General features: G+C 72.0%; 55 protein-coding genes and 2 riboswitches (2 of these 57 cut by a window edge). Of the genes, 22 read left to right on the plus strand and 33 right to left on the minus strand.

Going from position 1 to position 56240, the window contains the following annotated elements; genetic code table 11:
• Both BKD26_RS07540 and BKD26_RS07545 read left to right on the plus strand, forming a co-directional pair.
• On the plus strand, positions 1 to 439 hold the 3' portion of the coding sequence (locus tag BKD26_RS07540; protein WP_084897375.1) for a TetR/AcrR family transcriptional regulator. The gene continues 170 nt to the left of window position 1, outside the view; only the last 439 of its 609 coding nucleotides appear in the window; its start codon lies off the left edge, out of view; it ends in the stop codon at positions 437 to 439.
• A gap of 424 nt (positions 440 to 863) precedes the next feature.
• A complete protein-coding gene (locus BKD26_RS07545) occupies positions 864 to 2384 on the plus strand; it encodes an NAD(P)/FAD-dependent oxidoreductase (protein WP_179166457.1) in 1521 nt (506 codons plus the stop codon).
• Here the strand turns inward: BKD26_RS07545 and BKD26_RS07550 are convergent.
• From BKD26_RS07550 to BKD26_RS07575, 6 genes are all read right to left on the minus strand, one after another.
• On the minus strand, positions 2378 to 3166 hold the full coding sequence (locus BKD26_RS07550; protein ID WP_084897049.1) for a hypothetical protein: 789 nt from the start codon (positions 3164 to 3166) through the stop codon (positions 2378 to 2380). The two genes, BKD26_RS07545 and BKD26_RS07550, sit on opposite strands and share 7 nt — an antisense overlap.
• A 51-nt stretch (positions 3167 to 3217) precedes the next feature.
• Positions 3218 to 4135 carry a methylenetetrahydrofolate reductase [NAD(P)H] gene (metF, locus tag BKD26_RS07555; RefSeq protein WP_084897050.1) on the minus strand — a complete coding sequence of 306 codons (918 nt, stop codon included), beginning with the start codon at positions 4133 to 4135 and terminating at the stop codon, positions 3218 to 3220.
• Between the two features lie 117 nt (positions 4136 to 4252).
• Complete coding sequence (gene thiE, locus BKD26_RS07560) at positions 4253 to 4915, minus strand: thiamine phosphate synthase (protein ID WP_084897051.1); 663 nt, start codon at positions 4913 to 4915, stop codon at positions 4253 to 4255.
• 117 nt (positions 4916 to 5032) lie between these two features.
• Positions 5033 to 5398, minus strand: coding sequence for an Rv2175c family DNA-binding protein (locus tag BKD26_RS07565; RefSeq protein ID WP_073752235.1), 366 nt, complete (start codon positions 5396 to 5398; stop codon positions 5033 to 5035).
• A 62-nt stretch (positions 5399 to 5460) separates the two neighbouring features.
• Positions 5461 to 6666, minus strand: a complete 1206-nt coding sequence (locus tag BKD26_RS07570) for an FAD-dependent oxidoreductase (protein WP_107417802.1) — start codon at positions 6664 to 6666, stop codon at positions 5461 to 5463.
• Between the two features lie 57 nt (positions 6667 to 6723).
• Positions 6724 to 7065: a hypothetical protein gene (locus BKD26_RS07575; protein WP_084897053.1), complete on the minus strand. Its 342-nt coding sequence runs from the start codon at positions 7063 to 7065 to the stop codon at positions 6724 to 6726.
• Between the two features lie 50 nt (positions 7066 to 7115).
• A riboswitch (TPP riboswitch) is annotated at positions 7116 to 7229 on the plus strand.
• On the opposite strand from BKD26_RS07575, the gene thiO reads away from it, so the two are divergent.
• From thiO to BKD26_RS07605, 6 genes are all read left to right on the plus strand, one after another.
• Positions 7227 to 8420: a glycine oxidase ThiO gene (gene thiO / locus BKD26_RS07580; RefSeq protein ID WP_084897054.1), complete on the plus strand. Its 1194-nt coding sequence runs from the start codon at positions 7227 to 7229 to the stop codon at positions 8418 to 8420. Its footprint overlaps the riboswitch before it by 3 nt.
• Complete coding sequence (gene thiS / locus BKD26_RS07585; RefSeq protein WP_084897055.1) at positions 8417 to 8617, plus strand: sulfur carrier protein ThiS; 201 nt, start codon at positions 8417 to 8419, stop codon at positions 8615 to 8617. Before thiO ends, thiS begins: the two co-directional genes overlap by 4 nt.
• Before the next feature lie 3 nt (positions 8618 to 8620).
• Positions 8621 to 9415, plus strand: a complete 795-nt coding sequence (locus BKD26_RS07590) for a thiazole synthase (RefSeq protein WP_084897056.1) — start codon at positions 8621 to 8623, stop codon at positions 9413 to 9415.
• Positions 9416 to 9581: 166 nt separating this feature from the next.
• Positions 9582 to 11510 carry a Stk1 family PASTA domain-containing Ser/Thr kinase gene (gene pknB / locus BKD26_RS07595; RefSeq protein ID WP_179166458.1) on the plus strand — a complete coding sequence of 643 codons (1929 nt, stop codon included), beginning with the start codon at positions 9582 to 9584 and terminating at the stop codon, positions 11508 to 11510.
• 6 nt (positions 11511 to 11516) lie between these two features.
• Positions 11517 to 12365: a deoxyribonuclease IV gene (locus BKD26_RS07600; protein WP_084897057.1), complete on the plus strand. Its 849-nt coding sequence runs from the start codon at positions 11517 to 11519 to the stop codon at positions 12363 to 12365.
• An 82-nt stretch (positions 12366 to 12447) separates the two neighbouring features.
• Complete coding sequence (locus BKD26_RS07605) at positions 12448 to 13020, plus strand: DUF4396 domain-containing protein (RefSeq protein WP_084897058.1); 573 nt, start codon at positions 12448 to 12450, stop codon at positions 13018 to 13020.
• A 16-nt stretch (positions 13021 to 13036) separates the two neighbouring features.
• Here BKD26_RS07605 and BKD26_RS07610 read toward each other — a convergent pair whose 3' ends face one another.
• Positions 13037 to 13669: a sulfite oxidase-like oxidoreductase gene (locus BKD26_RS07610; protein ID WP_084897059.1), complete on the minus strand. Its 633-nt coding sequence runs from the start codon at positions 13667 to 13669 to the stop codon at positions 13037 to 13039.
• 157 nt (positions 13670 to 13826) lie between these two features.
• Here BKD26_RS07610 and bfr point away from each other — a divergent pair, with 157 nt between their 5' ends.
• Complete coding sequence (gene bfr, locus BKD26_RS07615) at positions 13827 to 14306, plus strand: bacterioferritin (protein WP_084897060.1); 480 nt, start codon at positions 13827 to 13829, stop codon at positions 14304 to 14306.
• 11 nt (positions 14307 to 14317) lie between these two features.
• On the opposite strand, the gene BKD26_RS07620 is transcribed toward bfr, so the two are convergent.
• Together BKD26_RS07620 and BKD26_RS07625 are read right to left on the minus strand one after the other, a co-directional pair.
• On the minus strand, positions 14318 to 14584 hold the full coding sequence (locus BKD26_RS07620; RefSeq protein ID WP_084897061.1) for a (2Fe-2S)-binding protein: 267 nt from the start codon (positions 14582 to 14584) through the stop codon (positions 14318 to 14320).
• A gap of 177 nt (positions 14585 to 14761) precedes the next feature.
• The gene (locus BKD26_RS07625; RefSeq protein ID WP_084897378.1) at positions 14762 to 16114 is read right to left on the minus strand and encodes a 3-deoxy-7-phosphoheptulonate synthase class II; all 1353 of its coding nucleotides are present in this window, start codon (positions 16112 to 16114) and stop codon (positions 14762 to 14764) included.
• Between the two features lie 283 nt (positions 16115 to 16397).
• On the opposite strand from BKD26_RS07625, the gene BKD26_RS07630 reads away from it, so the two are divergent.
• Positions 16398 to 18269, plus strand: a complete 1872-nt coding sequence (locus tag BKD26_RS07630; RefSeq protein WP_084897062.1) for an anthranilate synthase family protein — start codon at positions 16398 to 16400, stop codon at positions 18267 to 18269.
• Positions 18270 to 18328: 59 nt separating this feature from the next.
• Here BKD26_RS07630 and BKD26_RS07635 read toward each other — a convergent pair whose 3' ends face one another.
• The 4 genes from BKD26_RS07635 to BKD26_RS07650 form a co-directional block, all read right to left on the minus strand.
• Positions 18329 to 19357 (minus strand): 6-phosphofructokinase, encoded by a 1029-nt coding sequence (locus BKD26_RS07635; RefSeq protein WP_084897063.1) that lies wholly within the window; start codon positions 19355 to 19357, stop codon positions 18329 to 18331.
• A gap of 112 nt (positions 19358 to 19469) precedes the next feature.
• Positions 19470 to 20141: a response regulator transcription factor gene (locus BKD26_RS07640; protein ID WP_084897064.1), complete on the minus strand. Its 672-nt coding sequence runs from the start codon at positions 20139 to 20141 to the stop codon at positions 19470 to 19472.
• Positions 20138 to 21346: a DUF5931 domain-containing protein gene (locus tag BKD26_RS07645; protein ID WP_084897065.1), complete on the minus strand. Its 1209-nt coding sequence runs from the start codon at positions 21344 to 21346 to the stop codon at positions 20138 to 20140. The genes BKD26_RS07640 and BKD26_RS07645 overlap by 4 nt, the downstream gene beginning before the upstream one ends.
• A gap of 67 nt (positions 21347 to 21413) precedes the next feature.
• Positions 21414 to 22121 carry a lysophospholipid acyltransferase family protein gene (locus BKD26_RS07650; RefSeq protein WP_084897066.1) on the minus strand — a complete coding sequence of 236 codons (708 nt, stop codon included), beginning with the start codon at positions 22119 to 22121 and terminating at the stop codon, positions 21414 to 21416.
• 224 nt (positions 22122 to 22345) lie between these two features.
• Between BKD26_RS07650 and BKD26_RS07655 the strand changes: the two genes are divergently transcribed.
• Positions 22346 to 23152: an alpha/beta fold hydrolase gene (locus BKD26_RS07655; RefSeq protein ID WP_084897067.1), complete on the plus strand. Its 807-nt coding sequence runs from the start codon at positions 22346 to 22348 to the stop codon at positions 23150 to 23152.
• The gene (locus BKD26_RS07660) at positions 23145 to 23705 is read left to right on the plus strand and encodes a hypothetical protein (protein WP_084897068.1); all 561 of its coding nucleotides are present in this window, start codon (positions 23145 to 23147) and stop codon (positions 23703 to 23705) included. The genes BKD26_RS07655 and BKD26_RS07660 overlap by 8 nt, the downstream gene beginning before the upstream one ends.
• A 99-nt stretch (positions 23706 to 23804) precedes the next feature.
• Here BKD26_RS07660 and BKD26_RS07665 read toward each other — a convergent pair whose 3' ends face one another.
• The 6 genes from BKD26_RS07665 to BKD26_RS07690 all read right to left on the minus strand — a co-directional run bounded on the left by BKD26_RS07665 (position 23805) and on the right by BKD26_RS07690 (position 29087).
• Positions 23805 to 24563 (minus strand): endonuclease/exonuclease/phosphatase family protein, encoded by a 759-nt coding sequence (locus BKD26_RS07665; protein WP_084897069.1) that lies wholly within the window; start codon positions 24561 to 24563, stop codon positions 23805 to 23807.
• A 73-nt stretch (positions 24564 to 24636) separates the two neighbouring features.
• On the minus strand, positions 24637 to 25578 hold the full coding sequence (locus tag BKD26_RS07670; protein WP_073752194.1) for an ROK family glucokinase: 942 nt from the start codon (positions 25576 to 25578) through the stop codon (positions 24637 to 24639).
• A 50-nt stretch (positions 25579 to 25628) separates the two neighbouring features.
• Positions 25629 to 26063 (minus strand): DUF5304 domain-containing protein, encoded by a 435-nt coding sequence (locus BKD26_RS07675; RefSeq protein WP_084897070.1) that lies wholly within the window; start codon positions 26061 to 26063, stop codon positions 25629 to 25631.
• Between the two features lie 39 nt (positions 26064 to 26102).
• Positions 26103 to 27233: an ArsA-related P-loop ATPase gene (locus tag BKD26_RS07680; protein WP_084897071.1), complete on the minus strand. Its 1131-nt coding sequence runs from the start codon at positions 27231 to 27233 to the stop codon at positions 26103 to 26105.
• 559 nt (positions 27234 to 27792) lie between these two features.
• The gene (locus BKD26_RS07685; RefSeq protein ID WP_084897072.1) at positions 27793 to 28242 is read right to left on the minus strand and encodes an SRPBCC family protein; all 450 of its coding nucleotides are present in this window, start codon (positions 28240 to 28242) and stop codon (positions 27793 to 27795) included.
• A gap of 77 nt (positions 28243 to 28319) precedes the next feature.
• Positions 28320 to 29087 (minus strand): metallophosphoesterase, encoded by a 768-nt coding sequence (locus tag BKD26_RS07690; protein WP_084897073.1) that lies wholly within the window; start codon positions 29085 to 29087, stop codon positions 28320 to 28322.
• A 257-nt stretch (positions 29088 to 29344) separates the two neighbouring features.
• Between BKD26_RS07690 and BKD26_RS07695 the strand changes: the two genes are divergently transcribed.
• Positions 29345 to 31141 carry an AMP-dependent synthetase/ligase gene (locus tag BKD26_RS07695; protein WP_084897074.1) on the plus strand — a complete coding sequence of 599 codons (1797 nt, stop codon included), beginning with the start codon at positions 29345 to 29347 and terminating at the stop codon, positions 31139 to 31141.
• Here the strand turns inward: BKD26_RS07695 and BKD26_RS07700 are convergent.
• Together BKD26_RS07700 and BKD26_RS07705 are read right to left on the minus strand one after the other, a co-directional pair.
• Positions 31129 to 32718, minus strand: a complete 1590-nt coding sequence (locus tag BKD26_RS07700; RefSeq protein WP_084897075.1) for a GMC oxidoreductase — start codon at positions 32716 to 32718, stop codon at positions 31129 to 31131. The genes BKD26_RS07695 and BKD26_RS07700 overlap by 13 nt on opposite strands.
• 528 nt (positions 32719 to 33246) lie before the next feature.
• Entirely contained in the window at positions 33247 to 34389 is a 1143-nt protein-coding gene (locus BKD26_RS07705; protein WP_084897076.1) for a glycosyltransferase family 4 protein, read from the minus strand.
• A gap of 78 nt (positions 34390 to 34467) precedes the next feature.
• Between BKD26_RS07705 and BKD26_RS07710 the strand changes: the two genes are divergently transcribed.
• The gene (locus BKD26_RS07710; RefSeq protein WP_084897077.1) at positions 34468 to 35727 is read left to right on the plus strand and encodes a glycosyltransferase family 87 protein; all 1260 of its coding nucleotides are present in this window, start codon (positions 34468 to 34470) and stop codon (positions 35725 to 35727) included.
• A 33-nt stretch (positions 35728 to 35760) separates the two neighbouring features.
• On the opposite strand, the gene BKD26_RS07715 is transcribed toward BKD26_RS07710, so the two are convergent.
• From BKD26_RS07715 to BKD26_RS07735, 5 genes are all read right to left on the minus strand, one after another.
• Positions 35761 to 36876, minus strand: a complete 1116-nt coding sequence (locus tag BKD26_RS07715; RefSeq protein ID WP_084897078.1) for a hypothetical protein — start codon at positions 36874 to 36876, stop codon at positions 35761 to 35763.
• A 15-nt stretch (positions 36877 to 36891) separates the two neighbouring features.
• Positions 36892 to 37926 (minus strand): C40 family peptidase, encoded by a 1035-nt coding sequence (locus tag BKD26_RS07720; RefSeq protein WP_084897079.1) that lies wholly within the window; start codon positions 37924 to 37926, stop codon positions 36892 to 36894.
• Between the two features lie 218 nt (positions 37927 to 38144).
• Positions 38145 to 39170, minus strand: coding sequence for a C40 family peptidase (locus BKD26_RS07725; RefSeq protein WP_084897080.1), 1026 nt, complete (start codon positions 39168 to 39170; stop codon positions 38145 to 38147).
• Between the two features lie 312 nt (positions 39171 to 39482).
• The gene (locus BKD26_RS07730; protein ID WP_084897081.1) at positions 39483 to 40847 is read right to left on the minus strand and encodes an NYN domain-containing protein; all 1365 of its coding nucleotides are present in this window, start codon (positions 40845 to 40847) and stop codon (positions 39483 to 39485) included.
• Between the two features lie 54 nt (positions 40848 to 40901).
• Complete coding sequence (locus BKD26_RS07735) at positions 40902 to 41144, minus strand: hypothetical protein (RefSeq protein ID WP_084897082.1); 243 nt, start codon at positions 41142 to 41144, stop codon at positions 40902 to 40904.
• Between the two features lie 151 nt (positions 41145 to 41295).
• Here BKD26_RS07735 and BKD26_RS07740 point away from each other — a divergent pair, with 151 nt between their 5' ends.
• From BKD26_RS07740 to BKD26_RS07770, 7 genes are all read left to right on the plus strand, one after another.
• The gene (locus BKD26_RS07740) at positions 41296 to 41994 is read left to right on the plus strand and encodes a rhomboid family intramembrane serine protease (RefSeq protein ID WP_084897083.1); all 699 of its coding nucleotides are present in this window, start codon (positions 41296 to 41298) and stop codon (positions 41992 to 41994) included.
• Positions 41991 to 42272 (plus strand): Lrp/AsnC ligand binding domain-containing protein, encoded by a 282-nt coding sequence (locus BKD26_RS07745; RefSeq protein WP_073752170.1) that lies wholly within the window; start codon positions 41991 to 41993, stop codon positions 42270 to 42272. The genes BKD26_RS07740 and BKD26_RS07745 overlap by 4 nt, the downstream gene beginning before the upstream one ends.
• A 235-nt stretch (positions 42273 to 42507) precedes the next feature.
• The gene (locus tag BKD26_RS07750; RefSeq protein WP_084897084.1) at positions 42508 to 42906 is read left to right on the plus strand and encodes a hypothetical protein; all 399 of its coding nucleotides are present in this window, start codon (positions 42508 to 42510) and stop codon (positions 42904 to 42906) included.
• Positions 42869 to 44317, plus strand: coding sequence for an ATP-binding protein (locus BKD26_RS07755; protein ID WP_084897085.1), 1449 nt, complete (start codon positions 42869 to 42871; stop codon positions 44315 to 44317). The genes BKD26_RS07750 and BKD26_RS07755 overlap by 38 nt, the downstream gene beginning before the upstream one ends.
• A complete protein-coding gene (locus tag BKD26_RS07760; protein ID WP_084897086.1) occupies positions 44314 to 44973 on the plus strand; it encodes a response regulator transcription factor in 660 nt (219 codons plus the stop codon). The genes BKD26_RS07755 and BKD26_RS07760 overlap by 4 nt, the downstream gene beginning before the upstream one ends.
• Positions 44974 to 45034: 61 nt before the next feature.
• Positions 45035 to 46465 carry an SLC13 family permease gene (locus tag BKD26_RS07765; protein ID WP_084897379.1) on the plus strand — a complete coding sequence of 477 codons (1431 nt, stop codon included), beginning with the start codon at positions 45035 to 45037 and terminating at the stop codon, positions 46463 to 46465.
• A complete protein-coding gene (locus BKD26_RS07770) occupies positions 46462 to 47745 on the plus strand; it encodes a glycerate kinase (RefSeq protein WP_084897087.1) in 1284 nt (427 codons plus the stop codon). Before BKD26_RS07765 ends, BKD26_RS07770 begins: the two co-directional genes overlap by 4 nt.
• 25 nt (positions 47746 to 47770) lie before the next feature.
• Here the strand turns inward: BKD26_RS07770 and BKD26_RS07775 are convergent, their stop codons facing one another.
• The 6 genes from BKD26_RS07775 to BKD26_RS07800 all read right to left on the minus strand — a co-directional run bounded on the left by BKD26_RS07775 (position 47771) and on the right by BKD26_RS07800 (position 54919).
• The gene (locus BKD26_RS07775; protein WP_084897088.1) at positions 47771 to 49129 is read right to left on the minus strand and encodes an aminotransferase class V-fold PLP-dependent enzyme; all 1359 of its coding nucleotides are present in this window, start codon (positions 49127 to 49129) and stop codon (positions 47771 to 47773) included.
• 184 nt (positions 49130 to 49313) lie between these two features.
• Positions 49314 to 49431, minus strand: a riboswitch (SAM riboswitch).
• 90 nt (positions 49432 to 49521) lie between these two features.
• Complete coding sequence (trpD, locus tag BKD26_RS07780) at positions 49522 to 50586, minus strand: anthranilate phosphoribosyltransferase (RefSeq protein WP_084897089.1); 1065 nt, start codon at positions 50584 to 50586, stop codon at positions 49522 to 49524.
• 150 nt (positions 50587 to 50736) lie between these two features.
• Entirely contained in the window at positions 50737 to 52368 is a 1632-nt protein-coding gene (locus BKD26_RS07785) for a cytochrome bc complex cytochrome b subunit (protein ID WP_084897090.1), read from the minus strand.
• A complete protein-coding gene (locus BKD26_RS07790; protein ID WP_084897091.1) occupies positions 52365 to 53414 on the minus strand; it encodes a Rieske 2Fe-2S domain-containing protein in 1050 nt (349 codons plus the stop codon). The genes BKD26_RS07785 and BKD26_RS07790 overlap by 4 nt, the downstream gene beginning before the upstream one ends.
• Positions 53411 to 54220, minus strand: coding sequence for a cytochrome c (locus BKD26_RS07795; RefSeq protein WP_084897092.1), 810 nt, complete (start codon positions 54218 to 54220; stop codon positions 53411 to 53413). The genes BKD26_RS07790 and BKD26_RS07795 overlap by 4 nt, the downstream gene beginning before the upstream one ends.
• 78 nt (positions 54221 to 54298) lie before the next feature.
• Complete coding sequence (locus tag BKD26_RS07800) at positions 54299 to 54919, minus strand: heme-copper oxidase subunit III (protein ID WP_073752150.1); 621 nt, start codon at positions 54917 to 54919, stop codon at positions 54299 to 54301.
• A gap of 198 nt (positions 54920 to 55117) precedes the next feature.
• Here BKD26_RS07800 and BKD26_RS07805 point away from each other — a divergent pair, with 198 nt between their 5' ends.
• Positions 55118 to 55519: a response regulator transcription factor gene (locus BKD26_RS07805; protein WP_084897093.1), complete on the plus strand. Its 402-nt coding sequence runs from the start codon at positions 55118 to 55120 to the stop codon at positions 55517 to 55519.
• A 65-nt stretch (positions 55520 to 55584) separates the two neighbouring features.
• On the opposite strand, the gene BKD26_RS07810 is transcribed toward BKD26_RS07805, so the two are convergent.
• Positions 55585 to 56240: the 3' portion of an Ig-like domain-containing protein gene (locus tag BKD26_RS07810; protein ID WP_084897094.1), read on the minus strand. Its footprint extends 586 nt past the window's final position; 656 of the gene's 1242 nt are visible here — the last part of the coding sequence; its start codon lies off the right edge, out of view; its stop codon occupies positions 55585 to 55587.

Here is a 56240-nt window from a genome sequence, read left to right on the forward strand (position 1 = left end):
CTTCGAGGAGCTGCTGCGGCACGGCGTCGGGCTGCTCACCGAGTCCCTGCGGACCGCCGCCGACGAGACGGCCGAGCGGGGCGGGACAAGGGTCCAGGCGCTGGACGCGATGATCCGCGCGGGTCTGGTCTTCATCGACCGCTACCCGGCCTTCACGCAGCTGTACGTGGCCGAGCTGTGGCGCACCAACCGCGCCTGGCAGTCGACCCTGCTGGTGGTACGTCAGGAGGCGGTCGCCGTCGTCGAGACGGTGTTGCGGGAGGCCGTGGGCAGCGGCGAGCTGAGCGACGAGATCGACATCCCGCTGACCGCGGCCGCGCTGGTCGGGATGGTGCTGGTGGCGGCGCTGGACTGGCAGGCGTTCCAGCGTGAGCGCTCCATCGACGACGTCCACGCGGCCCTGTCCCGGCTGCTGCACGGGCGCGTGAGCGGCCGCTAGGGGACCGCGTACACGGGCACGGAAACAGCCGGTCCGCCGAGGCTCGATCCCCCCGAGCCTCGACGGACCGGCGTCATTCCCCCGTGTCCCCCCGTATCCCCCGATCCCCCGTGGTCCCCCGTGCGTTCCCCCTGGTGGGAGAGCCCTGACCCCCGTGTGTTCCCCCGTCGGTCCCGGGCCCTCCGTTGTGCACCCCCGTTCCGGCAGGTGCGCGGTGCCGGTTCCGCCGCCCCGTGTCGGCGGTGTCGGCGCCGCGCCCCTTCCGTGGTCCCCACTCTTCCGTCCGGGGCGGTCGGGGCCCATCCGCGTACCTACTCATCTCGCGCTCTAGGTACGCGTACTCAGAGGTCCGCGTTCATGCCCACGGGCGCGTGCGTCCGGCCTCCCGGCGGGATTGTCAGTGGGGCCGGATAGGGTCCCTGACATGGCACGGATCGTGGTGATCGGCGCGGGGATGGGCGCCATGGCGGCAGCGGCCCGGCTGGCTGTGGCGGGCCACCGGGTGACGGTGTACGAGCGCGCGGAGACGTACGGAGGCGCGGTCGGCCGGTTCGAGCGCGACGGCTTCGCCTTCGACACCGGCCCCGGGCTGCTGCACCTGCCCGCCGTGTACCGGGACCTGTTCGTCAAGACGGGCAAGGAGCCGCTGGAGCAGTGTGTCCGGCTGACCCAGGTCGACCCGGCGAGCCGGCACGTCTTCGCCGACGGTACGGCCGTGTCGCTGCCGAACGCCTCCAGAGCCGGTGTCGTCTCGGCGCTGGACGCGGCGCTCGGCGCGGGCGCGGGGACACGGTGGGGCGAGTTCCTGAACCGGGCGCGGGACGCCTGGGACCGCTCACGCAGGCCGCTGCTGGAGGAGCCGCTGCCGGCCGACGTGACACGGTTCGCGCGCGACCCCTACCCGGCGCTGAGGACCGGCCTGCTGCGCCGCTCGGCGACCACGCTCGCCGAGGTGGGGCGGCGGGAGCTGCGCGACCCGCGGCTGGCGGCGCTGCTGGAGAGCCACGCCCTGGCGTACGGCTTCGATCCGGCGACCGCCCCCGCTGCCGCCGCCGTGCTGCCGTACATGGAGCAGACCTTCGGGAGCTGGTACGTGAGCGGTGGCATCCGGGCGCTGGCGGACGCCGTGTACGAGCGCTGCCTCGAGCGGAAGGTGGAGTTCGTCCTCGGTACCGAGGTGACCGGTGTGGTGGCCGAGGACGGCCGGGTGGCCGGGGTTGAGCTGGCCGGCCGGGAGGTGGTCGAGGCCGACCACGTGGTCGCGGGCGCACCACTGCCCGCGCTGTACCGGGACCAGGTCCTGGAGTGGGACGGCCAGGAGGAGTGGCCGCGCCACCAGCAGGGTGTGCGGACGGGCCGGGTCACCGTGTGCCTGGCGCTGCGCGGCGCACGGGAGGCGGACGCCGTCCACCGTACGGTGGTGCACTCCGCCGGCCGGGAGGAGGAGCTGGACGCCCTCGCGCGCGGGCGGCTGTGCGACCGGCCCACGGTCGTGGTGCTGCGCCCCGGCGACGAGCGGCTGCGCCCGGACGCGGACCACGAGTCGGTGACAGTCACCGCGACCGTCCCGGCGGGCGGCGCATGGGCGTCGGAGAACCTGTGGGGCGCCGATCGGACGGCGGCCGTGGCCGTGGAGGCGTTCGCCGACCGGATGGTGGAGGCCGCGGCGGCGGCCGTGCCGGGCCTGCGGGAGCGGCTGCTGTGGCGGGTGGTGCGCACCCCGGCCGACACGTTCCGGGACACGGGCGTGTTCCAGGTGCCGGGTCCGGCGCTGGCGGGTGCGCGCGGCTCGCTGCTGCCCGCGGCGAACGCCGCGCCCTTGGGCGGGTTGTACTTCGCCGGAGGGTGGGCCCATCCGGGCGGCGGGCTGGCGCATGCCGGGATGTCGGGGGCGCTGGTGGCCGGGCTGATCGTGGAGGGCGCGGACTTCCGCGGCTCTCAGTAACGGTACGGGTCGCCCTGGCCCTGGCCCGGGTCGTAGCCGTACGGCGGCTGCTGCGGGGCCTGGTGCTCCGCGTCGCGCTGCTGCGGCACCCATACGCCGCCGGGCGGGGTTTCCATGCCGTACTGGGGGGCGTAGGGGTCGGCGTACTGCTGCTGCTCGCCGTAGCCGCTGTTGTCGTACGGGGCGGTGCCGATGTACGGGTCGGAGTACGCGGCGTAACTCTGCTGCCCGGCGGTGCCGTAGTCGTACGTGGCCGTGGCGTAGGTGCCCTGCTGGTCGTACCCGGTGGCGGCGTAGGTGTCGAAGCCGCCGTCGTACGAGGCCGTCTGGGCGGTCGGCGCGGGCTGGTTGTAGACCGCGTACTGCCCGGTCTCGTCCGGCAGCGGCTCCGGGGCGTAGACCGCCGTGGTCTCGGCGGCCGTCGGCTCCTGCTGCTCATAGGCGAGGTTCGAGACCTCCAGGGTCGGCCCGGCGGCGCCGGCCGACCGGGCCCCGTTCCCGGCCTTGCGGCGGCGGCTGGCCCCGGGGCGGCCGCCGAGCGCCCACCCGGTGGAGAAGCCGCGCCGGAAGGAGAGCGTGACGTACGTCTGGCCGATCGCGAAGGCGATGGCGCCCGCCGCGATCACGGGGACCGAGGGCAGCAGCACACCGAGGACCACGCCCAGGAACCCGGCGAAGGCGAGCAGCCGCCAGCGCAGCCGTGCCTTGTACTGCAGGAGCACTTCACCGAGCAGCCACAACGCGACGACACCGAACGCGATGTAGAGGACCGTCCAGCCCATGCCCGCCCCTCTCGTACGGCCCCCGCCACGGGACGTGGCGGGTACGGCCGGTCAGGACTGCTCGTGCAGTCCGAGATTCTCGTAGATCTCGAGCGTTGCCGTGGAGTTGTTGAGCGTAATGAAGTGCAGTCCGGGGACACCCTCGGAGAGCAGCCGCGCGCAGAACTCCGTCGCGTACTCGATGCCAATGGAGCGTACAGCGGCCGGATCGTCCTTGACGGCGAGGATCCGTTCTTTCAGCTCCGGCGGGAAGTGGGCGTTGCTGAGCTGAGCGAACCGTTCGATCTGCTTGACGCTGGTGACCGGCATGATCTCCGGGATGATCGGCGTATCGCAGCCCTTGGCCGCGGCCCGGTCGCGCAGCCGCAGATAGTCCTCGGGGAAGAAGAACATCTGGGTGATCGCGTAGTCCGCGCCCGCCCGGCACTTGTCCACGAAGTGCCGGATGTCCGTGTCCCAGTCGGCGGAGCGCGGGTGCATCTCGGGAAAGGCCGCGACACCGACGCAGAAGTCACCGGACTCCTTGATCAGCCGCACCAGGTCGGCGGCGTATCGCACGCCCTGGGGGTGCGGGACCCACTCGCCCATCGGGTCACCGGGCGGATCGCCCCGGACGGCGAGGATGTTCCTGATGTCGGCGTCGGCGTACTGGCCGATCATGTTGCGCAGCTCGGCGATGGTGTGGTTGACGGCGGTGAGGTGCGCGACTGGGGTGAGCGTGGTGTCGGCGGCGATCTCCTGGGTGGCCTTGACCGTCCCGGCCCTCGTGGAACCGCCGGCTCCGTACGTCACGGAGACGAAGCTGGGAGCGACGGCTTCTACCCGGCGCAGCGCGTTCCAGAGGTTCCGCTCGCCCTTCTCTGTTTTGGGCGCCCAGAACTCGAAGGAGTACGTCGTCTTGCCGGTCGCGAGCAGATCGCGCACCGTTCGTGCGCGATCTGTCCTGGTGGAAGGTGTGCCAAGGGCCATACGGGCAGGTTAGCCACGGGTCGGGCGTCACCCAACCAGAGCAGGGTAATTTGTCGCTTTTGCCGGGTTGTTGTCCACGCCTTGGACACTCGTGGACAGGGTGGACCGTGCGCGCGCCTACGCCGAGCGCTCGCCGGCCCGCTCGCGGACCCGCTTCGCCAGCGCCGCCGTGGCCGCCGCCGGGTCGTCGGCCTCGGTGATCGCCCGGACGACGACGATCCGGCGGGCGCCGGCGTCCAGCACCTCGTCCAGGTTGCCCGCGTCGATGCCGCCGATGGCGAACCACGGACGCTCCTGGTGCAGCGCCGCCGCGTACCGCACGAGGTCCAGCCCGGGCGCGTACCGCCCCGGCTTGGTGGGCGTCGGCCAGCACGGGCCGGTGCAGAAGTAGTCCACGCCCGGCTCGGCGACCGCCGCGTCCACCTCCGCCTCCGCGTGCGTGGAGCGGCCTATCAGCACGTTGTCGCCCAGGATGGCGCGGGCGGCCGGCACGGGCAGGTCGCCCTGGCCCAGGTGCAGCACACCGGAGCCGATGGCGTGCGCGACGTCGGCCCGGTCGTTCACCGCCAGCAGCTTGCCGTGCCGACGGCAGGCGTCGGCGAACACCGCCAGGTGCTCCAGCTCCTCGCCGGCCTCCATGCCCTTGTCACGCAGCTGCACGATGTCCACGCCGGAGGCCAGCACCGCGTCGAGGAACTCGGGCAGGTCGCCCTGGCGCTTGCGGGCGTTGGTGCAGAGGTAGAGCCGGGCGTCGGCCAGCTGGGCGCGTGCGGTGGACATGAGGTGATCCCCCCGTTGGTGCGGCGGCGTACGGGCGCGGGAGGGCTTCCCCCGGCCCGCACACCGCCTGGTGTCGGTGTTCCGCCCGGCGTACGCCGCCGGGCGCTTACCAGGACGTCAGACGGCGAGCGCCTGGGCGCGGCGCTTCACCTCCGTGCCGCGATTCTCGCTGAGCGCCTGCGCGGGCGTGCCCGGCAGGGTCGGGTCGGGGGTGAAGAGCCACTCCAGCATCTCTTCGTCGGTGAAGCCGTCGTCCTTCAGGAGCGTCAGGGTCCCGGCGAGACCCTTGACCACCTTGCCGTCCTTGATGAAGGCGGCAGGCACCTGGAGCGCCCGGTTCTCACCACGGCGCACGGCGATCAGCTGGCCCTCCTTGACCAGCTGCCGCACGCGCGTCACCTCGACATCGAGCATTTCCGCGATGTCGGGCAGGTGGAGCCAGGCGGGGACGAGAGCATCGATCTTTGCGTCAATCTCGGTCACGGGACTAGCGTGCCATCCCGCACTGACAGTCGGTAGCCGGGCTACGCCGGACCGGCCCCCCGCTACCCCCGAGCGGCGGACTTCAGTGGGACGGACGGGTCCGCGACGAGCCCCGGATCGAGCGGCGCACCGGACTCGATGAGCTTGCGCCCCTGCGCCAGGTCGCGGGGGCGGCCGATGGCCAGCAGCGCCACCAGGGCGTCCCCGCGCAGCCACGCCACCGACCAGGCCGCGCCGGCCGGGTCGCCGCGCCACACCATCGCGTCGGCGGCCGGGTGATGCCCCGCGTACTGCACGAACCGCCCGAACTGCTCGGACCAGAAGTACGGCACCGGGTCGTACGGCCGCGGAGCCTCGCCGACGATGGCGGCGGCCACCGTGCGCGGGCCCTGGAGGGCGTTGTCCCAGTGGTGCACCAGCAGTCGCTCGCCGTAGCGGGCCGAGGGGAAGGAGGCGCAGTCGCCCACGGCGTACACATCGGGCGCGGACGTGCGCAGGTGGTCGTCGGCGACGATCGCACCCTCCGGGCCGAGCGCGACGCCGGAGCCGGCCAGCCAGGCGGTGGCGGGCCTGGCACCGATCCCGACGACCACGGCCCCGGCGGGCAGCAGGCGCCCGTCCTCCAGGGCGACCTCGCCCGGTTCGACGTGCCCCACGCGCGCGTGCGTCAGGAGCTTGGCGCCGCTCTCCTCGTACCACTCGGCCATCGGGGCGGCGACCTCGGCGGGCAGCGCGCCGGCGAGCGGGCGGGCGGCGGCCTCCACGACGGTGACCGCGCAGCCGGCCTCCAGCGCGGCCGTGGTGAACTCGGCGCCGATCCAGCCGGCGCCGACGACCACCACGTCGTGCTTCTCCGCCAGGACGGGGCGCAGCCGCTCGGCGTCGTCGAGGGTGCGCAGCAGGTGGACACCGCGTACGCCCTCCGAGCCGGGCAGCGCGATGGGCTGGGCGCCGGTGGCGACGACCAGGACGTCGTACGGGACCGGCCCGGCCTCGGTGTCCACCTCGCGTGCGCCGGGGCGCAGGGCGGTGACCTCGACGCCCAGGCGCAGCTCGATGCCGAGCGCCTCGAAGTCCACGTCGAAGGCCGACCCCTCCGCCGTCCCCAGCAGCACCGCCTTGGACAACGGGGGCCTGTCGTACGGCTGGTGCGGCTCGGCCCCGATCAGCAGCACGGGGCCGGTGAAGCCCTGCTCGCGCAGCGCCACGGCCGTCTGCACACCCGCCATACCGGCGCCGACGATGACGACGCGCCGCTCTGCTTCCATCCGCTCGTTCACCCGCCCACCTTATTCAGCTGACCAAACGTCAGGAAGGGAGAGCCGTCAGGAAGGGAGTTGCTCCACCACACTGGTGCCACTGCCCTCCTGGGACTCCCATTCCCAGGTCTCCTCCAGCCGGACGCGCCCGTCGTCCAGTTCCACCACCGTGGAGACGCAGTGCCCCGACGCCGTCCGTCCGTCGCGCTTCAGCTGGACATACCGGAAGTCGAGACGATCTCCCGCACGGGTCCCGACGAGATGCCCGCGCACCACGTCACCGCCCGCGTACTCGGCCCAGACGCGGCCATCCTCCTCGTGGTACGTGAACCGGGTCGCCGTACCGACCTGACCGGGCGCCTGGTCGGCCACCGGGGAGAGGACCAGACCGTCGAGCGACCGCGCCACGGTGAAGCTCCCTTACTGCGGGTTGCGGGGTGGGGTTAGTCTGGCCACCGTAGAGCACTCGCGGGAGCCCGGACGCACTGGGCTGAGAGGGAGGCTGGGACGGCCTCCGACCGTACGAACCTGATCCGGGTCATGCCGGCGAAGGGAGGGGCTGGACGCCCATGCATCCACGTACGTCAGACGTCCTCGTCGTCGGGGGCGGAATCATCGGCCTGGTCACGGCCTGGCGGGCGGCGCAGCGCGGTCTGAGCGCCGCCGTCGTCGACCCCGAGCCGGGCGGCGGGGCCGCGCAGGTCGCGGCGGGCATGCTCGCCGCGGTCACCGAGCTCCACTACGGCGAGGAGACCCTCCTCGGGCTCAACCTGGAGTCGGCACGCCGCTATCCGGACTTCGTCGCCGAACTCCAGGAGGCGGCCGGAGGCGTGGCCGGCGGCATGGACGTCGGCTACCGCGCCTGCGGCACGCTCGCCGTCGCCCTGGACGCCGACGACCGCGCCCACCTGCGGGAGCTGCACGCGCTCCAGCACCGCTCGGGCCTGGAATCGGAGTGGCTGACCGGCCGCGAATGCCGCCGCCTGGAGCCCATGCTGGCGCCCGGCGTACGCGGCGGGCTGCGGGTGGACGGCGACCACCAGGTCGATCCGCGGCGCCTGGCGGCGGCTCTGGTGGCCGCGTGCGAGCGGGCCGGGGTGGTGGTCCACCGCGCCTGGGCGGAGCGGCTGGTGGTGGTACGGGACCGGGCGGGCGGGGTGCTCCTGAAGGACGGCACGGAGCTTGCCGCCGACCAGGTGGTCCTGGCGGCGGGCAGCCTGAGCGGCCGGTTCGGCGGCGTACCCGACGCGGTGCTGCCGCCGGTACGGCCGGTCAAGGGGCAGGTGCTGCGGCTGTCCGTGCCCCGCGCGTACGCGCCTTTCCTGAGCCGTACGGTCCGGGCGGTCGTGCGCGGCAGCCACGTGTACCTGGTGCCGCGCGAGAACGGCGAGCTGGTCGTCGGCGCGACGAGCGAGGAGCTGGGCTGGGACACCACGGTCACGGCGGGCGGGGTGTACGAGCTGCTGCGCGACGCGCACGAGCTGGTGCCCGGCATCACCGAGCTGCCCCTGACCGAGACCCGCGCGGGGCTGCGGCCCGCCTCCCCCGACAACGCGCCGCTGCTCGGCCCCACCGCGCTGCCCGGCCTGCACCTGGCGACGGGGCACTACCGCAACGGGGTGCTGCTGACACCCGTCACCGGGGACGTGATGGCCACCGTGCTGACCACCGGACAGCTCCCGGAGGAGGCCCGCGCCTTCACCCCGGCCCGTTTCCCCTCCCCCGCCCCCTCCCCGTCCCTCTCTCCGGTTGGAGTGTCATGAACGTCTCCGTCAACGGCGAGGCCCGACGGCTCGCCGGCCCGACCACTCTCGACGCCCTGGTCGCCACCCTCACCTCGGCACCGTCCGGGGTCGCCGCCGCCGTCAACGAGACCGTCGTCCCGCGCAGCCAGTGGTCCGGGACCCTCCTCGACGAGGGCGACCGGGTCGAGGTCCTCACCGCGGTCCAGGGGGGCTGAGCCATGGCCGACGACCGTCTCACCATCGCCGGGACCACCTTCGACTCCCGGCTGATCATGGGTACGGGCGGGGCGCCCAGCCTCGACGTACTGGAACGCTCCCTGGCCGCCAGCGGCACGGAGCTGACGACCGTGGCGATGCGCCGCCTCGACCCGACCGTGCGGGGCTCCGTCCTGTCCGTCCTCGACAGGCTCGGCATCCGGGTCCTGCCGAACACGGCCGGCTGCTTCACCGCGGGCGAGGCCGTGCTGACGGCCCGCCTCGCGCGGGAGGCGCTCGGTACGGACTGGATCAAGCTGGAGGTCGTCGCGGACGAGCGGACGCTGCTGCCCGACCCCATCGAGCTGCTCGACGCCGCCGAGACGCTGGTCGACGACGGTTTCACCGTCCTGCCGTACACCAACGACGACCCCGTGCTGGCGCGCAAGCTGGAGGACGTCGGCTGCGCGGCGGTCATGCCGCTGGGCTCGCCCATCGGCTCCGGCCTCGGCATCCGCAACCCGCACAACTTCCAGCTGATCGTGGAGCACGCGCGCGTGCCGGTGATCCTGGACGCGGGCGCGGGCACGGCGTCCGACGCGGCGCTGGCGATGGAGCTGGGGTGCGCGGCCGTGATGCTCGCGTCGGCGGTGACGCGGGCCCAGGAGCCGGTCCTGATGGCGGAGGCGATGCGCCACGCGGTGGAGGCGGGCCGCCTGGCCCACCGGGCGGGCCGCATCCCGCGCCGGCACTTCGCGGAGGCCTCGTCCCCGGTGGAGGGCCGGGCGGCGCTGGACCCGGAGCGGCCGGCGTTCTGACCGGCCGGCGTTCTCACCGGTCGGTGTTCTGACCGGCCGGCGTTCTCACCGGTCGGTGTTCTGACCGGCCGTGGGGCGCCGCCGGGTGTTACAGGTCGGCTGCAGTCCAGGCCGGGGCGGGTACGGGGCGGCGGGGCTGTCGGTGGGGGCTCGTAAACTCGGGCGGGTGGATACGACCCTGCACGACCCCCTCGTCGGCCAGCTGCTGGACGGCCGCTACCGGGTCGACGCGCGCATCGCCGTCGGTGGCATGGCCACCGTCTACCGGGCCCTCGACACCCGGCTCGACCGGGTGCTCGCCCTGAAGGTGATGCACCCGGCCCTCGCGACCGACGCGACGTTCGTGGAGCGGTTCATCCGCGAGGCCAAGTCCGTGGCGCGCCTGTCGCACCCCAATGTGGTCGGCGTCTTCGACCAGGGCGCCGACGGGGCGTACGTCTATCTGGCGATGGAGTACGTGGCCGGCTGCACGCTCCGCGACGTGCTGCGCGAGCGCGGCGCGCTCCAGCCCCGGGCGGCGCTCGACATCCTGGAGCCGGTGCTCGCCGCGCTGGGCGCCGCGCACCGGGCCGGGTTCGTCCACCGGGACATGAAGCCCGAGAACGTCCTGATAGGGGACGACGGCCGGGTCAAGGTCGCCGACTTCGGGCTCGTCCGGGCCGTCGGCGCGGCCACCAGCACCACCGGCTCGGTCCTGGGCACCGTGTCGTACCTGGCGCCCGAGCAGATCGAGCACGGCACCGCCGACACCCGCGCGGACGTGTACGCCTGCGGTGTCGTCCTGTACGAGATGCTGACCGGCGCCAAGCCGCACGCGGGCGACACGCCCGCCCAAGTCCTCTACCAGCATCTGAACGCGGACGTCCCGCCGCCCTCCGCCACCGTCCCCGGCCTCGCCGTCGACCTGGACGAGCTGGTGGCGAGCGCCACCGCCCGCAACCCCGACGTACGCCCGCCCGACGCGGTGGCGCTCCTCGCCCAGGCCCGTGAGGCCCGCGCCGCGCTCGGCGACGACCAGCTCGACCTCGTACCGCCGCAGGCCCGTACCGAAGGCGCCGGCGGGGGCTCGGAGGAACCCACCAGCGTGATCGCACGGGCGCTGCCCGGCGAGGAGGACGGCGTCCAGCGCACCAGCCGGCTGGCCATGCCCCCGCGGCCCGCTCCCGAGCCGGAGCCGCAGCCGCAGCCCCGCGCCCCCTTCGGCAACGCCCGTCGTGGCGTGATCGCCGCCGTGGTCGCCGTGCTGCTCGTCCTCGGCGTCGGCGCGGGTGTCTGGTACATCAACTCGGGGCAGTTCACCCGGGTCCCCACCGTGCTCGGCCAGACCCAGGCCCAGGCGGAGAAGCGGCTCGCCGACGCCGGCCTGGACGTCAAGGGCGTCGAGCGGGACTACAGCAGCGCGTACAAGCGGGGCACCGTGATGGCCGCCGACCCCGCGCCCGGCGAGCGCGTCCGCGGCAACGGACCGGTGACCCTCACCATCTCCCGCGGCCCGAAGATCGTGAAGGTGCCGAACCTGAAGGGCCTGCCCCTCGCCGACGCCAAGCGCGAACTCACCAAGGCCGGTCTCGCCTCCGGCGTGGTCACCCGGGCCTTCAGCCAGGAGTTCGAGCAAGGGACCGTGATCAGCACCGACCCGAAGGCCGGCACCGAGCGCAGCCCCGACTCCGCGGTCGCCCTCGTCGTCAGCAAGGGCGCCCCGATCGACGTCCCGGACGTCACCGGCGACACCGTCGAGGACGCCACCCGTACGCTGGAGGACGCCGGGCTCACCGTGAAGGTCGCCCCCGCGCGGGTCCACTCCACCGAGGAGGCGGGCAGCGTGGCCGCCCAGTCCCTCTCCCAGGGCAACCGGGCCGCCAAGGGCGACACGATCACGCTCACCGTCTCCAAGGGCCCCCGCATGGTCGACGTCCCCGACGTCACGGGCGACAACGTCGACGACGCCAAGCGGGAGCTGGAAGGCGCCGGCTTCGAGGTGAAGGTCGAGAAGAGCTTCCCCTTCCTCGGGGACACCGTGGAGAGCCAGTCCGTCAGCGGCGGTGACCAGGCCCCCGAGGGCAGCACCATCACCATCAAGACCAAGGGACTCTAAGAGCACATGCGCAACTTTGTCGGCGGCCATGTCCCCGTGGCCGGCGGCCTCGCGAAGACCGGCCTCACCTACGCCCGCGAGATCGGCGCCGAAGCCGTCCAGGTCTTCGTCGCCAATCCGCGCGGATGGGCCACGCCCGCCGGAAACCCGGTCCAGGACGAGCTGTTCCGCGAGGAGTGCGCCGTCGAGGGCATACCCGCGTACGTCCACGCCCCTTACCTGATCAACTTCGGCTCCCACACCGAGGCGACCGTCGAGTTCTCCGTGGCGTCCCTGCGCCACTCGTTGCGCCGCGCCCGCGACATCGGCGCCCTCGGCGTGGTGGTCCACACCGGCTCGGCGACCGGCGGCCGCCCCCGGGAGGAGGCTCTCGCGCAGGTACGCACGCACATGCTGCCGCTGCTGGACGAACTGACCCACGACGACGACCCGTTCCTGCTGCTGGAGTCGACGGCCGGGCAGGGCGCCTCGCTGTGCTCCCGCACCTGGGACTTCGGCCCGTACTTCGAGGCGCTCGACGCCCACCCCAAGCTTGGCATCTGCCTGGACACCTGCCACATCTTCGCGGCCGGGCACGACCTGGCCGGGGAGCACGGCGTACGGCAGACCTTGGACCTGCTGGTCGACACGGTCGGCGAGGGCCGGCTGAAGCTGATCCACGCCAACGACTCCAAGGACGTCGTGGGCGCCCACAAGGACCGTCACGCGAACATCGGCGCGGGTCACATCGGCGAGGAGCCGTTCCGCGAGCTGATGTGCCACCCGGCGACCGAGGGTGTCCCCCTGGTCATCGAGACGCCCGGCGGCAAGGAAGGACACGCGGCCGACATCGAGCGGCTGAAGAAACTCCGCTGAGACATTGAGGAATACCCCGGGGGGGTATACGGTTCTTGCTGTCGGCAGGAACCGCTACCGCCATATGACCTTGGGGGCTCTCATGCAGCACGAAAGTCACACCCAGCACGGCGAACATGCGCACCACGAGCACCACGGACACCAGCAGCACCACGAACCCGAGCCCACCGACCATGAGCACCACGAGCACCATCACCACCAGCACGCCACCAGCGGCAAGGTCAGCTGGTCCATGGCCGCTCAGGCCACCCTCCACTGCCTCACCGGCTGCGCCATCGGCGAGGTTCTCGGCATGGTCATCGGTACGGCCCTGGGCTGGTCCACCGTGCCCACGATGGCCCTCGCGATCGCCCTGGCCTTCTTCTTCGGCTACGCGCTCACTCTGCGCGGCATCCTCAAGGCCGGCGTCGACTTCAGGACCGCCTTCCGGGTGGCCCTCGCCGCCGACACGCTGTCCATCGCCGTCATGGAGCTGATCGACAACGGCGTCCTCGCCCTCTGGCCGGGCGCCATGGACGCACACCTCACCGACGGGTTCTTCTGGGGCGTGCTCGCCTTCGCCCTCTTCGCCGCCTTCATCATCACCACACCCGTCAACAAGTGGATGATCGGCCGCGGCAAGGGGCACGCGGTGGTGCACCAGTACCACCACTGAGTACCACCCAGGGGTATCAGAGCTCCGGGCCGTCCCCCGGCTCCTCCTGGTACGAGTACCTCTGCTCCGTCCACGGGTCGCCGATGTTGTGATAGCCGCGCTCCTCCCAGAAGCCGCGGCGATCGGCGGTCATGTACTCCACGCCCCGGACCCACTTGGGCCCCTTCCAGGCGTACAGGTGCGGCACGACGAGCCGCAGCGGGAAACCGTGCTCGGCGGTGAGCAGCTCACCGTCCTTGTGCGTGGCGAAAATCGTTCGCTCGGAGGCGAAGTCGGAGAGCCGCATGTTGGCACTGAACCCGTACTCGGCCCACACCATCACATGCGTGACATTGGCGGCCGGCGGCGCCATTTCCAGGATCGTACGGGCGGGGACCCCGCCCCATTCGGCCCCCAGCATGCTGTACTTCGTCACACAGTGCAGATCGGCCACGACCGTGGAGAACGGCAGCGCCGAGAACTCCTCGTGGTTCCAGCAGTGCTTGTCGCCGTTGGCGGTGGCCCCGAAGACCCGGAACTCCCAGCGGTCGGGCTTGAACTTGGGGACCGGCCCGTAGTGGGTGACCGGCCAGCCGCGCTGGAGCCGCTGTCCCGGTGGAAGCTCGGACTCCCCTGCTGCCCGGTATTCCCCGCTCCCTGGCTGACCCATGACTCAATGGTGACAGACCGGGAAGGGTGGTCATGACACAGGCACGAGGCAGATTCGGGCAACTCCTACTAAGCATGCACTTACTGGACGCTCCTCTCCAGCGGTGCAAGGATGCGCGGCATCTGCCCCTTTCACACGCGCGGAAGGAGCCTCTGCGATGCAGGGCGACCCCGAGGTCATCGAGTTCCTCAACGAGCAGCTGACCGCCGAGCTGACGGCGATCAACCAGTACTTCCTGCACGCGAAGATGCAGGAGAACTTCGGGTGGACGAAGCTTGCCAAATACACCCGTGCGGAGTCGTTCGACGAGATGAAGCACGCCGAGGTCCTGACCGACCGGATCCTCTTCCTCGAAGGGCTGCCGAACTACCAGCGGCTGTTCCACGTCCGCATCGGCCAGACGGTCACGGAGATGTTCCAGGCGGACCGGCAGGTCGAGGTGGAGGCGATCGACCGGCTCAGGCGCGGCATCGAGGTCATGCGCAACAAGGGCGACATCACGTCCGCGAACATCTTCGAGTCGATCCTGGCCGACGAGGAGCACCACATCGACTACCTCGACACACAGCTGGACCTGGTCGACAAGCTCGGTGAGGCGCTCTACCTCGCCCAGCTGATCGAGCAGCCGGACAGCTGAACCCGACAGCCCTAAGCGGCTTCGCGCAGCTCCACGGCGTCCACGGTGTCCACGGCTCCGGCGGCCGTGAGCGCGGGCTTGCCCTGGTCCACCAGCTCGCGCCGCGGGCAGTTGCCGCGGCCGAGGATCGCCTGGATGCGCCGTACGCAGGATCCGCAGTCCGTGCCGGCCTTGCAGGCCGACGCTATCTGGCGGGGCGTGCAGGCGCCGGCGTCCGCGTGTTCCTTGACCTGCTTCTCGGTGACACCGAAGCACGAGCAGACGTACACGCGGTTCACCTCCCTGCGGGGATCGACGGGATCGGTTACGAGGACCCCGCCCTTAATCGGTGAGGCTAACCTAACCTTACCCGTAGCCCACGGCGCACAAAAGCCCGGGAAATGGCGATGGGGCGCGGATCACATGGATCCGCGCCCCATCGGCACGTCAAGGCTGTATTCAGCCAAGATCAACGGTCACTGGTCGCGGTACATCTCCGCCACCAGGAACGCCAGGTCCAGCGACTGGCTGCGGTTGAGCCGCGGGTCGCAGGCCGTCTCGTAGCGCTGGTGCAGGTCGTCGACGAAGATCTCGTCGCCGCCGCCCACGCACTCGGTGACGTCGTCGCCGGTCAGCTCCACGTGGATGCCGCCCGGGTGCGTACCGAGCTCCTTGTGGACCTCGAAGAAGCCCTTGACCTCGTCGAGCACGTCGTCGAAACGGCGCGTCTTGTGGCCGGAGGCCGCCTCGAAGGTGTTGCCGTGCATCGGGTCGGTCACCCAGGCCACCGTGGCACCGGACGCGGTGACCTTCTCGACCAGCTCGGGGAGCTTGTCGCGGACCTTGTCGGCACCCATGCGGACGATGAAGGTCAGCCGGCCCGGCTCCCGGTCGGGGTCGAGGCGGTCGACGTACGTCAGCGCCTCGTCGACCGTGGTCGACGGGCCGAGCTTGATGCCGATCGGGTTGCGGATCTGCGACGCGAACTCGATGTGCGCGCCGTCGAGCTGGCGGGTGCGCTCACCGATCCACACCATGTGGCCCGAGGTGTCGTACAGCCGGCCCGTCCGGGAGTCGACGCGGGTCAGCGCCGACTCGTAGTCCAGCAGCAGCGCCTCGTGCGAGGCGTAGAACTCGACCGTGCGGAACTCGGCCGGGTCGGTGCCACACGCCTTCATGAAGTTCAGCGCGTTGTCGATCTCCCGCGCCAGCTGCTCGTAGCGCTGGCCCGACGGCGACGACTTCACGAAGTCCTGGTTCCAGGCGTGCACCTGGCGCAGGTCGGCGTAGCCGCCGGTGGTGAAGGCGCGCACCAGGTTCAGCGTCGAGGCCGACGCCTGGTACATGCGCTTGAGCCGCTCCGGGTCCGGGACGCGCGCCTCTTCGGTGAAGGCGAAGCCATTGACGGAGTCGCCTCGGTACGTCGGCAGCGTCACGCCGTCGCGCGTCTCGGTCGGCTTGGAGCGCGGCTTGGAGTACTGGCCCGCGATCCGCCCCACCTTCACGACGGGGACGGAGGCGGCGTACGTCAGCACGGCACCCATCTGGAGCAGGGTCTTGAGCTTGTTACGGATGTGGTCGGCCGACACGGCGTCGAAGGCCTCGGCGCAGTCGCCACCCTGGAGCAGGAACGCCTCGCCCCTGGCGACGGCTCCCATCCGGGCGCGCAGCTGATCGCACTCGCCCGCGAAGACGAGCGGCGGATACGACTCGAGGTCCGCGATCACATCGCGCAGAGCCTCGGCATCGGGGTACTCGGGCTGCTGCGCCGCGGGAAGGTCTCGCCAGGTGTTGCCACCGCTTGCGGTGGACTTAGCGTTCACGGTCACCTGCACAACCTTACGGGGTCTTCCCATACGTCCATCTGGCCGCTCACCTGATGAGACAACGAATCTTGAAGGTTCTGGGGTTTCGTGCGGTAGGGTGCGGCCCATGTCCGCGCTTTCGACCCAGAACTGGTGGTGGACCGCTCATCCGGCGGCCCACTGACTGCGCGTACACCGACAACACGCGAAGACAGACGCGAAGGCCGCCCGAGGGGCGGCCTTCTTCCGTTTCATACGGGCCGTTCCTCCCCACCTGGACATCCGTCCACCTGGAAGGAACACATCGATGGACCTCACCCGGCTGCTCGACGACTCCTGCCCGCCCTTCGCCCTGCTGCGCCGCCGCACCCCCGGTCGTGCCCACGACACCGTCGAGGTACTGATCGGCGCCGTGCACGAGGCCGGGCGCCTGGCCGAGATCCCCGTCGGGGACCGGCCCTCCCTCGCCCTGGTGCCGTTCCGGCAGCTGCGCGAGCGGGGCTTCGACGTGCGGGACGACGGCACGCCGCTGTCCGTGCTGGTCGCCGACGAGGCGTACGAGATGCCGCTCGCCGCGGCGCTGGAGCAGCTCCCCTCGCACGATGTGACGGTCGAGGAGGGCGCCTTCGACGTGTCCGACGAGGAGTACGCGGGGACCGTGCGCCGCGTCATCGAGGACGAGATCGGGCGCGGCGAGGGGGCGAACTTCGTCATCCGCCGTACGTACACGGGCATGATCCCCGGGTTCGGGCGGCGTGACGCGCTGGCGCTGTTCCGGCGGCTGCTGGCCGGGGAGCGGGGGGCGTACTGGACCTTCGTCGTGCACACCGGGGAGCGCACGCTGGTCGGGGCGAGCCCCGAGGTGCACGTGCGCTCGGCCGGCGGGACGGTCGTGATGAACCCGATCAGCGGGACGTACCGCTATCCGGCCGGCGGGCCGACGCCCGAGGACCTGCTGACGTTTCTCGCCGACCGGAAGGAGACCGACGAGCTCTCCATGGTGGTGGACGAGGAGCTGAAGATGATGTGCACGGTCGGCGACATGGGCGGGGTGGTGGTCGGGCCGCGGCTCAAGGAGATGGCGCACCTCGCGCACACCGAGTACGAGCTGCGGGGCCGTTCCTCGCTGGACGTACGGGAGGTGCTGCGCGAGACGATGTTCGCGGCGACCGTCACCGGGTCGCCCGTCCAGAACGCCTGCCGGGTCATCGAGCGCCACGAGACCGGGGGCCGCGGCTACTACGCGGGCGCCCTGGCGCTCCTCGGTACGGACGCGGGCGGGGCGCAGACCCTGGACTCGCCGATCCTGATCCGTACCGCCGACATCTCGGCCGCCGGTGAGCTGCGCGTCCCGGTCGGCGCCACGCTGGTGCGGCACTCGGATCCGGCGGGCGAGGTCGCCGAGACGCACGCCAAGGCGGCGGGCGTCCTGGCGGCGCTGGGGGTACGCCCCGGGCGGCCGCGCGAGGAGGCCGTACGGCCCCGGCTGGCCGACGATCCGCGCGTACGGGCGGCCCTGGACGCGCGCCGGGCGGACCTGGCGCCGTTCTGGCTGCGGATGCAGGAGCCGACCGCCGAGCTGACAGGGCACGCCCTAGTGGTCGACGGCGAGGACACGTTCACCGCGATGCTCGCGCATCTGCTCCGCTCCTCGGGCCTGGCGGTCACGGTCCGGAGGTTCGACGAGCCGGGGCTGCGGGAGGCGGCGCTCGCGCACGAGGGCCCGGTGGTGCTGGGGCCCGGCCCCGGTGACCCCGGAGACCTGACCGACCCGAAGATGTGCTCGCTGCGGGCGCTGGCCACCGATCTCGTACGCGGCCATCGTCACGGGCTGCTGGGCGTGTGCCTCGGCCACGAGCTGATCGCCGCCGAGCTGGGCCTGCCGATCGTGCGCAAGGCGGTGCCCTTCCAGGGCGCACAGGTGCGGATCGACCTCTTCGGTACGGAGGAGACGGTCGGGTTCTACAACAGTTTCACGGCCCGGTGCGACGAGGAGGCGGCCACCGAGCTGGCGGCGCACGGCGTCGAGGTGAGCCGCGACACCGCGACGGACGAGGTGCACGCGCTGCGCGGGCCGGGCTTCGCGGGCGTGCAGTTCCATCCCGAGTCGGTGCTGACGCTGCGTGGCGTGGCGGTCGTCCGGGACCTGGTGCGGGCGCTGGACGTCACCCGCAGGTGAAGGGGCCGGGCTTACGGGCCGGGAGCCACACGCACCCGGCCCGGGGCACGAGGGTGGGCTCAGCCGAAGAAGACCCCGACCTCCTCGTACAGCTTCGGGTCCACCGTCTTCAGCCGCGCGGTCGCCTCGCCGATCGGTACGCGGACGATGTCCGTGCCGCGCAGGGCGACCATCGTGCCGAAGTCGCCGTCGCGCACCGCGTCGATCGCGTGCAGCCCGAACCGGGTGGCCAGCCAGCGGTCGAAGGCGCTGGGGGTGCCGCCGCGCTGGACGTGGCCGAGGACGGTGGTGCGGGCCTCCTTCCCGGTCCGCTTCTCGATCTCCTTGGCGAGCCACTCGCCGACCCCCGAGAGCCGGACATGGCCGAAGGAGTCCAGCGTCTGGTCCTTGAGGACCATGTCGCCGTCCCTCGGCACCGCTCCCTCGGCGACGACGACGATCGGCGCGTACGACGCCCGGAAGCGGGAGGTCACCCAGGAGCAGACCTGCTCGACGTCGAAGCGCTGCTCGGGGATGAGGATGACGTTGGCGCCGCCGGCGAGGCCCGAGTGCAGGGCTATCCAGCCGGCGTGACGCCCCATCACCTCCACGACGAGGACGCGCATATGGGACTCGGCGGTGGTGTGGAGGCGGTCGATGGCCTCGGTCGCGATGCCGACCGCCGTGTCGAAGCCGAAGGTGTAATCGGTGGCGGACAGGTCGTTGTCGATGGTCTTCGGTACGCCGACGCACGGGATGCCGTACTCGTCGCACAGGCGCGCGGCGACGCCGAGGGTGTCCTCGCCGCCGATCGTGATCAGCGCTTCCACGTCGTGCTTGGCGAGGGTGTCCTTGATGCGGCGGACACCGTCCTTCACCTTGAGGGGGTTGGTGCGCGAGGAGCCGAGGATGGTGCCGCCGCGCGGCAGGATGCCGCGCACGGCGGGGATGTCGAGGCGTACGGTGTCGCCCTCCAGGGGGCCGCGCCAGCCGTCCCGGAAGCCGGTGAAGGCGTAGCCGTACTCCTGGACGCCCTTGCGGACGATGGCGCGGATGACCGCGTTGAGACCGGGGCAGTCGCCGCCCCCGGTCAGTACTCCGACCCGCATGGATACTTCCCTTCGCCGTCACGGAGACGTACACGGCCACGCTAATGGTGACCTACGTCACTCCGGGACGGTACGAAAGGTGAATTCCAGGCAGGCGTAGGAGAGTTACGCGCTACGCGTCGTCGAGGCCGCGTTCTATCGCGTACCGCACCAGCTCGACGCGGTTGTGGAGCTGGAGCTTGCCGAGCGTGTTCTGGACGTGGTTCTGGACGGTGCGGTGCGAGATGACCAGGCGCTCGGCGATCTGCTTGTAGCTCAGGCCCTTGGCGACCAGCCGCAGCACCTCGGTCTCGCGCTCGGTGAGCTGCGGGGCCTTCGGCTCGTCCGCGCCGGCGGCGGGCAGCGGCTCGGAGGCCAGGCGCCGGTACTCGCCGAGGACCAGGCCCGCCAGGCCCGGTGTGAAGACCGGGTCGCCGACGGCCGTCCGGCGCACGGCGTCGAGCAGCTCATCGGTGCTGGCCGACTTCAGCAGGTACCCGGTCGCGCCGGACTTCACCGCTTCCAGTACGTCGGCGTGCTCGCCGCTCGCGGAGAGCACCAGCACCCGCAGTGCGGGGTTGGCGGCGACGAGCTCCTTGCAGACCTGGACGCCGGGCTTGGCCGGCAGGTTCAGGTCGAGGACCAGCACGTCGGGGCGGGTGGCCTGGGCGCGGCGCACGGCCTGCTCGCCGTCGCCGGCCGTGGCGACCACGTCGAACCCGGCCTCGGCCAGGTCGCGGGCGACCGCGTCCCGCCACATCGGGTGGTCGTCGACCACCATCACCTTGATCTGCTGCTCGCTCATTTCCCTGCCTTCCCCCGTGAAACCCTTGGGACCTTCAATTCGACTTCCGTGCCCTGCCCCGGGACGGAGACCAGCTCGGCGGTGCCGCCCAGGTCCCGGAGCCTGCCCCGGATGGACTGCGCGACGCCGAGCCGCCCTTCGCCCTCCGCCTGCGCGAGCCGCCCCTCCGGGATGCCCGGCCCGTCGTCCCGCACCGTGACGATCACCTCGTCCGGCCAGTCCTCGACCAGGATCCACGCCCGGGCACCGTCGCCTGCGTGTCTGCGGACATTGTCCAGGGCGGCACTGACAGCGGCCGCGAGCTCCCTCGCCGCGTCGGGCGCCAGCAGCACCGGAGCGCCCGGTTCCGAGAAGGTGACCCGGGCCCCGGCGTGCGGGGCGAGCAGGGTGCGCAGGTCGGCCGGGCCGTCGTCGTCCGGTTCGTCCACCTCGCGGACGACGGCGCCCAGCGACTCGTCCTCCGAGACGCGCGAGGTACGGGTCAGGCCGCCCGCGACCAGGGTGCGCAGCGCGACCTCCTGCTCCCCCGCCATCCGGCCGAGCTCGGCGGCCTCGCCGCCCAGGGCCGTGCCCCGGCGCTGGACCATGGCCAGCACCTGGAGGACGGAGTCGTGGATGTCGCGGGCCAGCCGCTCCCGCTCCCGGGTGGCCGCCTCGATCTCCAGGGCCCGCGCGAGGGTCCGTTCGGAGGCGCGGGCGACCTCGACGACGTAACCGATCGCTATGGAGGCGACCCACACCAGCAGCACATTGTGCAGGGTGTCCCGGCTGGGGTGGCCGCGCTCGACGATATTGGCGACGGCGACCAGGGAGGAGGCGAAGGCGGCCCAGCGCCAGCCGCCCTTGATGGCGTACGCGAGGACCGAACCGGCCGTCCAGATGCTCGGCAGCGTCGGCCCGTCGAACGTCTGGGCGTGCACGTCGGCGACCGGGGTGAGCAGGATGCCGGTGAGCGCGACGGTCAGGTCGGCGACGAGGAACCGCTTGGTGCAGCTGGTGGCGCCGGCCACCTTGGGGAGCGTGGCCAGCGTCCAGACGGACATGACGGCGAGGAAGGCGACGGCCACCCAGGGGCGCTCGAACTCGTCCCGGGTGAAGACGAACAGGACCACCGCGTACGCCATGGTGAGGACGCGGTAGGCGGTCAGAGCGCGCCACAGCGGCTGCTCGACGGACATGCGGACGACACGCTCGCGCCTGGCCAACTCCCCCACCCCCGGACGAACGGCGCGCTTACGCGCCGGACTGTTCGCGCTCGGCCTTCGCCGCTTCCTACGCGGCCTCCTTGGCAGCCTCCTTGGCCGCCTTCTCCGCGTCGGCGAGCTGCCGCTTGGCCGCGGTCGCGTAGATGTCGACGTACTCCTGGCCGGACAGCTTCATGATCTCGTACATCACCTCGTCGGTGACCGAGCGCAGGATGAAGCGGTCGCCGTCCATGCCCTGGTAGCGGCTGAAGTCCAGGGGCTTGCCGATCCGGATCCCCGGGCGCATCAGCTTGGGGATGACCTTGCCGGGCGGCTGGATCTTCTCGGTGTCGATCATGGCGACCGGGATGACGGGCGCGCCGGTGGCCAGCGCCACGCGCGCGAGGCCACCGGGCTTGCCCCGGTAGAGCCGGCCGTCCGGCGAACGGGTGCCCTCCGGGTAGATGCCGAAGAGCTCACCGCGCTCGATGACCTCGATACCGCTCTTGATCGCGGCCTCGCCGGCGCCGCGCGCACCCGAGCGGTCCACGGGCAGCTGGCCGACGCCCTTGAAGAACGCGGCGGTGAGCTTGCCCTTCACACCGGGCGAGGTGAAGTACTCCGCCTTGGCGATGAAGGTCACCTTGCGGTCCAGGACCGCCGGCAGGAAGAAGGAGTCGGAGAAGGAGAGGTGGTTGCTCGCGAGGATCGCCGGCCCCTCGGCGGGAATGTTCTCGAGGCCCTCCACCCAGGGCCTGAAGGCAAGCTTCAGCGACCCCCCGATGGAGAACTTCATTGCGCCGTAGATCAACTCGAATGCCTCCTGTGTTCCGTCGATCAGACCTTAACCCGAGCGGGGCCCCCGATCCCGCCCACGGCCGTGCGGGGCTCTCCCGGGCCGTGCGGGGCTCCCCCGTGGCCGTGCGGGGGCGGCGACGGCTCTGGTCGGTGTCAGTCCGGTCGCGTACGGTGAAGTACACCTTTCCCGAGAACCGTCGAACCCCCGAACAGGAGACCCCGGTGCCGGTCCTCCCTGGAGCCGAGCCGTACCGCCACGAGGGCGGAGAGGTCGGCGTGCTGCTCTGTCACGGCTTCACCGGTTCGCCGCAGTCACTGCGGCCCTGGGCCGAACATCTGGCCGAGCGCGGCCTGACCGTGTCGCTGCCGCTGCTTCCCGGGCACGGCACGCGCTGGCAGGACATGCAGGTCACCAGCTGGCAGGACTGGTACGCCGAGGTGGAGCGTGAGCTGCGCACGCTGCTGGAGCGGTGCCGCCACGTCTTCGTCTTCGGCCTGTCCATGGGCGGCGCCCTGACGCTGCGGCTCGCCGCCAAGCACGGGGACGCCGTGGCCGGCATCGTCCTGGTGAACCCGGCGAACAAGGTCCACGGTCTCGCCGCCCACGCGCTGCCCGTGGTGCGCCACCTCGTCCCGTCGCAGCCGGGCATCGCGAGCGACATCGCCAAGGAGGGCGTGGCGGAGATCGGCTACGACCGGGTGCCGCTGCACGCCGCGCACTCGCTGCGGCAGTTCCTCCGGATCGTGGACCGCGAGCTCCCGCAGGTCACGCAGCCGGTGCTGCTGCTGCACAGCCCGCAGGACCATGTCGTACCGCCCGCCGACTCGGCGCGGATCCTCAGCCGGATCTCCTCCACGGACGTCAAGGAGATCCTGCTGGAACAGAGCTACCACGTGGCGACGTTGGACCATGACGCGGAGCGGATCTTCGAGGAGAGTCACGCGTTCGTCGGGCGGCTCGCTCCGAGTGTGGGCACGACGGGGTCCCCCATGCCGGAGGCCCGGGGAGGGAGCACGACCGGTGGCTGAACAGCACGACTCGGACAAAAGAGACGAGCAGCCGTTCGACGAGGAGGCAGCCTGGGCGGCGATCGTCGCCGGGTACGGCGAGGAGCCGGCGGACCCACCGGGCGCCAAGCCGTTCAAGTCCATCGAGGACCTGGCCCTGCTGGAGGACGACGTCAACGACGTACCGGAAAGCACCTCGGCGGAGCCCGCGAAGCCGGACAAGCCGCTCGGCAGCTCCGTGGTGTTCGCCCCGGGCGTCGGCACGGGCGGCCCGCGCGACTACGAGGTGGCCGAGCCGAAGGACGACGACCTCGACGACACCGACGAGGGCCATTTCGTACCGCCGGAGCCGCCGCCGCTGCCGGAGGCCGACGCGACCGCCAAGTTCGCCTGGCTCGGGGTCATCGGCGGCCCGGTCCTGATGCTGGTCGCCGTGATACTGCGGTGGGACATGACCTGGTGGCTCACGACGCTGTGCATCGGCGGCTTCCTGGGCGGCTTCGCCACCCTGGTGGCCCGGATGCGCGGCGACGACGAGGACGACGACGACCCGGGCCGCGGGGCGGTCGTCTGATCTTCACGGCCGCCCTCGCACGGCTCGGCGCCGGGGCGCCTCCCCGGCTTCGGACGGCTGCGCCGGACTCCGTCCGGCGACGGCCGTCTCCCGCCGGGGTCACTGGGCCGGAACGCGGAGCGCCGCGAGCACCGGAAGGTGGTCCGTGGCCGCCCTGAGGTCCGCGTCGTCCAGGCCCGGCAGGTCCTGCGGGCGCGGGACGCCGCAGCCCAGCACCTCGATCCCCTTGGTGGCGAAGACCGCGTCGATCCGCTGATGCGGATCCCCGGGGGTCGAGGTGTGCTCGCCGCCCCAGGGCCGTACGGTCCAGCAGTCCTGCAGCTCGGCCGCCAGCCGCCGGAACGAGCGCCCGTCGGGCCGCTCGTTGATGTCACCGGCCGCGATCGCGTGCGGCACGTCGAGGGCGGCCAGCCGGTCGAGGAGCATCCCGGCCTGGGCGTACCGCTCGCGGGCCTGCAGGCTCAGGTGGCAGCTGAGCAGGCCGAGCCGGGCGCCCCCGATCCGTACGACCGCGGTCGCGAAGCCGCGCCGGTGCAGGCCGGGGGTGAGCGGCAGCAGCACGTCCTCCGTGCGCTCGGCGGTCACCCGCAGCGAGCACAGCAGCAGCGGCCCGGACGCGGTCGCGCCACCGCTCAGCGTCACCAGCTCACTCTTCGCGGCCAGCCGCGCCGCGTGCTTGCGCCAGCGGAAGAAGCGGGGCGCCTCCTGGACGAAGACGAGGTCGGGCGCGCAGGCCCGGATCACGCGCGCCAGCGCGTCCTCGTCGTCCCGCATGGAGCGGATGTTGTAGCTGAGCACCCGGATCACGGCCGAACCGTCCGGCTCGGTGCGCGAGTTGGGCAGTTCGGCGATCGGCATACGAGCACGATATGACGGTGCCCGCCGCATCCGGGCGAGGACGCGGCGGGCACCGTTCACACATACGTGGCTGTCAGCCCTGGCGGGCCAGGTCCGCCGCGCCGACCAGGCCGGCCTTGCCGCCCAGCTGGGCGGCGAGCACCTGGGCGTGCGGCCGCCACTGGCCGCCGATCAGCCAGCGCCGGAACGACTTGCGGATCGGATCGAGGACCAGCTCGCCCTCGTCCGATACGCCGCCGCCCACGATGAACGCCGAGGGGTCGAACAGCGAGGCCAGGTCGGCCAGGCCCGCACCGGCCCAGCGGGCCAGCTCCCGGAACGAGTCGACGGCGACGGGGCAGCCCTGGCGGGCGGCCTCGGAGACGTGCTTGCCCTCGATGCCCTCGGGGGTGCCGTCGCCGAGACCCAGCAGGATCGTGGCGTTCTCCGGGGTGGCGTTGGCGCGCTGCTTGGCGTACCGCACCAGGGCCCGGCCCGACGCGTACTGCTCCCAGCAGCCCTGGCTGCCGCACCCGCACAGCAGACCGTCCGGGACGACCCGGATGTGGCCGAACTCGGCGGCCACGCCGAAGCGGCCGCGGCGCAGCTTGTTGCCGATGATGATGCCGCCGCCGAGACCGGTACCGAGGGTGATGCAGATGACGTCCTCGTGGCCCTTGCCCGCACCGAACTTGTACTCGCCCCAGGCCGCGGCGTTCGCGTCGTTCTCCACGACCACCGGCAGGCCGACGCGCTGTTCGACCTTGTCCTTCAGCGGCTCGTGGCGCCAGTCGATGTTCGGCGCGAAGAGGACCGTGGCGCGCTTGTCGTCGACGTACCCGGCGGCACCGATGCCGACCGCCTCGATGTCGTGGCCCTTGCCGGCCTCGGAGACGGCCGCGCAGATCGCGTCGACGATGCCTTCGGCGGTCGGCGGGGTGGGCACCTTGTGGGTGTCGAGGATCGTGCCCTCCTCGTCGACCACTCCGGCCGCGATCTTCGTGCCGCCGATGTCGACGCCGATGGTGAGTCCCATGTGTCCCTCAGTTTTCGGTCGAGCCCCGCTACGGCCAACCGTACCCGGTGTCAGTCCAGGTCGATGTGCTCGGTGGGGTCCGGGCCGCCGTCGTCCCGCTTCCCGCCCGGCCCGGGAGCGTCCGGCCCGCGGGTCCAGCGGCGCTCCTGGCCCTCGACGGCGGAGCGGTAGGCGGCCAGCAGTTCGTTGCCGGCGGCCGCGAGGTGGTCGAAGACCTGCGGGTTGCGCTCGATGACCGGCTCGACGGCGGCCTTCGCCTGGCTGACGAGCTGCTGTACGGCGTTCTGGGCACCCGCGCCGAGCAGCGGGGTGCGCAGCGAGGCGACCTTGTCGGCGACCGCGTCGACGAGCTTGCGCAGCTCCTCGGCGGCGGCGCCGGGGGGCGGGCCCTCGGTGCCGCGGCGGCGGGCCTTCTCGGCCGCGAGATCCTCGGCGCAGGCCTTCGCCCAGGCGTCGGCGTCGGGATGCTGGGTGGCATCGCTCATGGCGTACTCCTGCGGCAGCGTGGCGTGATACCCCCGACGTTACCGCGTACGGGGCCACAAATCCGGGTCGGGTGTGAAGCGGACGCTCAGCACCCCGTCGTCGAGGCCCGCCCCGGAGACGGTGCAGCGGCGCAGCGCGGACGGCAGCGGCACGGCGCGGCGGAACGGTCCGACCGTGAGCACGAGTTCGTCGCCGCGGCGTACGAGCCGGAGGTCCGGCTTGGCGGCGCCGGGCAGCGGGATGCGCCAGACCAGGACGCCGTCGGGGTCGCGCCGGTCCTCGACGGTCCACTCCGGCGCGGGGGCCGCCGGGGCCGGGGCGGCGGGCGGCTCCAGCGGGGCGAGGTCGTCGGCAGTACGGGGGTCGCGCCCGAGGTGGGGCAGCTCGTGCACGTCTCCGAGGGCCTTGAGGTGGTCCTGCTGCTGGGCGGCCAGGCCCGAGAGCCAGGGGTCGGGGGACTCGGTGGGCAGCATCCGGTTGGCGACGACCGGCTCCAGGGCGAGGCGGTGCAGGGCCAGCCCCGCGCGGGCGGTACGCAGGGCGTCCGCGGCGGCCGGGCCGGGTTCGGCGACCAGCCGGACGGTGGTGGCCGGGTCCTCGATCATGGCCTGGACGGCGGCGAGTTCGACGTCCCAGCGGGCGGCGGTCTCGTACAGCCACTCCGCGGGCATCGGTACGCCGGCGAGCTGGGCGAGCATCGGGCGCAGCGCGCGGGCGGCCTGCCGCTCGGCGGGCAGCAGGCGGCGCAGGTAGCGGCGCAGCTGTGCGGGCAGGGCGAGTACGGCGACGGCGTCGTGGAGGGGCGGCAGGTCGACGACGACGAGGTCCCAGTCGCCGGCCGCGGCGTCCCTGAGGGCGCGCAGCAGCGCGAACCGGTCGCTGCCGGGCAGCTCGGTGAGCTCCTCCTCGGCGAGCGGTGTGGCGCCCAGCAGCCCGAGGGCGGTGGCGGCGCGCTCCTGGAAGGCGAGGATCTCGGCGCGGAAGTGGGCGCCGGAGTCGATACGGCGCACGACCGGCCGGCCGCCGCCCTCGAACCACCCGTCGGGCACCGCCCGGTCGCCGGTGAGGAACAGGACCCGCTGCCCGCGCCGGGCCCCGCCGAGCGCGGTCGCGGCGGCGACGGTCGTACGCCCGGCGCCGCCGGGTCCGGTGACCAGGATGCTTCGCATGGACCCCCACGCTACCGGGGCGTTCCCCCTGCCGGGGAAGGGGTTCCTGTGGAGGCTGCCGCCCCACACCCCGGCGCGGGAACGCCCGGGGCGCAGCGCCCGCGGAGCAGCCCTGACGGGGCGGGGCTCGTGTGGGGGCCGACGCCCCCACACGGCAGCTTCGCGCCGCGGCCGTCGGCGGCTGCCACGCCCGCACGGGATGCGCCCGGGCACAGCACCGGCGCGCCCCCGGAGCACCGCCCGTAGAGCAGCCCCGACGGGGGCGCGGTTCTCGTGGGGGCTGTCGCCCCCACGCGGCAGCTTCGCGCCGCGGGCCCCCCGTCACCGCAGACCTGCGCACGCCACCGGCACGAGGGCGCCAGGCCAGGGCAGCGCCCAACACAAGAACCCGGACACAGGGCGGGACGTCCGGATGAGCAGCGCCCGACTCCGGGGCGGGGTGCCCGCCCCTCCGGAGGAGTGGCGCAGAGGGCGCAGGGTCTGGGCCAGGGCGCCTGGCCCCCGGCCGTCAGGACCCGGCCGTCAGGACCCGACAGTCAGGCGCCCAAGGCCCCCGCCGTCAGGCGCCGGGGGTGGACTCGACGCGCTTCTTCAGGCCCGCCAGGGCGCGGTCGATGATGACCTTCTCGGCCTTGCGCTTGATCATGCCCAGCATCGGGATCTTGACGTCCACCGTCAGCTGGTACGTCACCTCGGTGCGGGTGCCGCCGGCGAGCGGCGCCAGGCGGTAGGAGCCGTCCAGGGCGCGGAGCATCTGGGACTTGACCAGCGTCCAGCTGACCTCGTTGTCCCCGGTCCAGGTGTACGCCAGGGTGTGGTCGTCCTTGATCGCGCCGGCGTCCAGCAGCAGGCGGACCTTCTCGGCGCGGCCGGCGGCGTCCTTCTCCAGGACCTCCGCCTCCTTCACCTCACCCGTCCACTCCGGGTAGCGCGCGAAGTCGGCGATCACTCCCATAACGTCGGCCGGCGCCGCCTCGATCTCGATGCTCGAGCTGGTGTGTTCGGCCATCGCTGTGGCTCCTCCAGTGCGGTCCGGTCCCAAGGGTGTCAAGGGTGTGGGGTGAAGGCTATCGCGTGGGCGGGGCCTCACCATTCCAGGGCCCAGGGCCTTCCCGTCGCCGCGAAATGTCCCACGTTGACGCACTCCGTCGTCCCCACCCGCATCCGCCGCGCCAGCGGCTGGTGGACGTGGCCGAACAGGGCGTACCGGGGCTTCGTCCGGCGGATCGCCGACAGCAGGGCCGCACTGCCGCGCTCGAAGCGGCGGGCGACCGTGTCGTACGTCAGCTCCGGTACCTCCGGCGGGATGTGCGAGCACAGCACGTCCACCTCCCCGAGCGCCTCCACCTTGGCCGCGTACTCCTCGTCGGAGATCTCGTACGGCGTACGCATCGGGGTGCGCAGCCCGCCGCCCACGAAGCCGAAGACGCGGCCGTCGAGCTCGATCCGCTGCCCGTCCAGGACGGTGGTGCCGGGGCCGGCGTACTCGTGCCACAGGGCCGGGATGTCGACATTCCCGTACGTGGCGTACGTCGGCGTCGGGAAGGCCGCGAACATCGCCGCGTACTGGCGGCGCACCGCCGACTCGATGGCGGTCTCCCGGTCGACGTCGAGCGCCGCCCACAGCCGGCGGCCGAACTCCCGGGCCTCTTCGAAGCGCCGGGCCGTGCGCAGTGCGACGATCCGGTCGGCGTTCTCCACGCCGAACAGATCCGGGAAGATGCCCCGCGCGTGATCGTGGTAGTCCAGGAAGAGCACCAGGTCACCCAGGCATATCAGGGCGTCGGCGCCATCCCCCGCCGTGGCCAGGCCCTCGGCGTTCCCGTGCACGTCACTGACCACATGGACTCGCATGACAACCCACCTTAGGCGGTCGGACCTGCGGTTACTTCCGAGTCGTCACAGGTGTGGACTACTGTGCGCGAAGCACCAGCAATTACGTGTGACGCAGCGAACATCTGGCCTACGCCCCTATCGGGAACCGAGTACTGGTGGGTAACGTCCGGGCAGTCCAGTCGTGCTCACCCCCACCGAGCACCTGCCCGATCTTGGACCGCAACCGGTGCATCACACAGAGCCGTGGCGCCGGCGCCCGATGAGGAGCAGCAGTTTTGCGCGAGTTCAGCCTTCCGGCCCTGTACGAGGTCCCCACGGACGGCAACCTGACGGATCTCATCCGCCGCAATGCCGCTCAGCACCCAGATGTCGCCGTGATGGGGCGCAAGGTGGCCGGCGTCTGGACGGACGTCACCGCCACCCAGTTCCTCACCGAGGTCCGCGCCGCCGCCAAGGGCCTGATCGCCCAGGGCGTACGCCCCGGTGACCGGGTCGGCCTCATCTCCCGCACCCGCTACGAGTGGGTGCAGCTGGACTTCGCGATCTGGAGCGCCGGCGCGGTGACGGTGCCGGTGTACGAGACCAGTTCCGCCGAGCAGGTGCAGTGGATCCTCGGCGACTCGGGCGCGGTCGCGGTGATCGTGGAGACCGGGGCGCACGCGGCCGCGGTGGAGTCCGTACGCGGGAACCTCCCGGCGCTGCGGCACGTGTGGCGCCTCGACCAGGGCGCCGTCGAGGAGCTGAACACCCTCGGCGCCGACGTCACGGACGAAGCCGTCGACGAGGCGACGTCCGCCGCCAAGGCCGACGACATCGCGACGATCGTCTACACCTCGGGCACCACGGGCCGCCCCAAGGGCTGTGTTCTGACGCACCGCAACTTCTTCGCCGAGTGCGGCAACGTCGTCGAGCGGCTCAAGCCGCTGTTCCGCACCGGGGAGTGCTCGGCGCTGCTCTTCCTCCCGGCCGCGCACGTCTTCGGACGGCTCATCGAGGTCGGCTCCGTGCTGGCGCCGATCCGCCTCGGCTGCGTACCGGACATCAAGGAACTCACCGACGAGCTCGCCGCCTTCAAGCCCACCCTGATCCTGGGCGTCCCGCGCGTCTTCGAGAAGGTCTACAACTCGGCGCGCGCCAAGGCGCAGGCGGAGGGCAAGGGCAAGATCTTCGACAAGGCCGCACAGACGGCCATCGAGTACAGCCGCGCCACGTCCTCCCCGCAGGGTCCCTCCCTCGGTCTGAAGCTGAAGCACTTCGTCTTCGACAAGCTGGTCTACAGCAAGCTCCGCACGGTCCTGGGCGGGCGCTGCCAGGCGGCCGTCTCGGGCGGCGCGCCGCTGGGCGAGCGGCTCGGGCACTTCTACCGGGGCATCGGCCTCACCGTCCTGGAGGGCTACGGCCTGACGGAGACCTGCGCGGCGACGGCGTTCAACCCGTACGACCGGCCCAAGATCGGCACCGTCGGGCAGCCCCTGCCGGGCTCGGTCGTCCGCATCGCCGACGACGGCGAGGTGCTGATCCACGGCGAGCACGTCTTCTCCGGTTACTGGCAGAACGAGTCGGCGACCGCCGAGGCGCTGGCCGACGGCTGGTTCCACACCGGCGACATCGGCACCCTCGACGAGGACGGCTACCTGGCCATCACGGGCCGGAAGAAGGAGATCCTGGTCACCGCGGGCGGCAAGAACGTCGCTCCCGCGGTGATCGAGGACCGCATCCGCGGCCACGCGCTGGTCGCGGAGTGCATGGTGGTGGGCGACGGCCGCCCGTTCGTGGGCGCGCTGGTCACCATCGACGAGGAGTTCCTGGGCCGCTGGGCCACCGAGCACGGCAAGCCGGCCGGTTCGACGGCGGCGTCGCTGCGCGAGGACCCGGACCTGCTGGCGGAGGTGCAGCGGGCCGTGGACGACGGCAACGCGGCGGTCTCCAAGGCGGAATCGGTGCGGAAATTCCGCATTCTCACCTCCCAGTTCACGGAGGAGGCCGGTCACATCACGCCGTCGCTGAAGCTGAAGCGCAATGTGGTGGCGAAGGACTTCGCGGACGAGATCGAAGCGATCTACCGCGCGTAATCCTCTGCGAGCACCCGGCTCATGGTCCGCTCGGCCAGAGCCGTGATCGTCACGAACGGATTGACCCCGATGGAGCCCGGCACCAGGGCTCCATCGGTCACGTACACCCCCGGAGCACCCCGCACCCGCCCATAGTCGTCGGTCGCCTTCCCGAGCACACACCCACCCAACGGGTGGTACGTGAAGTCGTCGGCGAAGGTCTTGTTGCCGCCGAAGAGGTCGTACCGATAGATAGTGCCGTTCTTCGCGTTGACCCGGTCGAAGAGCTTCTTGGCCGAAGCAACCGACACCGCGCTCTGCGCCCGGCTCCAGTCCAGCCGCGCCGAATCCGTCACCGGGTCGTACGTGAACGTCCCCCGCTCCGGGTTCCTGGTGATCGCCAGATACAGGCTCACCCAGTGCTCCAACCCCGCCGGAAGCGGGGCGATCTCCGCGAACACCGCGTTCTCCGGGTCATCGATGCCCATCACCGGCATGGTCGACTGGTTGGCTCCGACGGTGTCCCAGACGTGGTTGGCCCGGCCGGTCATGACGTTGCCGTTGGGCCCCCACCCCTTGCCGATGTCGGCGCTCAGCCCGGGCAGGGCACCGGTCTCCCGGGCGCGCAGCAGCAACTCCGTGGTCCCGAGGCTTCCCGCGCCCAGGAAGAGCCGCTCACAGCCGAACTCCCGCGTCTCGACCACCTTCCCGCCGACGTCGAGCCGGTCGGCCGTCACCACGTACGTGCCGTCCGCCTCTCTTCGTACGGCTCTGGCGCGGTGGAGCGTCTCGATGGTGACGTTCCCGGTCCCCAGCGCGGCGGCGAGATACGTCCGGTCGAGGCTGCGCTTGCCGTGGTTGTTGCCGTAGATGACCTCGCCGGCCAGCGCGGACCTCGGGGCCGCCCCCTCCGCCTCGCGCCGCATGTAGCCGAAGTCGTACACATTCGGCACGAAGGTCGTCCTCAGCCCCGCGTTCGCCGCGTGCTTCCGCGACACCCGGCTGAAGCGGTACCACTCGGTGGACTCGAACCAGGCGGGGTCGACGGTGTTGACGCCCAGCATGGCGCGGGCCCGCGGGAAGTACGTGCCGTACATCTCGTCGGCGTCCACGTGAGGCAACACCTCGGAGAAGTAGGCGCGTCGCGGGGTGACGGCCATGCCGCCATTGACGAGGGACCCGCCGCCCACGCCCCGCCCGACGTACACCGACATGTCGCTGTACCGCACCCGGTCGAGGACCCCCGGGTACGGGCTGATGTCCTTGTTGACGACGTCCAGCCAGAGGAACGTGGCGAGCGGCGCCTCGGTGCGGGTACGGAACCACATGGACCGGTGGTCGGGCGTGCCGGTGGAGCAGAAGACCCGCCCGTCGGGGCCGGCGCTCTTCCACAGGGCGCCCATCTCGAGAACGGTGGTCCGGATGCCGGCCTCGCCGAGTCGGAGCGCCGCGACGGCGCCTCCGTAGCCGGACCCGATGACGACTGCGGTGCTGTGACCGGTGGCGGTGGCCCGGCCGATCCGGGTGAGCCCGAGGGCGGCGGCGGTCTGGAGAGCGCCGAGGCCGAGGAGGTGACGGCGCGTCAGGTTTGGTGTCATGGCCGCAGCATGGGCGGAATCCTGGGCTCCGCCCATGGGGGGCGCGAGCCCAAATCCGGGCGGCCGTTTCTACGCCCCCGGCCGGGCGGAGCCGTGCCCCTGCCCCCCCACCGGCCCGCAGCCGGCCGACGACCGGGGTGGGGCCGTGCAGGGTCGTCCCCGCAGAGGTTGGCGGCGCCGTAACGGCTCCCTTACCCGTACCTGAGGCCGCCGGCCTCGTGGGGGTGCCCCCTCTGGGGGAGAGACGAGCCCGGAGGGGGCACGCCCCCCACGCACCGGGGGTGGCCGCCGGTTTCCGGCCGGGCACCGGGAACGGCACCGCCCCGGGGGGAACCGAGAAAGGGCGCCGCCCCGTCCCGTTGTGCCCACCCGTCCCGCCCTGCGGGACGACTGCCCACAACGGGGGGCGGGGCCGGTGGGGACGACTGCCCACAACGGGGGGGACCGCACCGGGACGACTGCCCACAACGGGGGGGGACCCCGGCGGGGCGACTGCCCGCAACGGGGGGAGCCCGCCGGGGCGGGGGGTCAGAGTAGGGTTTTGAGGGTTTCCGCCAGGAGGTCCCAGCGCCACTTCTCCTCGACCCACGCCCGGCCCCGCTCGCCCATCCTCCGCCGCAGCTCCGGGTCCTCCAGCAGCGTGACGATCCGGTCGGCGGACTCCGCCGAGGAGGAGCCCCGCACCACCCAGCCCGTCTCGCCGTCCAGGACGGCGTCCGGCGCGCCGCCCGAGTCGCCCGCGACGACCGGGAGGCCGGTCGCGGAGGCCTCCAGGTAGACGATGCCGAGACCCTCCACGTCCAGCCCGCCCCGCCGCGTCCGGCACGGCATGGCGAACACGTCACCGGCCCCGTAGTGCGCCGGGAGCTCCTCCCACGGCACCGCGCCCGTGAAACGCACCGATCCGGCCACGCCCGTCTCGGCGGCGAGGCGCCGCAGATCGTTCTCGTACGGGCCGCCGCCGACGATCAGGAGCACCGCGTCCGGTACTCGCGAGAGGATCGCGGGCATGGCCTTGATCAGCGTGTCCTGCCCCTTCCTCGGCACCAGCCGCGAGACGCACACGACGACCGGCCGGTCCGTGAGCCCGAGCCGTTCCCGTACCGCGTCCCCGCCCGACCCGGGGTGGAAGGTCTTCTCGTCGACCCCCGGCGGCATCTGCGCCATCCGCCCGGCCGCCCCGGGCGTCAGCGCCGCCGCGATGCGCGAGCGCGTGTACTCGCCGAGGTACGTGATCGTGTCCGTACCCTCGCCGATCCGCCGCAGCAGATGCCGCGCCCCCGGCAGCTGCGCCCACCCCGCCTCGTGCCCGTGCGTCGTCGCGACCAGCCGCTTCGCTCCGGCCCGGCGCAGCGCGGGGCCCATCAGGCCCAGCGGCGCCGCCGCCCCGAACCACACCGACTCGCAGCCGTGCTCGCGCAGCAGCCCGGCCGCCCGCGCGGTCACACGTGGTGTGGGCAACAGCATTGTCGTGCGGTCCCGGACAACCTGGAAGGGCTGTTCGGCGTCGAACAAGGCGGTCGCCTCGGCGCCCTCCCGGCCGCGCTTCCACGTGGAGGCGTAGACGACGATCCGTTCCGGATCGAGTCTGAGCGCCATGTTGTGCAGAAACGCCTGAATCCCGCCGGGTCTGGGCGGAAAGTCGTTGGTTACGATCAAGGTCTTGTGCATCGCATGCCGACAGTACCGAACGGCGCCGCTCCACCGCTCAGCACAGTCCCGCCCGGCACCGAGACCGAAGAGGTATGCATGAAGGGCCCCAGCGGCACCCGGCTCCCGCTCAAAGTCATCGGCATATGGCTCCTGACCAGGACTCTCCTGCTGCTCCTCGTCTTCAAGGTCTTCGTCCTCCCCGGGCCCGACATCACGACCGACGTCTCGGTGATCTACCAGGGCTGGTACGACGTGCTGCGCACGGGCACGTACCCCCTGAACGACGTCACCTGGCAGTACCCCCCGGCCGCCGCGCTCGCCATCCTCTCCCCCGGCCTGCTGCCCTTCCTGGACTACGCCTCCGCGTTCTTCCTCCTCGTCTTCGTCTGCGACGCGCTGGTCCTCGGCCTGCTCCTGTACGCGGGGCGGCGCCCCGGAAAGTGTCTGTCGGGCGCCTGGGTGTGGGTCGCGGGCGTACCGCTGCTCGGCCCGACCGCGTACGCGCGCTACGACCTGATGGTCACCGCCGTCGCCGTCGCCGCGCTGCTGGCCGGCGTCCGGCACCCGCGCGTGCTGGGCGCGCTGGCCGGGTTCGGCGCGCTGTTGAAGGTGTGGCCGGCGCTGCTGCTGGCGGGCGCCCGGCGCGGCCGGGTGACCGTCCGCTCCTGGACGGCCGCGGCGGTCACGGGTGCGGCCGTGCTGCTGGCCTGCACGGCGGCGATGCCGGGGGCGCTGGCGTTCCTCACCTTCCAGCGGGACCGGGGCACGGAGGTGGAGTCGCTGGGCTCGCTGGTCTTCCACGTGGCGCGGAACTTCGGCTGGGAGGGGCAGGTGCTGCTGAACTACGGCTCCGTCGAGTTCCTCGGCCCGTACGTGCCGGTGGTCTCCACCGCCGCGCTGGCGCTGACGGTGGCGGCGTTCGGCTGGCTGCTGGTGTGGCGGGTGCGGGCGCGCGCGTTCGGTACGACGACGCTCGCCGACGCGGCGTTCGCGGCCGTGCTGCTGTTCACCACCACGAGCCGGGTGATCAGCCCGCAGTACATGGTCTGGCTGGTCGGGCTGGCGGCCGTGTGCCTGGTCTTCCGCGACAGCCGGATGCGCCGGCCGGCGCGGATGGTGCTGGTCGCGACGGGCGTGACGATGCTGGAGTTCCCGATCTGGTTCACCCACGTCGTGCACAGCGACCTGTGGGGCATCGTGCTTCTGGGCGTACGCAACGGGCTGCTCGTCGCCGCCACCTTCATCGCGTGCCGGCACCTGTGGCGGCAGACGGTCACCGAGCCGCGCCTGCGCGAGCAGCACGCCACGGTGCCGGCACAGGCCACCCGGGACAGGCAGGGCCTGCTCACGCCCTGACACAGCACGCCCTGGCAAGCACCACCTGAGCCGTCACCCCAGCCGCTCCCGCAGGTACCCCCGCCACTGGTCCGTGAACGCCTCCGGGGTCGTCGCCAGCACGTCGCCCAAGGCGGCCTCCCAGCCCCGCGCCCCCGCCGCCCGGTAGAAGGCCCGCAGCTTCGCCTCGCCCCACCGGTCGGCGATCAGCTCGCAGGCCAGCCAGCCGCCCTCGTACGCACGGGCCAGGCCCGCCGCGTCGGCGGCGAAGGAGAAGTCGCCGTCCGTCGGCAGGACGGCCGGGGTGGCGCCCGCTCGGACCCCGTCACGCAGCTCGGGCGCCGCCTGCTCCGCCGAGCGCCCCGTCCCCCGGTAGGCGACCCAGTCGGCGAAGCCCTCGGAGAGCCACAGCGGCGTGGCCGCCGAGGTGTGCGTCCGGGTGGCCACGTGCGTGGTCTCGTGGGCGAGTACGAAGCGCTGCCCGAACTCGCCGAGCACCGCGTACGCCTCCGGGTTGACGACCACCCGGTCCGCCGGGGCGTCCTGCCCACCGCCGACCCGTCCCGTCGTGACCGCCGCGATCCCCCGGTACCCCGCCGCCGGCTCCCCCAGCAGCGCGCCCATCGCCGTCAGCGAGCCCGGCACGAGGACCACCACGCGCCCCGCCCACCGCTCCGGCCAGGCGTCCGACACGGCCGGCACCGCGCGGTCGGCGGCCGCCGCGACGGACCGGAGCCGCGCCGCGTCCTGGCCGACGCCGAGGACCAGGCTCCGCTTCCCCCGTACGACGTCGATGTCGCCCTGCTCCCACAGCTGCTGGGCGGCGCCCTTCGCGGGCCGGTCGGACGTCACGTACCAGCGCCCGTCCCGCCGCGCGAGCCGCAGCGCCCGCTCGCCGGTGACCGCGCCGTTGTCGTACCCGGCGATGCGGTAGCTCAGCTCGGCGCGTGCGGTGGCCCGGTCGTCGCCGTCCCGCCGTACCTCCGTCACCCGGTACGACCAGGCTCCGAGCGGTACGTCGGCCAGCTCCCCGGCCAGGACCTCGGCGGCCCGCCGGTCCACCGCCGCCCGGACGCCGGCCGTGTCGGGCGCCGGTTCCCGGGCCGTGCAGCCGCCGACGAGCAGCGACAGGCCGAGTGCCGCCACTGCCGCACGCCTCCGGACCGACATTCTCCCGATGGTAGGTCAGACCCGCGTGACCGCCGAGACGGGCATCATGCCGACCGGGTCGTAGCGCACCGGCGCGCCCGGGTACGGGGCGTGCACCACCTGGCCGTTGCCCATGTACATCCCGACGTGGCTGGCGTCGTCCCGGTAGGTCACCAGGTCGCCGGGGCGCGCCTCGGACAGCGGGACGTGCCGCCCGGCGTTGCGCTGGGCCTGGGAGGTGCGGGGGAGGCCGACGCCCGCCTGCGCGTACGACCACTGCATCAGGCCCGAGCAGTCGAAGCCGGAGGGGCCGTTGGCGCCCCACACGTACGGCTTGCCGACGGCTGAGCGGGCCGCGGCCACCGCGGCGGCCGCCCGGCCGGACACGGTCCCGTCGCCCGGCGGCGGGAGGTCGTCGCGGCCGGAGCGGGAGGCCCGGTCGTAGGCGTCGCGCTCGTCGGACGGGAGGGAGTTGAGCAGCGCACGCGCCTGGGCGAGCTTGCGCTCGACGGTGCGCTTGTGGAGGGCCACGGCGGCCCGGCTGCGCTCCAGTTCGGTGAGCATCCGGCCGGCTTCGGCGCGCTGCTGGGCCAGGCCGCGCTGGGCGCGCCGGAGTTCGGTGAGGGCGCTCGCCTGCCGCTCGCTGATGCGGTCGAGGGCGGCGGCCTTGTCGAGGTAGCTGTCCGGGTCCTCGGAGAGGAGCAGCGCGAGGGCGGGGTCCATGCCGCCGGACCGGTACTGCGCGCCCGCCACGGCGCCCAGCGCGCCGCGCATCCGGTTGATCCGTTCCTGGCCGCGCGCCACGCTGTCCTGCACGCGGTCCACCTGCTCGCGCAGGGCGTCCGCGCGCTCGTCGGCCTTGTTGAACCCCTCGGTGGCCTTCTCGGCCTCCTCGTAGAGCCGGTCGACCTTGGCGCGGGTCACTTCCACCGGGGTGCCGGGGTCGGCGCTCGCCGGGGCGGCGCCGAACGCGGCGGCGGCGGTGGCCGCCGCGGCGGAGAGGACAGTGACCTTCGCGCTCCGGGAGAGACCCGAGGACGAGGATGACGAGGACCGGCGATGGGACGCCACGTACCGCGCTCCCTTCCGCTGACGTAAGGCTGTGCGGGCTGTTGCGCGCCAGACAGTAGCCGGGCGACTACGCGGCGGCCAGCGACCGTACGGGCGTCGAACAACGGCGCCCCGCCGGAGACCACAAGGTCACCGGCGGGGCGGAGCGTCAGCTTGGAGGGCGGTAAACCACCCGATCGGGCGCGCGGTTCGGGCGCGTCAGCCGCGCACGCGCAGCATCAGATACGTACGCCGAACTGGAAGTCGCCCAGCCATTCCATCGACTCGTAACGGACGAAGGTGCCGGGCTTCGGGGCGTGCAGCACCTGGCCGTTGCCCGCGTACAGGCCCACGTGCGCGAGGTTGTTGAAGAAGACCAGGTCGCCGGGCTTGAGCTGGCTGCGGCCGATCTTCACACCGTCGTTGTGCTGGGTGAAGGTGGTGCGGGTGATGCTCACGCCCGCCTGGCGGTAGGCCCACTGGGTCAGGCCCGAGCAGTCGTAGGCGTTGGGGCCCTCGGCGCCGGAGATGTACGGCTTGCCGACCTGGGTGTCGGCGGCGGCGAGGGCTGCGGCGCCGCGCTGGGAGGCGGGGACCTCGTTGCCGAGGTCGACGCGCTCACTGGCGGCGCGGCTGGCGCGCTGCTCCTCCTCCTGCATCTTCGCCCGCTCTTCGGCGGTCAGGGTGTTGAGCAGCTTCTGCGCCTCGGCGAGCTTGCCCTGGTAGGCCTTCTTCTTCTCGGCGAGGGTCTTGCGTACGTCCTCGAGGCCGGCGAGCTTCGCGGTCGCCTCGGCCCGCTCCTGCGCCAGGGCCCGCTGCTTGGCCTGGATGGTCTCCAGGGTCTCGGCCTGCTTGGCGCTGATGGCGTCCACGGCGGACGCCTTCTCGAGGTAGCTGTCCGGGTCGGAGGAGAGCAGGAGCTGGAGGGAGGGGTCCATGCCACCGGAGCGGTACTGGGCGGTGGCCACCGAACCGAGGCTGTCGCGCAGTTCGTTGAGCTCCTGCTGGCCGCGCGCGACCTTGTCCTGGAGGGCGTCGACCTCCTTCTGGAGCTTGCCGCGCTGCTCGTCGGCGAGGTTGTACTGCTCGGTGGCGGCCTCGGCCTCGTGGTGGAGCTTGTCGACCTTGGCCTTGACCTCGCTCTTGCTCGGCTTGGGGTCTGCCTGAGCGGCCTGGGAGGACAGGGCGACGGCAGCGGCGGCGGTCGCGGTGAGCACGGTCACGCGGGCGCGGCTGGGCTGCTTGGGACGACGGTGGGACGCCACGGAGGCGAGCTCCTTCTTCCTCATGCTGCCGCCTGCCGGGCTTGGGGTCGGGGCCCCGGCTCCGCGCGTGATGTCCGGCTCCCCCGCGAAACAGGCCGAACCGCACGGAATTAGGCGGTTCCTCCGCTGCCACTCCCGATGAGTGATCAACCGCGCGGAGGTTCGAGGCCAGACCCTAGTGACCATCTTGTGATCAGTTCAAATCCTCATGCGAAAAATCTCGCTCAGGAGCCACATTCTTTGCACACAGTCCACGCTGCGTCATGGGCACTTGACGGTACGTTTCCCGAAATCGGGCATTACGCCCAGGAGTTATGAGATGCGCGAAAGCCGCTTCAGCAGCAAGGCGGACGCGACGGGCCTGGCGCCCGACTTCGCGACGCCGTCGGCGACTTCCCGGTCGGTGGAGACCACGACGACCGGCCGGCCCGGCGGCTCCGCCCGTACCAGCTGGCGGATCAGCTCGTCCGCCGTCACGCCCGGCTTGGAGAACAGCACCCGCACCCCGCGCGGCGGCGCGAGCAGCACCGGAGCGGCCAGCTCCGCGCCGTCGAAGACACAGGTGACCTCGGCGCCCGTGCGGGCCGCCAGCGCCGACAGGCCGCCGAGCAGCCGCAGCCGCTGCTTCTCCAGCGGCATGGTCGGATAGCCGGTCTTGGTGACGTTGTAGCCGTCCACGACCAGATGCGCCTGCGGCAGCGCCAGCAACTGGTCGAGCAGCGCCGGGTCGGTCTCCGACAGGGCACGGGCCGCGATGTCCTTGGGCGACATCCGGCCCGGCTCCACCGCGTCGACGGTGTCCGCCGGGTGTACGGAGACGGGCGGCAGGGCCAGCTCGCGGCGCAGCCCCTGCGCCGACTCCAGGACGGTGTCCAGCAGCAGCCGCAGCCGCATGTCCTCCACGGAGCGGCCCTCGCGGGCGGCCCGGCGGCTGGCCTCCAGTGCGGCCTCCGCCTCACTGAGGCGGGCCTTGAGGCGCCGGGTCTCGCTCTCCGCGGCGGAGACCTGGGCGGCCGCCTCGGCGCGGACGGTGTCGATGTCCGCCTGGCTGCGGCGCAGGGCCGCCTCGCCGCGCTTCACATCGCTCTGGGCGCTGCGCAGCTTGCGCTGAAGCGATTCGGCTTCCTTGCGCGCCACGTCCAGCTCCGTACGCAGCCGCTCGGTCTCGGCCTTGGTCTGCGCGCGGGCCTCGGCCAGATCGGCGCGCAGCCGCTCCAGCTCCCGCCGGCCGGCCTCGTCGGCGCGTTCGGCGTCGGCGCGCTGGGCCTCCTCGCCGGCGGCGGCGACCAGCTTGACCCAGCCGGCGGGGCGCAGCACATAGGCCGCCGCGGCCACGTCCACCGGGTCGGCGGCGGCCGGGGGCGAACCGGACTCGACCGCGCCGGCCAGCTCCGGTTGCCGCTCCTTGAGGCGCTCGCCGATCCGCTGCCGGAACAGCGCGTCGCCCTCCAGCGCGGCCGCCATCGCGTTGCCCGCGAACCTGGCCCGGCGGGACGGGGTGAACCGGGCGTACTGGCGCAGCTGCGCGGGCAGTTCCGCGACCGTCAGGCCGCCGAAGGCGTCCGAGACGAGCGCGACGACCCGGCGCCGTACCCCTTCGGGCAGCGGGCGGTCGAGCGCCTCGGCGGCGCCACCGGCCGCACCGGCCGGCTCAGCGCCGCTGGCGGGCTGCTCCACGATTCGTCACCCCACTACCCGTCCGTCTTGGCCCGCCGGGCCGCTCCCGGTTCCTCAGGAAGCGGTGCCCGGCCTGTCCACCAGCTCGATCTGGTCCACCGCGTTGCACCAGCGGCAGCGGACCGACTCGATGGTCTCACTGACCACCTCGCGCTCCTCCACCGTGGGCTCGCCCGCGAGGTCCAGATGGACGTACTCCACGACCTTCGACGACCGTGTGACGTCGAAACGCGTCAGATTGCCGCAGAGCGTGCAGCGCCAGCGGGTCGTCGCGGTCGGCAGGGGAACCGTCGTCATCGTTCCGTCCTCTTCCATGGTGCCGGGTGCGGGAGCCGCGGTGCGCCGTCGAACTGCGGGTGTACGTCCCGTAACCCTACGGCCTCGCGGGTACCCCCGTGCGCGGCGAGGCACCCTGTCCCGCTCCCTCCGTTTACGTCATGATCTGTCCATGATCGCCTGGCGCGGACCGACCGTGACGTACGCCGTGATCGGCGCCTGTTTCCTGATCTTCCTGATCAGTCCGGTGTCCGGGCTGAACCCCTCGTACGGCACGGGTGACACGCTGCTCGCCGCCCAGAGCGCGTACTTCCGCCGCTGGGGCATCGTCCCCACCGAATTGCTGAGCGGCTCCCCGCACGCGCTGCTCACCCCGCTGACCGCCCTGTTCGTGAGCGGCAGTTGGCTGCACCTGCTCGGCAACATGCTCTTTCTGTACGTGTTCGGCGCGATGGCCGAGGAGCGGCTGGGGCACCTGGAGTTCGCCCTCTTCTACACGGGCTCCGGCTGCCTCGCCCTCCTCGCGTACGCGGCGGCGCACGCGCACTCGGACCAGACCCTGGTGGGGGCGTCGGGGGCGATCTCGGGGGTGCTCGGCGCGTTCCTCTACCTCTTCCCGAGGGCACGGGTCACCAGCCTCTTCCCGTTCCTCTTCTTCCTGCCGCTGCGCTTTCCCGCCTGGATCGTGCTGATCTTCTGGTTCGTCCTGCAGTGGCTGGCCGCCCGGGGCGCCGACAGCGGCCCCGGCGTCGCGTACCTGGCGCACGTGGTGGGCTTCTGCCTGGGGTTCCTGTACGCGTGGGTGCGCTTCGGCCGGGGGGCTAGAGTGAAGGCCCACCCAGCGGCCACCGAGGGAGAAGGACAGCCGTGATCACCGCGATCGTGCTCATCAAGACCAGCGTGGACCGCATCCCCGAGATCGCCGAGTCGATCGCCGCGCTGGAGAACGTCAGCGAGGTCTTCTCCGTCACGGGTACGTACGATCTGATCGCCATGGTCCGCGTGGCCCGGCACGACGACCTGGCGGACGTCATCCCCGGCCGGATCAGCAAGATCCCGGGCGTCGAGGCGACGGACACGCACGTGGCGTTCCGCACGTACTCCCAGCACGACCTGGAAGCCGCGTTCGCGATCGGCCTCGACGCGTAACGCCTCCCGGCGGGGCCACGATCCGTTGGCGGCCACGCCCAGGGGCGGGGCGTCACCCGGACGGATGACGTCGCGAGCGGTCCCGCCCAGGGGGCCTGGGCGGACACGGCCACGGAGCGGACCCAACGGTGCGCGGACGCGCATGGGCGGCCCCGTGAGGAACCCGGGCGGTTTATGAAGGAGCCTTCATCCGGCGCTCATTCACGGGTGCGCGCGCCGCGACCAGGATGGGGGCATGGCCTTCTCCCAACGCATGGTGACGCTCGCCGCGGTCGTCGCCATCCCGCTCGGCATCGCCGCGACCAGCTACACGCTGACCGATACGCCAGAGGCGCCCATGGTGCCGCCCGAGGTGGAGCTGGGCACGACCACGCCCCGGCCGGCCGGGAGTACGGGGTCGAGCGCGGAGCCGAGCCGGACGCCGGGCCCGAGCACGGGCGCGGGCACAAGCGCAGGCCCCGGCAGGACTCCCACCGGCGTTCCGGTGCCGAGTGCGACGCAGCAGCGTGCGCCGAGCGGGACGCCGCCCGCGCCGCGGACCATGCCCACCGACACCGTCGTGCCGGGGCCGCCGGCCACCGCGGGGGACGACGACGATGACGACCTCGGTGACGACGCCGGTGACGAGAACTGACCGCCGCGTCTCGGCCCGCGTACGGATCCTGCTGTGGCTGCTGCTGGTGATGGCCGTGGCGCTGGTCGCCGTCGCGATGACGACCCGGTCCATCCTGCTGCGCGACGTGGACCACCGGATCAGCCAGCTGCTGACCCAGGAGACCCGCGAGTTCGCCAACTTCGTCGAGCAGGGCGTGGATCCCGACACGGGCGCCGAGTTCACCGAGCCGCGCCGCCTGCTGGAGGTGTTCCTCCAGCGCCAGTACTCCGACCCCGACGAGGAGTTGCTCGGCCTGACCCAGGGGCCCAAAGGCGTCCCCGCCGTGCTGCGGCAGCCGCGGGACACCAGTGGTGCCGCCCTGCACCGCGACCGGGACGCGCTCGCCCGGATCTTCGCCTCACCCGCCCGCTCCGGCACCCTGGACCGCCCGCAGGGCGAGGTGCGGTGGGCCAAGGTGCCCATCCAGCCGGCGGGGCGCGCCGTGCCGGGCGCGTTCGTCGTGGCGTTCCACGCGGACAACGAGCAGGCCATCGCCGCCGAGGCGTTCCGTACCCAGCTCGCCATCTCGGGGGTGGCGCTGCTGATGACGACCGGCATCGGCTGGGCGGTCGCGGGCCGCATCCTCGCCCCCGTACGCCTGGTACGCCGGGCCGCCGCGCAGCTCACCGAGCAGGATCTGACCCGTCGCATCCCGGTGCAGGGGCGGGACGACATCGCCCTGCTCGCCGAGACGTTCAACGCGATGCTGGACCGGCTGGAGCGGGCGTTCGCGGCGCAGCGCCAGTTCGTCGACGACGCCGGCCACGAGCTGCGTACGCCCATCACGATCGTGCGCGGCCACCTGGAGCTGATGGGCGACGACCCGGCCGAGCAGGCGGAGACGATCCGGCTGGTCACCGACGAGCTGGACCGGATGAGCCGGATCGTCGAGGATCTGCTGCTCCTCGCCAAGGCGGAGCGCCCCGACTTCGTCACGCCCGAGCCGGTCCAGCTCGGCGAGCTGACCGCCGACGTGTTCGTGAAGGCGCGGGCGCTGGGCGAGCGCGAGTGGGTCCTGGACGGGGTGGCCGACCGGGAGGCCGAGCTGGACCCGCAGCGCATCACGCAGGCGATGGTCCAGCTGGCGCAGAACGCCGTCCAGCACACCGTCCCGGGCCAGCGCATAAGGATCGGTTCCCGCGAGCTCGACGGGCGGATCGAGTTGTACGTCGCCGACACCGGGCCCGGCGTGCGGGCCGAGGAAGCCGCCGTGATCTTCGAGCGGTTCCGGCGGGGCACGGCCCGGCGGGGCACCCGTGCGGGCGGCGGCGCCGGGCTCGGGCTGTCCATCGTGAAGGCCATCGCCGAGGGCCACCGCGGCCGCGTGGAACTGCGCGCGACCGAGGGTGGCGGCGCCACCTTCGTACTCGTACTGGAGGAGGACGGGTGAACCGGATTCTGATCGCCGAGGACGAGGAGCGGATCGCCTCCTTCGTCGAGAAGGGGCTGCGCGCCAACGCCTTCACCACCACTGTCGCGGCCGACGGCGACAGCGCCCTCGACTACGCCGTCACCGGCGGCTTCGACCTGATGGTGCTGGACATCGGCCTGCCGGGTCGGGACGGTTTCACCGTGCTGCGGGAGCTGCGCGAGGCCCGGGTGACGCTGCCGGTGATCGTGCTGACGGCACGCGATTCGGTACGGGACACGGTGGCCGGCCTGGAGGGCGGCGCGGACGACTGGATGACCAAGCCGTTCCGCTTCGAGGAGCTGCTGGCGCGGGTACGGCTCCGGCTGCGCACCGCCGCCCGCGCGCCCGAGGTGACGGTGCTGCGCAGCGGCGACCTGAGCCTGGACCTGCGTACGCGCCGGGCCCGGGCGGAGCAGCGCACGGTGGACCTGACGGCTCGTGAGTTCGTGCTGCTGGAGCTCTTCCTGCGGCATCCCGGGCAGGTGCTGTCGCGGGAGCAGATCCTGTCCCACGTATGGGGGTACGACTTCGACCCCGGCTCGAACATCGTGGACGTGTACGTACGGAATCTGCGGAAGAAGCTGGGCGCGCGGCGACTTGAGACGGTGCGGGGTATGGGTTACCGCCTGCCGTAGATGAGTTTTCCTTCACAGAGCGCTCATGGGGGACTCACGGCCCGTACCCAGACTGATCATCGTGACCCTCTCCCTCAGCCGGGCGGCATGGCTCGGCGGTGCGCTCGGGGTGTGCGCGCTGCTGGCCCTGCCGTCCCGGTTCCCCGGCCTCGGTGGCGAGGCGCGGCTGACCCTGGCCGTGTTCGTGCTCGCCACCGTCGCCTGGATCGCCACCCCCGTCGACGACACGTACATCGCACTCGGCGCGGGCCTCGCGCTCACCGCGACGGGGGTGATCAGCAGTGAGACCCTGTTCGCCACGCTCGGCGACGAGACGATCTGGCTGCTGATCTGCGCGTTCGTCCTGGCGGCCGCGGTCACCCGGACCGGGCTCGCGGGCCGGGCGGCGGCCTTCCTGGTCAGCGGAGCCCGGACGGTCCGCCAGCTGGTGCACCTGACCACCGCCGCGCTCGTCGTCACGTCGTTCGCCGTCCCGGCCACCTCGGGGCGGGCCGCGCTCGCGCTGCCGGTGTTCCTGGCACTGGCCAAGGTTCTGGCCGGCCGTGAGCGACTGGTGGTGATGCTGGCGCTGCTGTTCCCGACGGTGGTGCTGCTGTCCGCCGTGGCCACGCTGATCGGCGCGGGCGCGCATCTGATCACCGTCAATGTGCTGTGGGAGCAGACCGGGCAGCGGCTGGGCTTTGTGCAGTGGCTGCTGCTCGGCCTGCCGCTCGCGATCGTGTCGTCCCATCTGGCCGCCGAGGCCGTGCTGCTCACCACCACCTCGCGGGCCGACCGTCGCGGCCCGGTGCACATCACCCCCGCCGACATCGAGGCGCACTCCGCCACACCCGTCACGGGCCCGCTCTCCACCGCAGAGGCGCGCTGCGCGCTGCTGCTGGCCACCGTGGTGGTGCTGTGGTGCAGCGAGCCGCTGCACCGGGTGTCACCGGCCGTGGTCGCGCTGATCGGCGCGATCGTGGCGGCGTCGCCGGCGCTGGGGACGGTACGGCTCAAGGACGGGCTGAAGACCGTGCCGTGGCCGCTGCTGCTGTTCATGGCGGCGACGATGGCGATGGGCGTGGCCCTCGCCGATTCGGGCGCCGCGAAGTGGCTGGTGGCCGGGCTGCCGGTGCACGCGCCGCCATGGCTGTTCCTCACCGTCGTCGTGGTGGTCAGCACGGCGGCGCACCTGGTGCTCCAGTCCCGCTCGGCCCGCTCGTCGGTGCTCGTGCCGCTGGTGGTCGTGGCGGCGGCCGCGGCGGGCGTCAACCCGGTCGCCGCCGCGCTCGCCTCGACGGCTGCGGCGGGCTTCTGCCACACACTGCCCGCGTCGGCGAAGCCGGTCGCCCTCTTCTCCGACGTCCCCGACGGCGTGCCCACCTACACCCCGCGTGACCTGCTGCGGCTGTCGGCGGTGCTCGCGCCGCTCACGGCGGGCCTGGTCCTGCTGTTCGCCCTGACCGTCTGGCCGCTGCTCGGCGTGCCCGTCCTCCTGGAGACCCGCCCATGAGCCACTCGTCCCCCTCGTACCGCATCGCCGTCGCGCCCAGCGGCTTCAAGGAGTCCCTGTCCGCGCGGCAGGCCGCCGAGGCCATCGCCGAAGGGGTGCTGCGGGTCCTGCCGGACGCCGAGCTGGACCTGATCCCGCTGGTCGACGGGGGTGAGGGTACGGCGGAGGCGCTGGCCGCCGCGACGGGCGGGCGGCTGGTGTCCCGGGTGGCCACCGGCCCGCTGGGCGATCCGGTCGACACCCACTTCGCGCTCCTCGGGGACGGCTCGGCGGTGGTGGAGATGGCCGCCGTGGCGGGGCTGGCCCTGGTGCCGCGGGGCCGCCGGGACCCGGGCGCCACGACCACGTACGGCGTCGGCGAGCTGATCCGCGCCGCCCTGGACGCGGGCGCCCGGCGCGTCCTGGTCGGCTGCGGCGACTCGGGGACGTCGGACGGGGGCGCCGGCGCGCTCCAGGCGCTGGGCGTCCGGCTGCTGGACGCGGGCGGGGGCGAACTGCCGTACGGGGGGCGGGCCTTGTCCCGGCTGGCGGTCATCGACGCGAGCGGGCTCGATGCGCGGCTGGCGGAGGCCGAGCTGCTGGTGGCGTGCAACCCGTACAACGTGCTGTGCGGCGAGCGGGGCGTGGCCCGGGTCTTCGGCCCCCAGAAGGGCGCCACCCCGGCGCAGTGCGAGGAGCTGTCGGCCGCCCTGGAGCGGTGGGCGGCCGCGCTGACGGCGGCGTTCGCCCCGGGCGTGGACCTGCGCGGAGCGCCCGGCACCGGGGCGTCGGGCGGGCTGGGCGCGGGGCTCGCGGCGGTGGGCGCCCGGCTGCTCCCGCGCTTCGAGGTGCTCCTCGACGGGCTGGACCTGGGTGCCCGGCTGGGTCACGCCGACCTGGTGATCACCGGCGAGGGCGCCCTGGACGCCCAGACCGTGCGCGGCAAGGTCCCGGGCGAGGTGGCCCGGCGGGCCCGGGAGGCGGGCGTCCCGGTCCTCGCGCTGGCCGGCACGCTGGGGCCCGGGGCGCAGGACGCGGGGCTCGACGCCTACGAGTCGATCGCGCCCGGACCCGTACCTCTGTCAGAGGCCCTGGACCGTGCCGCCGAGCTGCTCGCGGACGCCGCCGAGCGGGCGCTGCGCACGGTCCTGGTGGGCACCCGGCTCAGGGCCCGTCTCCCGGACCCGGCCGGGCTCGCGTGCCCTGGCACGCGCGCTCGCGGCGTTGTCGTCGGTCGGCATGGCTCCGCCATGACTCCCTCCTCCGCCTTGCGATCACACGCACCAGACCCCGCTCCCTGATCCGGCCTGGCCCGGGAGACGGGCCCTAGCCGCGGTCGGGCACACAACGCCCGTCCTCCGTACGGTAGTTCCAGCGCGCCCCGTCCCGGACGAGCTCCTTCACGGCCCGAACGAACCGGTCGACGTGCTCGTCCGGCGTCCCCGCCCCGAAGCTGACCCGGATGGCGTTGAGCGCGGTGGTCCCGCCGTCGGGCGCGCCGCACTCGCCGACGTCCTCGCGCTCGCCGCCGAGCAGGGTGCGCACCAGCGGGTGGGCGCAGAACAGCCCGTCGCGCACCCCGATGCCGTACTCGGCGGACAGCGCCGCCGCGAAGTGCGAGCTGTTCCAGCCCTTCACGACGAACGAGATGACGCCCACGCGGGGAGCCTCGTCGCCGAACAGCGACAGCACCTTCACCTCGGGCACCTCGGCGAGCCCTTCGTGGACCTTGCCGATCAAGTGCTGCTCGCGCGCCACGAGGGCGTCGAACCCGGCCTCGGTGAGCGCCTTGCAGGCGGAGGCGATGGCGTACACGCCGATGACGTTCGGCGAGCCGGCCTCGTGGCGGGCGGCGGTGGTGTGCCACTCGACGTCCACCCCGCCGTCGGCGCGCCGCGCCACCTTGCGGGAGGCGCCGCCGCCGGCCAGGTACGGCTCGGCGTCCTTCAGCCAGTCGGCGCGTCCGGCGAGGACGCCGGAGCCGAACGGGGCGTACAGCTTGTGCCCGGAGAACGCCACCCAGTCGACGTCCAGCTCCCGTACGGAGAGGGGGTGGTGGGGGGCGAGCTGCGCGGCGTCCAGGACGATGCGGGCGCCGTGGGCGTGGGCGGCGGCGGCCAGCTCCCGCACGGGCCACAGCTCACCGGTGACGTTGGACGCGCCGGTGACGCAGACCAGGGCGGGGCCGTAGGGCTCCCGGTCGGCGAGCGCCCGTTCCAGCGTCTCGACCGCCTGACCGGGCGTACGGGGCGCGTTGAGGTAGGTGACCCGCGCGTCCCTCCAGGGCAGCAGCGAGGCGTGGTGCTCGGTCTCGAAGACGAACACCTGGCAGCCGGCGGGCAGGGCCCCGGCCAGCAGGTTCAGCGAGTCGGTCGTCGACCGGGTGAAGACCACCTGGTCGCTCTCGCGGCAGTCCAGGAACTCCGACACCGCGGCGCGGCTGTTCTCGAACAGGTCGGTCGACAGCTGCGACAGGTACCCGGCACCCCGGTGCACGCTGCCGTAGTACGGCGCGTACGCGGCCACGTCGTCCCAGACCCGCTGGAGGGCCGGCGCGCTGGCGGCGTAGTCGAGCGCGGCGTACGTGACCTCGCCCCCGGTGACGAGCGGCACGGTGACGTCCCGTCCCAGGACGGGCAGCGGGGCACAAACGGACCGGTCGGCGGCGATGGTGGTGACGGACATGGCGAACTCCCGTACGAAGCAGGCGAATTCCGGGTGCGCGGACGCGTCGGAGACGTCACGGTGCGGTGCGCGAACACCGGAAAAGGGGGAAAAAGGGGGTACCGAAGAAGGGGCGATACGCCCTATCGCATTCGCTTGCTCACGAGACTGCTCCCTTGAGGACCAGGACCCCAGGGTGTGCAGGGGTCCGCGCTTGCCGCAGACCTCGCTGCCTGCGACCTGGTCTTCACCCGGGGCACCCCGCCACGGACGGAGGGTTGCCGGACAGCGGGCCGGGGCCGTAGTCGCTGTCACTCATGACCTTGAAAGGCATCTTGCCATACGTCTCGACATGCGCAAGGCGCAGTCCGGCATCCGGGACTGCGCCTTGCGTCACACGCCTGGCGTCACACTCAGCGGTGGCTGGCCGCCACCCACCGCTCCAGCACCGCCCGCGCCGCGCCGGAGTCGATCGCCTCGGCCGCCTTCGCCATGCCCGCCCGGATCTGCTCGGCCAGCGGCGCGTCCGACGGTTCCAGGGCCACCAGCGCCGCCGCCGCGTTGAGCAGCACCGCGTCCCGTACCGGCCCGGTCTCGCCGGCCAGCAGCCGGCGCGCCACGTCCGCGTTGTACGAGGCGTCCGCGCCGCGCAGCGCTTCCACCGGCACCAGGTCGATGCCCACGTCGCGGGGGTCGAACGCCTCCTCGCGCACCGCGCCGTCCCGGACGACCCACACCTTCGAGGTGGCCGTGGTGGTCAGCTCGTCCAGTCCGTCGTCGCCGCGGAACACCAGGGCGGAGGAGCCGCGCTCGGCGAGCACCCCGGCCATGATCGGCGCCATCCGCGCGTCGGCGACGCCGGTCGCCTGGGCCTTCACCCGCGCGGGGTTGGTCAGCGGCCCGAGGAAGTTGAACGTGGTGCGGATGCCGAGCTCCTTGCGGGCCGCCGCCACATGGCGCAGCGCCGGGTGGAACCTCACCGCGAAGCAGAAGGTGATGCCCGCCTCCTCAGCGACCTCGGCGACCCGCCGGGGGGTGAGGTCCAGGTTGACGCCGAGCTTCTCCAGCACGTCGGAGGAGCCGGAGGCGGAGGACGCGGCGCGGTTGCCGTGCTTGACGACCTTGGCGCCCGTACCGGCGACGACGATCGCCGACATGGTGGAGATGTTGACGGTCTTGGCACCGTCGCCGCCCGTGCCGACGAGGTCGACGGACGGGCCGGGCACCTCGATGAGGTTGGCGTGCGCGTACATGGCGCGGACGAGGCCGGAGATCTCCTCGACGGTCTCGCCCTTCGCCCGCAGCGCGACCGCGAAGCCGGCGATCTGGGCGTCGGTGGCCTCGCCGCGCATGATGTGGTCCATCGCCCACGCCGTGTCGTCGGCGCTACGGTCGCGGCCCTCCAGCAGGGCGTTCAGCACCTCGGGCCAGGAACGACCCGCCGAGCTCGGTCCTCCAGCGGGTTGCACAGCGCTCATGGTCGCTCCTGGTGTCCGTACGTACAGGGATGACCACAGCCTATCGAGACGCAGGGACGGCAAAGAGCCCCGTCCGGTGAATGGACGGGGCTCGATGCGGTGTGGCGACCTTCTGGGGCCCCCCGGGGCGAAGCCCCAGGGGGAAGGTGATCAGTGGTGGCCGTGGCCGCTCGTGATCTCCTTGTACTCCTCGACGGTGGCCTTGGGGATCTGGTTCCCCTCGGCGAAGTAGCCCTTGCTGAGCTTGGCGCGGAGCTGCTGCATGCGCGACGGCTTGCGCTCGACGCCGTTCTCGTCGACCGTCGGGCCGATCTCGGCCGGCGTGTACTGCTCGTGCGTGGTGAGCGCGTGCAGCTGGGCCTGGCTGAGGGGCTCGTGGATCTCGACGAACTCGCCGTGCGGCAGGCGCTTGATGATGCCGGACTCACGGCCGTGCAGCACCTTGTCGCGGTCGCGCCGCTGGAGACCCAGGCAGATCCGCTTGGTGACGATGAACGCGATGACCGGGCCGACGAAGAAGAAGATCCGGACGAACCACGTGATCGCGTTGATCGACAGGTGGAAGTGGGTGGCGAAGATGTCATTGCCACCACCGACCAGCATGATCATGTAGGCGGTGATCCAGGCGACCCCGAGAGCGGTCCGGGTCGGCGCGTTGCGCGGCCGGTCCAGCAGGTGGTGCTCCCGCTTGTCACCGGTGATCCACGCCTCGATGAACGGGTAGACCGCGATCGCCACGAGCATGACGCCGAAGAGGACCAGCGGGATGAACACACCCAGGACGAGCGTGTGGCCCCACAGGTTGATCTCCCAGCCCGGCATCACACGGATCAGGCCCTCGGCGAAGCCCATGTACCAGTCGGGCTGGGCGCCGGTGGACACCTGGTCCGGGCGATAGGGGCCCATGGTCCAGATCGGGTTGATGGTGAACAGGGCGGAGATGACCGCGATGACACCGAAGACCAGGAAGAAGAAGCCTCCGGCCTTGGCCATGTAGACCGGCAGCAGCGGCATGCCGACGACGTTCTTGTTCGTCCGGCCGGGGCCGGGGAACTGCGTGTGCTTGTGGTAGAAGACCAGGATCAGGTGTGCCACCACGAGGCCGAGCATGATGCCCGGCAGCAGCAGGATGTGGATCGAGTAGAACCGGGCCACCATGTCGTGGCCGGGGAACTCCCCACCGAACAGGAACATCGAGATGTACGTGCCGACGATCGGCGTGGCCAGGATCGCGCCCTGCGTGAAGCGGACACCGGTGCCGGAGAGCAGGTCGTCCGGCAGCGAGTAACCGGTGAAGCCGGTGAACATGCCGAGGACGAACAGCAGGAAGCCGAACAGCCAGTTGACCTCACGCGGCTTGCGGAACGCGCCGGTGAAGAAGACGCGCATCATGTGCACGAACATGCCGGCGATGAAGATCAGCGCGGCCCAGTGGTGGATCTGCCGGATGAGCAGCCCACCGCGGACGTCGAAGCTGATGTCCAGGGTCGAGGCGTACGCCTCGGTCATCCGGATGCCCTGGAGCGGCACGTACGAGCCGTGGTACTCGATCTCGTTCATGCTCGGGTGGAAGAACAGCGTCAGATACACACCCGTGAGGATGATGATCAGGAAGCTGTAGAGGCAGATCTCACCCAGCATGAAGGACCAGTGGTCCGGGAAGATCTTCCGCATGTTGGCCTTGGCCAGGCCGTAGATGCCCAGCCGGCCGTCGGCCCAGTCGGCCACCCGCTCGCCGGCGGGCGCCTTCCGCTTGCTGTCCGTTGCGGTCGTGGTACTCATCCGCGCTCCCAGAATGCAGGGCCGACGGGCTCGTCGAAGTCGCCGAGCGCCTCGAGGAAGCCCTTGTCGTTCACGCCGATCCGCAGCTGCGGGAGGGCGTGACCGGCGGGGCCGAAGATGACGCGGGCGCCGTCGGAGAGGTCGAAGGTGGACTGGTGGCACGGGCAGAGGACGTGGTGCGTCTGCTGCTCGTACAGGGAGATCGGGCAGCCCACGTGGGTGCAGATCTTGGAGAAGGCCACGATGCCCTCGTGCGACCACTCGAGCTCGCGCTTGTCCTTGATGTCCTCCGGCTGGATCCGGACGATCATCAAGGCGGCCTTGGCGATCTCGTTGTTGAACTCGTGGTCGCTCTCCTCCAGGCCCTCGGGCATGGCGAAGGTGAGCGAGCCCACCGCGACGTCCTCGGGACGCAGCGGCTCGTGCGTGTTCATGTTGATGAGCTGCTTGCCCCTGGACCACGCCGTGTGGAACAGCTTCTTCTCGGGCAGCGGGCCCAGCTCGCGCAGCAGCACCACACCGGAGAGCGGCACCATGGCCAGCGCGCCGAACATGGTGTTGCGGATCAGCTTGCGCCGGCCGAGCGCCGACTCGCGTGCGCCGTCCGCGAAGTCCGCCATGACCTTGGCCTTGACCTCGGGCGTCGCCTCGATGGCGTGCCGGTCGTCGGCCATCTCCTCGTCGGACATCAGGGTGCGGGCCCAGTGGACCGCTCCCGCGCCGATGCAGAAGAGCGCGAGGCCCAGCGTCAGGCCGAGCGACAGGTTGGTCGCGCTGACGTGACCCAGCGGCCAGACATAGACGATCTTGTCGACCGGGAAGATCACGAACGAGGCGATGAAGCCGATCGTGGCCAGCATCGACACCGTGAACAGCAGGGCGACCGTGCGCTCGGACCGCTTGGCGGCCCGCTCGTCGATGTCCTGGATACGCGGCTTGTGGGGCGGCAGCCCCGGGTCGGCGAACGGGTTCTCGGCTACCGCCGTGCCGTGCGCGGTGTCCTGCTCGCTCGGCAGGCTCTCCTTGGAAATCTCTTGGCTACTCATGACTTCTTGGCCTTAGCGGTGTGGGCCGCGACCCAGACGGCGACAGCGATCAGCGAACCCAGACCGAAGATCCACCCGAAGAGACCCTCGCTGACGGGGCCGACGCCGCCCAGCGCGAAGCCGCCGGGAGTCGCGGTCCTGTCGTCGTTCACGGCCCGGACGTACGCGATGATGTCCTTCTTCTCCTGCTCCGGCATCGTGGTGTCGGGGAAGGACGGCATGTTCTGCGGGCCGGTCTGCATGGCCTCGTAGAGGTGCTTCGGGCTCACGTCGTCGAGGGGCGGCGCGAACTTGCCGTGCGTCAGGGCGCCCCCCGCACCGGTGAAGTTGTGGCACTGGGCGCAGTTGGTGCGGAACAGGTCGCCACCACGGGCGATGTCCGCGCCTTCGGGGCTGTACTGCTTCTCGGTCGGCGTGATCGGACCGGCGCCGAGGGACGCGACGTACGCGGCGAGCTGGTCGATCTCGGCCTGCGTGTAGATGTTCCTCTTCTCCGGCACCTGGGCGCCGGGCTGCTGCGCCGGCATACGACCGGTGCCGACCTGGAAGTCCACGGCTGCGGAGCCGACGCCGACCAGGCTCGGGCCGTCAGTGGTTCCCTGACCGCCGGTTCCGTGGCAGCTGGCGCAGCCGACGGAGTAGAGCTTCTTGCCCTCCTCGATGGCGAGGGACTGGGCGGTTTCGTCTGCCTGCGCCTTGCCCGCGGGCGCGAACGCGGCGTACAGCCCCCCAGTGGCCGCCAGCGCGAGGAGTAGGACGACGACCGCCGCCAGCGGATGGCGTCGTCGTGCGGAGAGCTTTTTCACGGATTACCCCGGTGTCAGGATCTTCTGCGTCGATGCTTGCTGGATGTGTCGGGTGTACCTGTCGAGGTACGGCCCCGATTACTTGATCATGTAGATCGTGGCGAAGAGGCCGATCCAGACGACATCGACGAAGTGCCAGTAGTAGGACACGACGATGGCGGCGGTTGCCTGCTCGTGAGTGAATCTCCTGGCCGCGTACGTACGGCCGAGGACCAGCAGGAAGGCGATGAGACCGCCCGTCACGTGCAGGCCGTGGAAGCCGGTCGTCAGGTAGAACACGGAGCCGTACGGGTCGGACGAGAGCGAGAGGCCCTCGTGCTTGACCAGCTCGGTGTACTCGAAGACCTGGCCTCCGATGAAGATCGCACCCATCACGAACGTGATGATGAACCACGCCCGGAGCTTCTTCACATCGCCCCGCTCGGCGGCGAACACGCCGAGCTGGCAGGTGAGTGAGGAGAGCACCAGGATCGTGGTGTTGGTCGCCGAGAACGGGAAGTTCAGCAGGTCGGCTTTCTCTGACCAGAACTCGGCACCCGTCACCGATCGCAGGGTGAAGTACATCGCGAAGAGGGCCGCGAAGAACATCAGCTCGGAACTCAGCCAGATGATGGTTCCGACGCTGGTGAGGTTCGGCCGATTGACCGACGGGTGCGCGTGCCCGGTTTCTACTGTCGTTGCTGTCGCCACGACCGACATTATGTCGGTCGCTTATCCCGCCCTCACTCCGGGGGGTGCCGTTCGGTGTGTTGGTGCGCTCTGTCCAGCCCGAACGGCCCATCGCGGCGACCGTCGAAGGCATGTCCGAACCGGTGTGGAGCGGGGGTGGACAGGAGTAGCATCCGGCCCATCGGTACCTGCCTTCCTGCCCATGCCGCCGACGTACTCGGAGGAACAATGCAGTCGAGCGCCACCGTCCTGGTCTACAGCGACGACGCCAACACCCGTGCGCAGGTGCGGCTGGCGGCCGGCCGCAGGCCCGCGCCCGACGTTCCGCCGGTCGAGTACATCGAGTGCGCGACGCTCCCGGCCGTGCTGGACCAGCTGGACAAGGGCGGCATCGACGTCTGCGTACTGGACGGCGAGGCGGTGCCGGCGGGCGGCATGGGGGTGTGCCGGCAGATCAAGGACGAGGTCTTCCACTGCCCGCCCGTGCTGCTGCTCATCGGCCGCCCCCAGGACGCCTGGCTGGCCACCTGGAGCCGCGCGGACGCCGCGGTGACCCTCCCGGTCGACCCGGTGGAGCTCGCGGACTCCCTGGCGGCCCTGCTGCGCAGCCGCCTGGCTGTGGAGGCGTGACTCTTTCAGGGCTCGGTTCTCCCCCCTGCCTTCGGCGGGGGGAACCCCATTTCGGCACACTCGCCTCAAAGAGCCGGGCGGAGCCGTAGGGCATCGGTGCGGGGGGCGTCGGCGCGGGCGGCGCTGCCCGCCTGCCACTTGTCCCAGGGCAGGTTCCAGTCGCCGAAGCCATTGCCGAAGTGGTCCATCTCCTTGCCGGCGCTGTTGATGACCCGGACGAGGTCGCCGGGGCGGACGTTCTCGTAGAACCAGGCGGCGTTGCTGGTGGACATGCCGGTGCAGCCGTGGCTGACGTTGGCGTACCCCTGTGAGCCGACGGACCAGGGCGCGGCGTGGACGTATTCGCCGCTCCATGTCACCCGGGTGGCGTAGTAGACCGGCAGGTCGTACGACTCACTGCTGCCCGCCGCGATGCCGACGGTGGTGCTGCGCATCCGTACGAAGTACTCCTTGCCGAGCACCACTTTGATGCCGTTACGGGTGGAGAAGCCCGGCTTTCCGGTGGTCACCGGAATGGTGTTGATCACCTTTCCGTTGCGCTTGACCACCATGTGGTGGCCGGCCGCGTCGGTGATGGCCTCGACGCGGTCGCCGATGCTGAGGTTCAGGGGCTTGGCGGAGCCGCCGTAGAGGTCGCCCGTGACCTTCACGCCCGCGAGGTTGCCCGTGACGGTGACGGACGCGCCGACGGGCCAGTACTCCTTCGGGCGATAGTGCAGCT

This window comes from Streptomyces sp. CB03238 (genome assembly GCF_002099185.1).
Taxonomy (GTDB): domain Bacteria; phylum Actinomycetota; class Actinomycetes; order Streptomycetales; family Streptomycetaceae; genus Streptomyces.

Coding starts and splice junctions, on each gene's coding strand:
- BKD26_RS07545 (WP_179166457.1), top strand. CDS start 864: ATGGCACGGATCGTGGTGATCGGCGCGGGGATGGGCGCCATGGCGGCA.
- BKD26_RS07550 (WP_084897049.1), bottom strand. CDS start 3,166: ATGGGCTGGACGGTCCTCTACATCGCGTTCGGTGTCGTCGCGTTGTGG.
- metF (WP_084897050.1), bottom strand. CDS start 4,135: ATGGCCCTTGGCACACCTTCCACCAGGACAGATCGCGCACGAACGGTG.
- thiE (WP_084897051.1), bottom strand. CDS start 4,915: ATGTCCACCGCACGCGCCCAGCTGGCCGACGCCCGGCTCTACCTCTGC.
- BKD26_RS07570 (WP_107417802.1), bottom strand. CDS start 6,666: ATGGAAGCAGAGCGGCGCGTCGTCATCGTCGGCGCCGGTATGGCGGGT.
- thiO (WP_084897054.1), top strand. CDS start 7,227: ATGCATCCACGTACGTCAGACGTCCTCGTCGTCGGGGGCGGAATCATC.
- thiS (WP_084897055.1), top strand. CDS start 8,417: ATGAACGTCTCCGTCAACGGCGAGGCCCGACGGCTCGCCGGCCCGACC.
- BKD26_RS07590 (WP_084897056.1), top strand. CDS start 8,621: ATGGCCGACGACCGTCTCACCATCGCCGGGACCACCTTCGACTCCCGG.
- BKD26_RS07600 (WP_084897057.1), top strand. CDS start 11,517: ATGCGCAACTTTGTCGGCGGCCATGTCCCCGTGGCCGGCGGCCTCGCG.
- BKD26_RS07605 (WP_084897058.1), top strand. CDS start 12,448: ATGCAGCACGAAAGTCACACCCAGCACGGCGAACATGCGCACCACGAG.
- BKD26_RS07610 (WP_084897059.1), bottom strand. CDS start 13,669: ATGGGTCAGCCAGGGAGCGGGGAATACCGGGCAGCAGGGGAGTCCGAG.
- bfr (WP_084897060.1), top strand. CDS start 13,827: ATGCAGGGCGACCCCGAGGTCATCGAGTTCCTCAACGAGCAGCTGACC.
- BKD26_RS07630 (WP_084897062.1), top strand. CDS start 16,398: ATGGACCTCACCCGGCTGCTCGACGACTCCTGCCCGCCCTTCGCCCTG.
- BKD26_RS07635 (WP_084897063.1), bottom strand. CDS start 19,357: ATGCGGGTCGGAGTACTGACCGGGGGCGGCGACTGCCCCGGTCTCAAC.
- BKD26_RS07640 (WP_084897064.1), bottom strand. CDS start 20,141: ATGAGCGAGCAGCAGATCAAGGTGATGGTGGTCGACGACCACCCGATG.
- BKD26_RS07650 (WP_084897066.1), bottom strand. CDS start 22,121: ATGAAGTTCTCCATCGGGGGGTCGCTGAAGCTTGCCTTCAGGCCCTGG.
- BKD26_RS07665 (WP_084897069.1), bottom strand. CDS start 24,563: ATGCCGATCGCCGAACTGCCCAACTCGCGCACCGAGCCGGACGGTTCG.
- BKD26_RS07670 (WP_073752194.1), bottom strand. CDS start 25,578: ATGGGACTCACCATCGGCGTCGACATCGGCGGCACGAAGATCGCGGCC.
- BKD26_RS07675 (WP_084897070.1), bottom strand. CDS start 26,063: ATGAGCGATGCCACCCAGCATCCCGACGCCGACGCCTGGGCGAAGGCC.
- BKD26_RS07680 (WP_084897071.1), bottom strand. CDS start 27,233: ATGCGAAGCATCCTGGTCACCGGACCCGGCGGCGCCGGGCGTACGACC.
- BKD26_RS07685 (WP_084897072.1), bottom strand. CDS start 28,242: ATGGCCGAACACACCAGCTCGAGCATCGAGATCGAGGCGGCGCCGGCC.
- BKD26_RS07690 (WP_084897073.1), bottom strand. CDS start 29,087: ATGCGAGTCCATGTGGTCAGTGACGTGCACGGGAACGCCGAGGGCCTG.
- BKD26_RS07700 (WP_084897075.1), bottom strand. CDS start 32,718: ATGACACCAAACCTGACGCGCCGTCACCTCCTCGGCCTCGGCGCTCTC.
- BKD26_RS07705 (WP_084897076.1), bottom strand. CDS start 34,389: ATGCACAAGACCTTGATCGTAACCAACGACTTTCCGCCCAGACCCGGC.
- BKD26_RS07710 (WP_084897077.1), top strand. CDS start 34,468: ATGAAGGGCCCCAGCGGCACCCGGCTCCCGCTCAAAGTCATCGGCATA.
- BKD26_RS07715 (WP_084897078.1), bottom strand. CDS start 36,876: ATGTCGGTCCGGAGGCGTGCGGCAGTGGCGGCACTCGGCCTGTCGCTG.
- BKD26_RS07735 (WP_084897082.1), bottom strand. CDS start 41,144: ATGACGACGGTTCCCCTGCCGACCGCGACGACCCGCTGGCGCTGCACG.
- BKD26_RS07740 (WP_084897083.1), top strand. CDS start 41,296: ATGATCGCCTGGCGCGGACCGACCGTGACGTACGCCGTGATCGGCGCC.
- BKD26_RS07750 (WP_084897084.1), top strand. CDS start 42,508: ATGGCCTTCTCCCAACGCATGGTGACGCTCGCCGCGGTCGTCGCCATC.
- BKD26_RS07755 (WP_084897085.1), top strand. CDS start 42,869: ATGACGACCTCGGTGACGACGCCGGTGACGAGAACTGACCGCCGCGTC.
- BKD26_RS07770 (WP_084897087.1), top strand. CDS start 46,462: ATGAGCCACTCGTCCCCCTCGTACCGCATCGCCGTCGCGCCCAGCGGC.
- BKD26_RS07775 (WP_084897088.1), bottom strand. CDS start 49,129: ATGTCCGTCACCACCATCGCCGCCGACCGGTCCGTTTGTGCCCCGCTG.
- trpD (WP_084897089.1), bottom strand. CDS start 50,586: ATGAGCGCTGTGCAACCCGCTGGAGGACCGAGCTCGGCGGGTCGTTCC.
- BKD26_RS07785 (WP_084897090.1), bottom strand. CDS start 52,368: ATGAGTACCACGACCGCAACGGACAGCAAGCGGAAGGCGCCCGCCGGC.
- BKD26_RS07790 (WP_084897091.1), bottom strand. CDS start 53,414: ATGAGTAGCCAAGAGATTTCCAAGGAGAGCCTGCCGAGCGAGCAGGAC.
- BKD26_RS07800 (WP_073752150.1), bottom strand. CDS start 54,919: ATGTCGGTCGTGGCGACAGCAACGACAGTAGAAACCGGGCACGCGCAC.
- BKD26_RS07805 (WP_084897093.1), top strand. CDS start 55,118: ATGCAGTCGAGCGCCACCGTCCTGGTCTACAGCGACGACGCCAACACC.